General features: G+C 47.4%; 52 protein-coding genes (1 of these 52 running past the window's edge). 32 read left to right on the forward strand and 20 right to left on the reverse strand.

All coding sequences use genetic code 11. The annotated features are described in order from the left end of the window. Positions 1-154: 154 nt before the first annotated feature. Both BLW34_RS07735 and BLW34_RS07740 read right to left on the reverse strand, forming a co-directional pair. Positions 155-1,717 carry a GTPase family protein gene (locus tag BLW34_RS07735; protein WP_090577856.1) on the reverse strand — a complete coding sequence of 521 codons (1,563 nt, stop codon included), beginning with the start codon at positions 1,715-1,717 and terminating at the stop codon, positions 155-157. After that, on the reverse strand, positions 1,714-2,937 hold the full coding sequence (locus tag BLW34_RS07740; protein WP_090577859.1) for a YcjF family protein: 1,224 nt from the start codon (positions 2,935-2,937) through the stop codon (positions 1,714-1,716). The genes BLW34_RS07735 and BLW34_RS07740 overlap by 4 nt, the downstream gene beginning before the upstream one ends. Positions 2,938-3,378: 441 nt before the next feature. On the opposite strand from BLW34_RS07740, the gene BLW34_RS07745 reads away from it, so the two are divergent. Both BLW34_RS07745 and BLW34_RS07750 read left to right on the forward strand, forming a co-directional pair. Continuing rightward, positions 3,379-4,419, forward strand: a complete 1,041-nt coding sequence (locus tag BLW34_RS07745) for a Kelch repeat-containing protein (RefSeq protein ID WP_256203668.1) — start codon at positions 3,379-3,381, stop codon at positions 4,417-4,419. 164 nt (positions 4,420-4,583) lie between these two features. Next, complete coding sequence (locus BLW34_RS07750; RefSeq protein ID WP_090577864.1) at positions 4,584-5,000, forward strand: hypothetical protein; 417 nt, start codon at positions 4,584-4,586, stop codon at positions 4,998-5,000. 158 nt (positions 5,001-5,158) lie between these two features. Here the strand turns inward: BLW34_RS07750 and dksA are convergent, their stop codons facing one another. From dksA to BLW34_RS07765, 3 genes are all read right to left on the reverse strand, one after another. Next, positions 5,159-5,581: an RNA polymerase-binding protein DksA gene (dksA, locus tag BLW34_RS07755; protein WP_090577868.1), complete on the reverse strand. Its 423-nt coding sequence runs from the start codon at positions 5,579-5,581 to the stop codon at positions 5,159-5,161. Positions 5,582-6,191: 610 nt separating this feature from the next. After that, positions 6,192-6,638: a CBS domain-containing protein gene (locus tag BLW34_RS07760; protein ID WP_090578003.1), complete on the reverse strand. Its 447-nt coding sequence runs from the start codon at positions 6,636-6,638 to the stop codon at positions 6,192-6,194. 469 nt (positions 6,639-7,107) lie between these two features. After that, entirely contained in the window at positions 7,108-7,497 is a 390-nt protein-coding gene (locus BLW34_RS07765; protein ID WP_090577870.1) for a hypothetical protein, read from the reverse strand. 306 nt (positions 7,498-7,803) lie between these two features. On the opposite strand from BLW34_RS07765, the gene BLW34_RS07770 reads away from it, so the two are divergent. The 14 genes from BLW34_RS07770 (at position 7,804) to BLW34_RS07835 (ending at position 21,564) form a co-directional block, all read left to right on the forward strand. Next, positions 7,804-8,310 (forward strand): aspartate carbamoyltransferase, encoded by a 507-nt coding sequence (locus BLW34_RS07770; RefSeq protein ID WP_090577873.1) that lies wholly within the window; start codon positions 7,804-7,806, stop codon positions 8,308-8,310. A gap of 40 nt (positions 8,311-8,350) precedes the next feature. Continuing rightward, on the forward strand, positions 8,351-9,145 hold the full coding sequence (locus BLW34_RS07775) for a sterol desaturase family protein (RefSeq protein ID WP_090577876.1): 795 nt from the start codon (positions 8,351-8,353) through the stop codon (positions 9,143-9,145). A 248-nt stretch (positions 9,146-9,393) separates the two neighbouring features. Next, entirely contained in the window at positions 9,394-9,696 is a 303-nt protein-coding gene (locus BLW34_RS07780) for a type II toxin-antitoxin system RelE/ParE family toxin (RefSeq protein ID WP_143037886.1), read from the forward strand. Positions 9,697-9,708: 12 nt separating this feature from the next. Further along, positions 9,709-10,062: a HigA family addiction module antitoxin gene (locus BLW34_RS07785; protein WP_090577879.1), complete on the forward strand. Its 354-nt coding sequence runs from the start codon at positions 9,709-9,711 to the stop codon at positions 10,060-10,062. Between the two features lie 549 nt (positions 10,063-10,611). After that, positions 10,612-11,037, forward strand: coding sequence for a hypothetical protein (locus BLW34_RS07790; protein WP_090577882.1), 426 nt, complete (start codon positions 10,612-10,614; stop codon positions 11,035-11,037). Between the two features lie 512 nt (positions 11,038-11,549). Then, on the forward strand, positions 11,550-13,109 hold the full coding sequence (locus BLW34_RS07795; protein ID WP_256203669.1) for an MraY family glycosyltransferase: 1,560 nt from the start codon (positions 11,550-11,552) through the stop codon (positions 13,107-13,109). Between the two features lie 15 nt (positions 13,110-13,124). After that, positions 13,125-13,745: an adenylyl-sulfate kinase gene (gene cysC / locus BLW34_RS07800; RefSeq protein WP_218138808.1), complete on the forward strand. Its 621-nt coding sequence runs from the start codon at positions 13,125-13,127 to the stop codon at positions 13,743-13,745. Between the two features lie 32 nt (positions 13,746-13,777). Then, positions 13,778-13,978, forward strand: coding sequence for a nucleotidyltransferase domain-containing protein (locus tag BLW34_RS07805; RefSeq protein ID WP_218138809.1), 201 nt, complete (start codon positions 13,778-13,780; stop codon positions 13,976-13,978). A gap of 95 nt (positions 13,979-14,073) precedes the next feature. Further along, positions 14,074-14,406, forward strand: a complete 333-nt coding sequence (locus BLW34_RS07810; RefSeq protein WP_090577888.1) for a hypothetical protein — start codon at positions 14,074-14,076, stop codon at positions 14,404-14,406. A 168-nt stretch (positions 14,407-14,574) separates the two neighbouring features. After that, complete coding sequence (locus BLW34_RS07815) at positions 14,575-15,837, forward strand: O-antigen polymerase (protein ID WP_090577890.1); 1,263 nt, start codon at positions 14,575-14,577, stop codon at positions 15,835-15,837. Positions 15,838-15,972: 135 nt separating this feature from the next. After that, entirely contained in the window at positions 15,973-17,151 is a 1,179-nt protein-coding gene (locus BLW34_RS07820) for a hypothetical protein (RefSeq protein ID WP_090577892.1), read from the forward strand. Then, on the forward strand, positions 17,126-18,274 hold the full coding sequence (locus tag BLW34_RS07825) for a glycosyltransferase (RefSeq protein WP_090577895.1): 1,149 nt from the start codon (positions 17,126-17,128) through the stop codon (positions 18,272-18,274). The genes BLW34_RS07820 and BLW34_RS07825 overlap by 26 nt, the downstream gene beginning before the upstream one ends. An 81-nt stretch (positions 18,275-18,355) precedes the next feature. Beyond that, positions 18,356-19,426 carry a Gfo/Idh/MocA family protein gene (locus BLW34_RS07830; protein WP_177165985.1) on the forward strand — a complete coding sequence of 357 codons (1,071 nt, stop codon included), beginning with the start codon at positions 18,356-18,358 and terminating at the stop codon, positions 19,424-19,426. Positions 19,427-19,437: 11 nt separating this feature from the next. Then, positions 19,438-21,564, forward strand: coding sequence for a bi-domain-containing oxidoreductase (locus tag BLW34_RS07835; protein WP_090577901.1), 2,127 nt, complete (start codon positions 19,438-19,440; stop codon positions 21,562-21,564). A gap of 204 nt (positions 21,565-21,768) precedes the next feature. Here BLW34_RS07835 and BLW34_RS07840 read toward each other — a convergent pair whose 3' ends face one another. After that, positions 21,769-21,954: a hypothetical protein gene (locus BLW34_RS07840; protein WP_090577903.1), complete on the reverse strand. Its 186-nt coding sequence runs from the start codon at positions 21,952-21,954 to the stop codon at positions 21,769-21,771. Between the two features lie 392 nt (positions 21,955-22,346). Between BLW34_RS07840 and BLW34_RS07845 the strand changes: the two genes are divergently transcribed. The 7 genes from BLW34_RS07845 (at position 22,347) to BLW34_RS07875 (ending at position 31,830) form a co-directional block, all read left to right on the forward strand. Then, the gene (locus tag BLW34_RS07845; protein WP_371263924.1) at positions 22,347-22,655 is read left to right on the forward strand and encodes a GIY-YIG nuclease family protein; all 309 of its coding nucleotides are present in this window, start codon (positions 22,347-22,349) and stop codon (positions 22,653-22,655) included. A gap of 338 nt (positions 22,656-22,993) precedes the next feature. Continuing rightward, the gene (locus BLW34_RS07850; protein ID WP_090578008.1) at positions 22,994-24,646 is read left to right on the forward strand and encodes a heparinase II/III family protein; all 1,653 of its coding nucleotides are present in this window, start codon (positions 22,994-22,996) and stop codon (positions 24,644-24,646) included. A 1-nt stretch (position 24,647) separates the two neighbouring features. Continuing rightward, positions 24,648-25,874: a glycosyltransferase family 4 protein gene (locus BLW34_RS07855; protein ID WP_090578011.1), complete on the forward strand. Its 1,227-nt coding sequence runs from the start codon at positions 24,648-24,650 to the stop codon at positions 25,872-25,874. Positions 25,875-25,959: 85 nt separating this feature from the next. Further along, entirely contained in the window at positions 25,960-26,919 is a 960-nt protein-coding gene (locus BLW34_RS07860) for a hypothetical protein (protein ID WP_090577909.1), read from the forward strand. A 624-nt stretch (positions 26,920-27,543) separates the two neighbouring features. After that, positions 27,544-27,966, forward strand: coding sequence for a low molecular weight protein-tyrosine-phosphatase (locus BLW34_RS07865; RefSeq protein WP_256203682.1), 423 nt, complete (start codon positions 27,544-27,546; stop codon positions 27,964-27,966). Positions 27,967-28,100: 134 nt separating this feature from the next. Further along, positions 28,101-29,306, forward strand: coding sequence for a polysaccharide export protein (locus BLW34_RS07870; RefSeq protein WP_090577916.1), 1,206 nt, complete (start codon positions 28,101-28,103; stop codon positions 29,304-29,306). Between the two features lie 298 nt (positions 29,307-29,604). Next, positions 29,605-31,830, forward strand: coding sequence for a polysaccharide biosynthesis tyrosine autokinase (locus BLW34_RS07875; protein WP_256203672.1), 2,226 nt, complete (start codon positions 29,605-29,607; stop codon positions 31,828-31,830). A gap of 88 nt (positions 31,831-31,918) precedes the next feature. Here BLW34_RS07875 and BLW34_RS07880 read toward each other — a convergent pair whose 3' ends face one another. Then, positions 31,919-33,577 carry a MutS-related protein gene (locus tag BLW34_RS07880; RefSeq protein WP_090577919.1) on the reverse strand — a complete coding sequence of 553 codons (1,659 nt, stop codon included), beginning with the start codon at positions 33,575-33,577 and terminating at the stop codon, positions 31,919-31,921. A gap of 214 nt (positions 33,578-33,791) precedes the next feature. On the opposite strand from BLW34_RS07880, the gene BLW34_RS07885 reads away from it, so the two are divergent. The 5 genes from BLW34_RS07885 to BLW34_RS07905 all read left to right on the forward strand — a co-directional run bounded on the left by BLW34_RS07885 (position 33,792) and on the right by BLW34_RS07905 (position 40,261). Beyond that, on the forward strand, positions 33,792-34,946 hold the full coding sequence (locus BLW34_RS07885) for an efflux RND transporter periplasmic adaptor subunit (protein WP_090577922.1): 1,155 nt from the start codon (positions 33,792-33,794) through the stop codon (positions 34,944-34,946). Further along, entirely contained in the window at positions 34,943-35,614 is a 672-nt protein-coding gene (locus BLW34_RS07890; RefSeq protein WP_090577924.1) for an ABC transporter ATP-binding protein, read from the forward strand. Before BLW34_RS07885 ends, BLW34_RS07890 begins: the two co-directional genes overlap by 4 nt. After that, positions 35,611-36,813 carry an ABC transporter permease gene (locus BLW34_RS07895; protein ID WP_090577927.1) on the forward strand — a complete coding sequence of 401 codons (1,203 nt, stop codon included), beginning with the start codon at positions 35,611-35,613 and terminating at the stop codon, positions 36,811-36,813. The genes BLW34_RS07890 and BLW34_RS07895 overlap by 4 nt, the downstream gene beginning before the upstream one ends. Next, positions 36,810-38,009, forward strand: coding sequence for an ABC transporter permease (locus tag BLW34_RS07900; protein WP_090577930.1), 1,200 nt, complete (start codon positions 36,810-36,812; stop codon positions 38,007-38,009). Before BLW34_RS07895 ends, BLW34_RS07900 begins: the two co-directional genes overlap by 4 nt. Positions 38,010-38,284: 275 nt before the next feature. After that, a complete protein-coding gene (locus BLW34_RS07905) occupies positions 38,285-40,261 on the forward strand; it encodes an aminotransferase class I/II-fold pyridoxal phosphate-dependent enzyme (protein ID WP_090577933.1) in 1,977 nt (658 codons plus the stop codon). A 10-nt stretch (positions 40,262-40,271) separates the two neighbouring features. On the opposite strand, the gene phoR is transcribed toward BLW34_RS07905, so the two are convergent. Both phoR and phoB read right to left on the reverse strand, forming a co-directional pair. Next, positions 40,272-41,657: a phosphate regulon sensor histidine kinase PhoR gene (phoR, locus tag BLW34_RS07910; RefSeq protein WP_090577935.1), complete on the reverse strand. Its 1,386-nt coding sequence runs from the start codon at positions 41,655-41,657 to the stop codon at positions 40,272-40,274. A gap of 236 nt (positions 41,658-41,893) precedes the next feature. Continuing rightward, positions 41,894-42,622, reverse strand: a complete 729-nt coding sequence (gene phoB, locus BLW34_RS07915; RefSeq protein ID WP_090577938.1) for a phosphate regulon transcriptional regulator PhoB — start codon at positions 42,620-42,622, stop codon at positions 41,894-41,896. Between the two features lie 126 nt (positions 42,623-42,748). On the opposite strand from phoB, the gene BLW34_RS07920 reads away from it, so the two are divergent. Together BLW34_RS07920 and ubiE are read left to right on the forward strand one after the other, a co-directional pair. Then, complete coding sequence (locus BLW34_RS07920) at positions 42,749-43,126, forward strand: gamma-butyrobetaine hydroxylase family protein (RefSeq protein ID WP_090577941.1); 378 nt, start codon at positions 42,749-42,751, stop codon at positions 43,124-43,126. A gap of 65 nt (positions 43,127-43,191) precedes the next feature. Beyond that, entirely contained in the window at positions 43,192-43,926 is a 735-nt protein-coding gene (gene ubiE, locus BLW34_RS07925; protein ID WP_090577944.1) for a bifunctional demethylmenaquinone methyltransferase/2-methoxy-6-polyprenyl-1,4-benzoquinol methylase UbiE, read from the forward strand. Positions 43,927-43,946: 20 nt separating this feature from the next. Here the strand turns inward: ubiE and BLW34_RS07930 are convergent, their stop codons facing one another. The 8 genes from BLW34_RS07930 to BLW34_RS07965 form a co-directional block, all read right to left on the reverse strand. Next, positions 43,947-44,870, reverse strand: coding sequence for an FAD:protein FMN transferase (locus tag BLW34_RS07930; protein WP_090577947.1), 924 nt, complete (start codon positions 44,868-44,870; stop codon positions 43,947-43,949). A 160-nt stretch (positions 44,871-45,030) separates the two neighbouring features. After that, positions 45,031-47,772: a DUF3570 domain-containing protein gene (locus tag BLW34_RS07935; RefSeq protein ID WP_256203674.1), complete on the reverse strand. Its 2,742-nt coding sequence runs from the start codon at positions 47,770-47,772 to the stop codon at positions 45,031-45,033. Between the two features lie 20 nt (positions 47,773-47,792). Further along, a complete protein-coding gene (locus tag BLW34_RS07940; RefSeq protein ID WP_090577950.1) occupies positions 47,793-48,020 on the reverse strand; it encodes a DUF4266 domain-containing protein in 228 nt (75 codons plus the stop codon). Positions 48,021-48,073: 53 nt separating this feature from the next. Further along, a complete protein-coding gene (locus BLW34_RS07945; RefSeq protein ID WP_256203675.1) occupies positions 48,074-48,589 on the reverse strand; it encodes a TlpA disulfide reductase family protein in 516 nt (171 codons plus the stop codon). A 57-nt stretch (positions 48,590-48,646) separates the two neighbouring features. After that, complete coding sequence (locus BLW34_RS07950; protein ID WP_256203676.1) at positions 48,647-49,126, reverse strand: hypothetical protein; 480 nt, start codon at positions 49,124-49,126, stop codon at positions 48,647-48,649. Positions 49,127-49,330: 204 nt separating this feature from the next. Beyond that, positions 49,331-50,092: a hypothetical protein gene (locus BLW34_RS07955; RefSeq protein ID WP_090577953.1), complete on the reverse strand. Its 762-nt coding sequence runs from the start codon at positions 50,090-50,092 to the stop codon at positions 49,331-49,333. Between the two features lie 427 nt (positions 50,093-50,519). Beyond that, the gene (recN, locus tag BLW34_RS07960; protein WP_090577956.1) at positions 50,520-52,190 is read right to left on the reverse strand and encodes a DNA repair protein RecN; all 1,671 of its coding nucleotides are present in this window, start codon (positions 52,188-52,190) and stop codon (positions 50,520-50,522) included. 9 nt (positions 52,191-52,199) lie between these two features. Further along, entirely contained in the window at positions 52,200-53,084 is an 885-nt protein-coding gene (locus BLW34_RS07965; RefSeq protein ID WP_090577959.1) for an NAD kinase, read from the reverse strand. 210 nt (positions 53,085-53,294) lie between these two features. On the opposite strand from BLW34_RS07965, the gene hrcA reads away from it, so the two are divergent. Next, positions 53,295-54,317: a heat-inducible transcriptional repressor HrcA gene (gene hrcA, locus BLW34_RS07970; protein WP_090577962.1), complete on the forward strand. Its 1,023-nt coding sequence runs from the start codon at positions 53,295-53,297 to the stop codon at positions 54,315-54,317. Between the two features lie 45 nt (positions 54,318-54,362). Beyond that, positions 54,363-55,448, forward strand: coding sequence for a ferrochelatase (hemH, locus tag BLW34_RS07975; RefSeq protein WP_090578024.1), 1,086 nt, complete (start codon positions 54,363-54,365; stop codon positions 55,446-55,448). A 95-nt stretch (positions 55,449-55,543) separates the two neighbouring features. On the opposite strand, the gene dapE is transcribed toward hemH, so the two are convergent. The 3 genes from dapE to BLW34_RS07990 form a co-directional block, all read right to left on the reverse strand. Continuing rightward, positions 55,544-56,677 (reverse strand): succinyl-diaminopimelate desuccinylase, encoded by a 1,134-nt coding sequence (dapE, locus tag BLW34_RS07980; RefSeq protein WP_090577965.1) that lies wholly within the window; start codon positions 56,675-56,677, stop codon positions 55,544-55,546. A gap of 92 nt (positions 56,678-56,769) precedes the next feature. Next, the gene (locus BLW34_RS07985; RefSeq protein WP_090577968.1) at positions 56,770-57,552 is read right to left on the reverse strand and encodes an ABC transporter ATP-binding protein; all 783 of its coding nucleotides are present in this window, start codon (positions 57,550-57,552) and stop codon (positions 56,770-56,772) included. Then, a protein-coding gene (locus BLW34_RS07990; RefSeq protein WP_090577970.1) for an MlaE family ABC transporter permease crosses the window boundary here: on the reverse strand, positions 57,552-57,671 show its 3' end. Its footprint extends 1,026 nt past the window's final position; 120 of the gene's 1,146 nt are visible here — the last part of the coding sequence; its start codon lies beyond the right edge, outside the window; it ends in the stop codon at positions 57,552-57,554. The genes BLW34_RS07985 and BLW34_RS07990 overlap by 1 nt, the downstream gene beginning before the upstream one ends.

Genomic DNA, 57,671 nt, shown 5'->3' on the forward strand with positions numbered 1-57,671 from the left:
CCTTTGACGGTAGCAAGTTCTTCGACATGGAGGCGGCATGATTTTTCCAAAAATGGTTGCGAAATAAGAGAGTATCTTCTCCCAGCGGGAGAAGGCTTTAATGCCGAATTTTGAAGTACGATGAGTATATAAAACCAATGGGAGCGATCAGGCTTCACTCCCCGGAAGACTTACCCAATCTGTCAGGTAAACTCCAGAGAAAACGGCCGGTGCTGATCAGTTGGCGGCGTAGCAAAGCCCAGTCTTCCGCACGTTTCTTGGCGTCCAGGCAACGCAGTAGCCGAACTCTGAGTGCGGCGTCCTGATGATGCAGGATCGCTGCCCAGAGCGCGTCATTCACGTTGTAAACCCGCCCTTCCTTGAGACAAACCGGAATTACCTGTTCGACCGGTACTGCAAGATCAGTTGCAACGGTCTGCAGCGCAGCACGAATGCTGATGGCTTTGACATCCTGTTGGTTGCTCAGGTCATAAGGGGGTTGCCATGCGCTTGCTGGCCGTAACAGGTCGATATGGCTCATGACAACCAGCATAGGGGGCAAACGGCGATTTAATTGGGTAGCCTGGAAGATGCGTAAAGCGTCCAGGCAATGTCGCTCGGTCTGCCGATCAGGACGATTGGCCGGGCTGACCCATAAGATCAGATCGGCATCCAGCGCAGCGGTATGGATCTGCTTCTCATTGAAGCGCGTGCTGTCACAACCGGGACTATCGAAGATCAACGCCTGGGTGAGCCCTTCGCGTTGCAGCACAAAAGGGGTAATCGTGTGCGTCGTATCCGGCAAGATATCGGTGGCCGTGGTGAGTTTCCCGAACAGCGCATTGATCAGGCTTGATTTGCCCGCATTGGTTCGTCCCAGCACGAGGATGCGCAATGGCTCTTCAGGCGCGGCAGCAGTTTGTTCGATCTTGTTCAAATCGGCATGGGAAACGAGTGTTTGCGCCATGGCCGGTTTTGTGGCCTCATCCATTACCACCGGTTGGCGACCGCTGTAGAGATCAATCGCATAGTAGCCAACCTTGCGTATATAAGCACGCAAGAACCAGCGGTGCAGCTCGCTCTGAGCCATACCGAAACTGCGCTCCCGCAGATGTTGCCAGATCTCGCCAAACAAGGCATTCACCGGATTGATCAGCACCCTCCCCGCCCGGTAAACATTGTATGCCTGCTCTGCTTTAGCTTTCCAGCGATGCAACCGGAGCATATCACCAATGGATAGGCGATCACTAAACGGTATATTTTCAGTCATATCCTTGCGTAAGTCGCGGCTCGCCTGCTCGATGATCAACAAGGTATGCGGAACATTGAGTTCCAGGAATGGTTTCTCGGCTTGGGGGTAATAGCATTGTGATACCGTATCCAGCGTGCGCCTGCCCAATCCCAGGATCCAGGAGGCATCTTCGATCGGCCAATCCTTGGGGTCGCAGGTTTCCGCCAGTTTCTCGACCTGTTGCCAGACGGCTTCCGCTTTAGGTGGCCAGTCCGGGTTGGGCTCGGTTGCGATTTCATCGAGCAGTTGACGGTCACGCCACGCCAGCCAATGTTGCAAACCATAGCTGAGCGCACTGAATACCGCCATAGCGATGACCCAGTAAAGCAGATTGCCCGTCTGCCACAACCATAGCACCCCTAATCCGAATACCGTCAGTGTTGGCAGCCCTAATAAGATCAGCGCAAATAATCGCAGAGGTTCAATCCGTTGCAGTAATGTCTTCATTTACCGCGTAATCGCTCCTTAAGCAAGGAAGCGCCACTTTCCAGCGCTTCCACGTAGATTCGCCGCAGCGTATCAGGATCGACATTAAGACCCTCCTTACGCCGCGTGAAAAAATAAACCGCAGCCTTACCCAATGCATAAGTCGTCGCGCCGCTCGCACTCGCGCCCCATGCCGCCCCTATTGTTTGCCCCAGAACAGGAATGACTTTGGTAACAGCACGACCTACCATTCGCGCCAGGTAGCTAGATGCAATCCCCACACCCACCAGGGCGAGAAATTCCGTGATGGCGCGCTTATCCCAGCGCTGCCCGTACAGGACTGCCAGGCCGTGCAGAAGCTTTGCCTGGACTGTAGACACGGCAACCAGATCCACCACCGGCAGGGCCCCTACTCCGGCTGCCGTTAGCGAATAGCCGACAATATGCTGATGGGCGGTACGTTCATAAAGATCACGCACTTCTTTCTCACTGGTCAACTGGTGCTGCAATCCAAGGGGCAACATGAATTCAATGGCTTGCCACAACGCTTCCAGACCGTAATTGGGCGGCTCAAAACCATCCTCAGGTACAGTCAGATCCACGGCCACCCAACGTACCGGGGTGGCGCCAGGCAATTTTTCTGCGGCAGCGCGCTGTGCGAGCAAAGCTCGCCGCAGCTCGACCGGAAGGGTATTCGGCAAGGGTTCATCACCATAGGGCCAGGGGAGAATATGCTTGCTGTCAGCTGGATACAGCTCATGCAGGCCAGTTTGCACCATCAGCAAAGGCCATTCAGGGTGACGTTGACGAACTGTCCGCAGCACTTCAAATACAGGCTCCTGATGCATATCGGCCACCTTCATCACTGCCAGCAGCAAATGCGCCTGAGATTCGCAATAATGAACATCATCATTCGGATCATAGGCAACTTCTCCGAGACCACGTGTATCCAGAAACCGGACCACTGGCATATCCCCTGGGCAATCATAAAAGCGGGAATAGCGTGTGCACGGCTGAAATCCATTGCCGATCTCGGCTGCTTCGTTACCAGTCAATGCACGGATGATCGAGGTTTTACCTGCCTGAGTTTTGCCTAGTAACCATAATACCGGCAGCGGCATCTTTTTCCGCGCTTCGCGCAAGGAGGCCTCCAGCGTGGCTTCGTCTACTTTAGGGTCGAGTAGAACTGACTGGAGCTGTTTCCAGTATTCTGGCCAGTTTCTGAGATTATCAAATTTCATCAATATGAATTAATCAGTTGATTACCAGATATACTCATCACACTTCAAAATTCGGTTTTCATCATCCCTCATCCAGCCTTCTCCCAGCGGGAGAAGGTATAGCTGCCGAATTTTGAAGTGCGATGAGTATAGATAAGTATTGCTATGCTTTTTTTGAACACTATTCTACGCGTTTTGCGGATATTTCCATCGGTAAACTCAAAAAATCTAATTTTCTGGTAATGCCATAACGACAACGCAAAATACAGTTCTTATCATCCCTCATCCGGCCTTCTCCCAGCGGGAGAAGGTATAGCTGCCGAATTTTGAAGTACGATGAGTATGAGTATACTTCAAGCAGGTATGGAATGCGCTGGATACGGCGGGTATCCCTTTCATCCTGCATTAACTCACGCGAATTTATGAAATATTCGGGTTAAGGGAAATACAATGGTTTTCTTCATGTCGATAACTCTGGAGGAATTTTCCATGTTCAATTCCAAGCTTTTCATCATTACAGGTGTTCTTTTTCTGAGTCTGACAACATCGGATCTGATTTTTGCTGATACATCCAAAGCTGGCACATGGGCTACGGCTTCTCCTGCTCCCAGCAAGCGAACGGAAGTGGTCGCAGCCGCGGTCGAAGGTAAGTTATATGTGGCTGGCGGTTTTAGTAAACCCAGTATTCAGAATGTACTGAAATTGGCCATCAGCAGCGACGTGGAAGTGTATGATCCCGCTGCTAATTCCTGGTCGAGTACCACACCTCTTCCAGAAGGACGGCACCATGCCGGCATGGTTTCATACAATGGCTTGTTATATGTGATCGGTGGATTCACCCAGTCTTTCTTGTCCATCTGGCATGCGACCCCAACAGTTTATCAATATAATCCCTCAACGAAAGAATGGCGTGAATTAGCTCCCATGCCTACTGCCCGTGGGGCATTGGGGGTCACCGTTTATCAAAATCGCATCTATGCCATCGGGGGATATGATGGCAAACAAAATTCTGGCGCGGTGGAAATTTTTGATCCAGAAACAAATACGTGGTCGTCTGCTGCTTCGATGCCTACCCCGCGAGACCATTTGGCGGTTGTAACGGCTGGATCTCGAATCTATGCCATCGGCGGCCGGCCTGATCTGGATTATCATCATAATATCGGGACGGTCGAAGAATACGATCCCCATACCAATCAATGGCGATCACGGGCTAGCCTGCCTACTGCCCGGAGCGGCATTACCGCTGGCGTAATCGATGGCTGGATCTATGTGGTTGGTGGTGAATCTGAAGAAGGCACCTTTGCCACTAATGAGGCGTATAACCCGGCTAAAGATCAGTGGGACACGATGACGCCCATGCCGACGGCACGCCATGGACTCGGTTCTGCTGTAATCGATGGACGTCTTTATGTGATTAGCGGCGGACCGACACCTGGCGGCTCATTCAGTCAAGTAAATGAGGTCTTCACACCGCCGCCCACTCACGGTAGTTCACACCAGTGAATCAAGAACCATGAGGAGTTATACTCATCACACTTTGAGGGATTATGAAAACAGAATTTTGAACTACGATGAGTATATCTTGAATTTCATCCTACGGGAGCTTGCTTTTGGCGTAATATATCGCCTCACTTAGAAAGCTTGTTTGTTAGATTTTGGAGGCATAAATGGATATTTGGAGCATGATATTTGGCTTGATCGTAGGGGTAGCAATAGGTGCCGTTGGTATAAATTTGTGGAATTCCTACGTAAACAATCAAGCTATTGCAAAAGTAAATAATCTGTTTGAACAACTGTGGCATCGGCATACCCATCTTTTTCAAGAGATGAAGCAAGATATGGATAATCCCGATTACAAGTTTCAGAGAGAATTTTATGTTCTCAGGAAAAATCAGCGTTTCAGCTTGAGTCTTCCAAGATCTTGCCTGGTATATTTCTTGGAGGAGCATGATGACTTAGAGCATCAGTTAAAAACTTTAGAATCTTATGATCTCATTAGCAATGTAACTGAGCCTGGTAAGGATCTTGCCAAATACCAATTCAACGAAAAATTTGTCGAATTACTTCGTAGAAAAAATATTTAGCTTGCGGAAAGAAAGAGACAGAGGCCGCTGGCTAGAAGACAGCGGCCTTTCCACATCAAAACTTTTTATTAATAGGCGCCACTCAAAACTATTCCGATAGTTGACATGGACATAGTTTTGATTCTAAAAAGTAAAGTTAAAAAAACCTTAAATAGTCTTTATTTGGCTAGCTGCTTTTCTTTTATTTCTTCCAGCGTTTTACAATCAATGCAAAGTGAAGCTGTAGGACGTGCTTCAAGTCGTTTCAATCCTATTTCAATACCGCAGTTATCACAATAACCATATTCACCCGCATCAATTTTTGTGAGAGTTTCATCAATTTTCTTGATCAGTTTTCGTTCCCGGTCTCGATTACGCAACTCAAGCGTCATATCAGATTCTTGACTGGCTCTATCATTAGGATCAGCAAAAACCGTCGCTTCTTCTTGCATGGTGTGAACCGCCCGATCTATTTCTTGACTTAGTCCAATTCTGAGATCCTCTAAAATTTTGCGAAAATATGAAAGCTGCTCAGCACTCATATAAAGTTCGCCTTTTTTAGGTTTGTAAGAAACAACTGGTTTATGTAATTCGTGTTGCATTCCGAAAGCTCCTATTTTTTTAATTCTTATCAATAATCAAAAACAGAGGAATAACAGAAAAAGATAGATATAGCAAGTCTGCATCTGCTTTACTAGATCACTAAAATCTGTTTTGCTGATTAGTGGGGGTAGAACAATTTTAACGGCGCGCCATTATATACTCATCGCACTTCAAAATTCGGTTTTTATAACCCCTCATCCGGCCTTCTCCCAACGGGAGAAAGTATAGCTGCCGAATTTTGAAGTGCGATGAGTATACTAGCCTCTTAAGGAGCAATCGGGCTTAACCCGAATATTTCATAAATTCGCGTGATGATCACGCAGGATTTTGATTAATAGGGAAGTTTTGAGAAGGAGGGGTGTAGTGATTCATACACCCGACTGAGCAAAATCTTTCTTATTAATCAAAAGACAAGTGAGGGCACGTGCCAATTTATGAAATATTCGGGTTAAGTTGATCATCAGCTGGCCCTTCTTTTCTTGCTGTCAGCAGTACATGTCTAACCTGATACAAATTGCCCAGCACAACTGTGCAAGATTTTTAGCAACGGGAGCTCTGCTTTGGGTAATTGACCCGCCCAAGAGGGATCCAGACGTCATTAGGGAAACATTACAACCCAATCTCAGGCGTGTCATATATATAACGTTCGAGCTGTTTGATGACAAATTGATGCTCTGAAATTGTATCTTTCACCAAATCACCAATAGAGAGTAACCCTATTAATTTGCCCTCTTCAATAACGGGTAAATGGCGTACCCGCATCTCGGTAATCAGCGCCATGCAATCTTCATTTGTATTATCCAGACCAACATAGACTATTTGACGCGACATGATTTCTTTGACCAGCGTGTCTTTTACGGGTTTATTCAGCAAATATGACTTACGTGAGAAATCTCTTTCTGTCAGGATTCCAATCGGCTTATCGTCTCTCATGACCAGCAATGCACCAATGTTATTGGCCGCCATCAGCTGCATGGCATCGAAAACTGATGCTTCCGGGTCAACAGTAACAACCTTATGCCCCTTCCCATTCAATAGTTGTTTTACAGTTTTCATATCATGCTCCTTTTTGAGTAAAAAAATCCCTGGTTCATCATTCTCAATCACACTGTCTAGTTTATAGTATCTTATCCGCCACAACCAAGCGGGTTATAGGTAAGATGGTATAAAAGTAAAAGGCAAATATACTCATCACACTTCAAAATTCGGTTTTTATCATCCCTCATCCGACCTTCTCCCAGCGGGAGAAGGTATAGCTGCCAAATTTTGAAGTGCGATGAGTATAAATAGTCAATATCTCTTATCTTGCGAGAGATTCCTGATTCTCAAGCTATCATCATAGGAGAAATGCAAACAGGCGATTATTTTTATTGCTTCTGCTCATTAACCAGCCAGCAGATCATGCTGCTTACTTGCAACAAAAAGAATATTTTGTGATGTGATTGCACGATGTGCTTGTGGTATTCGTGCAACCACTCTAATGGCTAAAAGAAACCACCCCAAGTGAGTGTATTTGACAAAATTATCAGATTATTCCTAATAATTTTTGCAGGCACTTATCGATAAATGGTTGAAATACGCCCATAAAATTATCCAGATGGAGTATGCCCACAATCAATATTAATAGTCCGCCGATAATGATGCCACGCTTTAGGCCCCACACAAAACTGACCGAAGCAGGCGCCCGTAAGTAAGATGGATTCGAATATGAAAATATGATTTTCATAATAGCCAGCAACACCCCAAACAATACGCACCAGGAAAATAAGCTAAATGAGCGATACAATCTTGTTCCTAAATCTTCCGATGCCCACTCAATGACTGAAAAACGCAGACAAATAATAACAACGAGTAGCAGCACTAATGAATTCCAGAATCCGCCAAATCTCGCCTTCATTTCACTTTCGAAGCTCATGTGATTCTCCCTTCAAAAAAATAGAAAATTCCTTTAAGTTCAGATATCTACCTACTTGCTTCCAGATATGGCTACCTGAACAATCGATATTATCATGTCATCTAGTAGATTTTCTTTCGTCATCGAAAAAAATTGCCAGCGCGTTACGCACCTTAGGCGGCTCCAAGACACATTCCAAATCAATGAGATCGCTGCTTTTACCTCGCTTAAGCGCATGGCGTAAATTTAGCGCAGAGGTAAAACAATTGGCCTCGTTAATTGGTCTAACTCTACTCAAATTTCAATCAAATCTAAAAAGAGGCCGCCATGAAGCAATTTTTTGTATTCTTATCATTTGCACTATTTGTCATCATTCCAGCTCATGCCGTGGAGCCAGCGGATGAAAATCGGCTTGATGAAATCGCAAAACGTGGAACTCATGTCATGCCATTCGATCTGGAGAAAACGACACATATTTTCACCAAAACGACTGAGGGCGGAATTCAGCAGGTTATCGCCAAGAATCCACTTGATTCTGAGCAAATTCGTTTAATACGCGAGCATCTATCAGAAATTTCGACAGAATTCAGGCAAGGTGATTTTTCCAAACCAGCGCAGATTCATGGTGATGACATGCCAGGACTGGCAGCATTAAAATCCGCTCAAGCTGGGCAGATCAAGATTGAATACAAGGAGCTCCCTGATGGCGCACAGATTAACTACTCATCTGAATCGTCATCACTAATCAAAGCAATCCATCAATGGTTTGATGCCCAGTTAAGTGACCATGCCCGTCATGCCGCGCCAGGGCATCCGCATAAGCACTCCCATTAATCATCTTTTTCCCAGGTAGAGCAGACTTGCTTATCCATTCATGCCTTCCGAATATGAAATAACCCTCAGGCTAGGTTTTTTCTTCGGCATCTTCATTCTCATGGCAGGGTGGGAAGCCTATGCACCCAAGCGTCATTTGACTGTTTCAAAAATACTGCGCTGGCGCAACAACCTCGCACTCACCCTGCTCAATAGCCTTATCCTGCGGTTGGTCTTTCCTATCACAGGGACGGGTATGGCCATTTATGCGCAAATCAATGGATGGGGATTGTTCAATTGGGCGCAGGTCCCCGCCTGGCTTGCGCTTATTGTTAGCGTCATCCTGCTGGATCTGGTGATTTACTGGCAACACGTGATGATGCACGCCCTCCCCTTGTTATGGCGGATACACCGTGCACATCATGCTGATCTGGATATCGATGTAACGACGGGCGCGCGTTTCCATCCGCTTGAAATGCTGCTTTCGATGCTCATCAAATTTACAGCAATCATGATCCTGGGCGCGCCTGTGCTCGCTGTGCTGATTTTTGAAATCGTGCTCAACGCCATGGCCATGTTCAATCACAGCAACATCCATCTACCGCTCATGCTGGATCGAATATTGCGTCAACTGATTGTCACGCCTGATATGCACCGCGTTCATCACTCCGCCATCAGGCAAGAAACGAACAGCAATTACGGATTTAATCTCGCCATCTGGGATAAATTATTTGCTACCTACCGTGATCAGCCGCGGATCGGTCACAGTCATATGACTATTGGTCTAAGCGAGTGGCGTGACACGGCACTCTGCTGCCGGTTGATAAACATACTCATCATTCCGTTCCGAAAATAAATTTTCTGAGCATTTATTCTGGTTAAAAATTCAACTTACTGGTGACTGCGGAAACCGCTGTGGGGAAGTGTTTTGAGTACTTGAGCAGAAGGATAAGGCTGAATATACTCGTCACACTTCAAAATTCGGCAGCTATACCTTCTCCCGCTGGGAGAAGGTCGGATGAGGGATTATAAAAACTGAATTTTGAAGTGCGACGAGTATAGTTTGAAGTATTCGGGTTAAGTATATTGCTAGTCGTTTAATGTATGACGTTATATGATTGTGTTCATGAACAAAACTTTCGCCACGAAAGAAACGGCAGCTTTGTTTGCCAACGAGAAGATCAGGCGACGCCGCCGGAAATTCTCCAGGTTGCCTGCCGTAAATTGGCGCAACTGCACCGCGTTTCCTCCATTGAGGAATTGCGTATTCCGCCCGGAAACAGGCTTGAAAAATTATCTTGTAACCGGGATGGACAATGGAGCATCCGGATCAATAACCAATGGCGAATTTGTTTTCGATTTGAAGCCGGAGACGCGTTTGACGTCGAGATTACCGATTACCATTAAGGGATTTACATTATGATTATCCGTATCGAAGATCTGGAGAACATGGATTTCAGCGACGTTGCTGAAGGCGGAAAATTGCGCCCTATTCATCCCGGAGAGATTCTGCGGGAGGAGTTTCTTGTTCCGTTGAGCATAACTCCCCATGCGCTTTCTTTGGCATTGCAAATTCCAGCTACCCGCATTAACGATATCGTGCGGGAGCGCCGCGCGATCACCATCGACACTGCGCTCAGGTTGGCGCGATATTTTGGCAACACCGCTGAATTCTGGATGGGAATTCAAATTGATTACGACATAGCGATTACTCGCGATTCCTTACGTGATGCATTGAGTCGAATTCAACGATTTGAGCCTTCCCATGCGTGATCGGGATAAATCATCTACAAAGAATTCGTCATAGAATCGAGCGGCAATGTGTTGCCGACTTGGGATTTTCACCGGAAAATAACATGATTTTGTTGAGCAAATCCTCTAAGTTAACGACATATTGTCAAGTAATTGCAGAATTAAACTGGAAAAAATAAGAAATTTCATTCAAAAATTATTCAGCAATTATTTAATGCCTGCCCGTGCAAGCAAAATTCACTTTGAATTGTTGATCTTTTGTTGCTCACTTATACCAACCTCCCATGTCATCTGACTGAATATGCTTGCTATTTGGCGCAAATATACTCCTCGTACTTCAAAATTCGGTTTTCGTAATCCCTCATCCTGCTTTCTCCCAATGGGAGAAGGTTTTGTCGTACCAAATTTTGAAGTGCGAGGAGTATATACAATCCTGCCATAGCTGTAATTTGGCAGATTTATTTTGTTACAGATCCTTAGCCCGAATTTATGAAATATTCTGGTTAGTTGCCAAATCAAATGGAGGCATATAAGGTATCAAGATGTTAGCGATTTAGGAAGGAAGTCAGCATGCCTGAAAAAATAGAAAATCTGGGGGACTTTCTGATGGCAATTATAGGACTGCTAAAGCTCATCGAAAAATCTGGCCTGCTTCTTTTTCGCTCAAATTTCAGAACCAACTACAGCCATAGCCTGGAAGAAGTCCTTCCCAGATTGGAAAAATTAAAAGAACACGATCATATCCAATTCCCAACCGATTTTGAGGCTATGATCGAATCGGGTCTAACGGGTAATCAACTCGATCTCAAGCTTGAATCCTTCGAATACAGTTATATTGAATTTCATGAAGAAGGAGGTCTTGAAAATCTAGTGCTTGTTCTTGATAAAGGCCGAATCTTGCTGAACAGTATTGCTGGTGCCGCGCCAGGCTTTGGCTCCTTTGCCCAAGAACTCATCGAGTTCATCATCAAAGAATTGAAGCAACGAAAAGCTTAGAAAAATAGACGCTATTCAAGCCATCAGGGTCATAGAGACTGGATGTACACTAGCCCGAATATTTCATAAATTCGCGTGATGATCACGCAGGATTTTGATTAATAGGGAAGTTTTGAGAAGGAGGGGTGTAGTGATTCATACACCCGACTGAGCAAAATCTTTCTTATTAATCAAAAGACAAGTGAGGGTACGTGCCAATTTATGAAATATTCGGGCTAGATCAATATATATGACAATTTGTCACATTCTAATACGCTGGCATGTATGAACCCAATCCCGAAAGACCTAAACACTTACTCAGAGGAAACTAAAATAAACAAAATGCTAAGGAAATAATAATACTTGTCGTAAGTAAATGACAACTATTAACGGGCAAAACCGTATAGTGGTTTCAAATAGATTTAATATAGCTCTGCTACCATGATTCGTAGTTATGATTTATAACGGGTTAAATTATGATCTCTACTAATCCCATAGCTCAAATAATCTTTTTATTTGCCCTCAGCACTGCATTGTCAACCATAGTTATCCGTTTTGCTATCTCAGTGGCGCTTACGTATGGCATAGCAGATCATCCCGGTGGCCATAAACAACATGACACCATCACACCCTTTGTCGGTGGCGTGGGAATCTTGATAGCCTTATCAATAGCACTCATCATGCTGTTCAATACTCATCCTGAGGAACCGCTGAAATGGCTGGGTCTAGGACTGGGATCCATCGTCATTTTCGCCACAGGCTTTGCAGATGATTTATGGCAGCTTAATTACAAAGTGCGCCTGATCATTCAAGCTGCGGTCGCACTTGTCATGGTTCTGGCAGGTGGGGTCGTGCTCACTAATCTTGGCAGCCTCCTTCCTGGTCTGACACTAGAGCTGGGGCTGCTTGCAATTCCTTTCACGATCTTTGCCACTATCGGTGGAATCAACGCACTCAACATGATCGACGGAATGGATGGGCTTGCAGGATCGTTGTCCCTGGTTAGCCTGCTTCTGATCAGCGCCGTTGCTTTCATTGCCGGCGATTCATCCAATCTCACGTTAGCCGCCGCACTTGCCAGCGGCACAACAGGTTTCTTATATTTCAATCTTCGCCATGCTTCACAACGCCGTGCCAGGGTTTTTCTGGGTGATAACGGTAGCATGCTGCTCGGATTCCTCTTTGCCTGGCTATTGGTCGATCTCTCGCAAGAACCTAATCAGGCCATGACTCCCGTAACAGCCATCTGGCTATTCTCCATTCCACTGATGGATACCATCAGCGTCATGCTGCGTCGCGTTGTATTAAGAAAATCCCCTTTTATACCGGATCACAATCACCTGCATCATATTCTGCTGCATGCTGGTTTCAGAATCGAAGACACCGTTATTGCTATCGCGTCGCTGCACTTGCTATTTGGCATAACAGGGCTGGCAGGCTTATATCTGGGCGCACCCGAATTTGTCATGCTACTCGGTTTTCTGCTTGTCTACGCCGGTTACTTCTATGTAACCCAGCGCCCATGGTATTTCATCATGGCGTTACGTCATCTGCATACTATTTTGGGACTGACGCCTGCTGAAAAGCATGGGTTATTCTTAGGCAGCTATACAGCCCAGGAAGCTGAGAGCCTGGTCAGGCTGGTTTCCAAAGAGCTCGGACCCAGCGTGGACTCCTGGGTGCAAGTTTTAGAAAAGCACTCGTCGCATCGGGATGCTGGCAAGCGCTATGCGGTTGCCGTCAATATCCGGATGGTAAGTAATGATTGTGCTACTGACGAGGAGATCAAACAATATGTGGCCTTACTCCAACAAAGGATGATGGAACGACGGGGTATCCAGGTACGCCAATTTTTCGAGCGCAATAGCAGGAACGATCGAAGAGCCGACAATCGTGGCAGCCCCATCGGCACTGAGTTACGTATTTCGGAAAGGCGTAACCCCGATACGGGACTGCTCATACTCGAAGTCATGTTTGACAAGTTAACACCCGAACACCACCCTGCTCCTGGAATAGAAAAATCATTTTCTGAATCTCAGGCACAATCGAGAACGCAATCTACTTTGCAAGAAACTCATCAAGCAGATAAATAGCCCAGAGATTCCATCGTGACTGATCAATTTCCTTCTTCCGGTAATATCACCTGGCATCATGCCACCGTTACCCAAGCAAGGCGTGAAGCGCTAAATGGCCATCGTGGCGCAATTCTGTGGCTTACCGGATATTCTGGCGCAGGCAAATCCACGCTTGCGCATGCTGTCGAAGCACATCTGCATCAATGTGGTTATCGGACATTTGTCCTGGATGGTGATAATGTCCGCCACGGCCTTTGCAGTGATCTTGGTTTCACACCGGAAGATCGGGTGGAAAATATTCGCCGCGTCGGGGAAGTCGCCAAGCTCTTCATGGAAGCCGGCATCATCGTACTAACCGCCTTTATATCCCCCTTCCGCGCAGAACGTGAACGTGCCCGCAGTCTGGTCGAACAGGGTGATTTCATTGAAATCTACTGCGATTGTCCCATCAAAATCTGCGAATGGCGTGACGTAAAAGGTCTCTACAAAAAAGCGCGTGCAGGACAAATTATCGAATTTACTGGAATATCCTCTCCCTATGAAGCACCTGAGAACCCTGAGCTCATCGTCAACACAGGCACAACAGACCTGGCTACTTGCGTACAGCAAGTGATTAGTGAAATAAAGCAACGGGGAATTATTGAGAGGGTTTGATTGCTATTCATTATGATTAAAGGATATTTACGATGAGACTGACCCAGAATCAGGTTATGACTATTCGCCAGGCAGTTGCTGGAATCTTTGGCGCAGGTGCACAAGCATGGCTATTTGGCTCGCGAGTGAATAACAGCAAACGTGGCGGTGATATTGATCTCCTTATTCACCCTGACTCAAAAAGGGTGAATAATTTGCTCCTCAGAAAAACTCCTCTGCTTGGCCAGCTCTGACATACCTTGAGTAAGCAAAAGATTGATATTGTCATGGAGCACAACGCCGATGCACGTCCTATTGTCCAAGTTGCTCATCAAACAGAAATTCGATTATGAAGCCTCGCTCTGGATTATTCATACCCGAACAAGTCATGGTCGCCCGTCATGATCACAAGAAAGACTTAAGTGACACTTTGACTGATTTTGAGCAATGCAGCTTCACCCTTTTAGATTTGGAAAAGCTCTCCAAACAGGATCGGCGCTTGCTTGATCGGTTCGCTTATCGATATGCCTGTCCGCAAGCTAACTGTCTGGCGAAACACGACGCGACCACCCAGTATATGTTCAATACCGCTGCCGATTGTCACCTGACTATCGATACTCTTCGAGGTGGTCGGAAGCCGTTACCACGTCTACCTGGATTGCTTCGGCAGGTTATGCCTTGATGAGAATTCGCCGTATAAGCTAACAGATGATCGACGCTACTTACAACGATAAAGTCGTGGATTAAAAAAGTTTATGGGATAGCAGTGATTACATATTATTTAATATTGACGCTTGGCTGTGTGTTGTCATTGGCGCTACCACTTCGATTGTTATATCGCGAAGGAACCATGGTAATTGCATCCAGGCCAATATTCTTGTTCTCCATTTATTTTTTCTTAATTCACTTTTTAACACCTTTATACAAGGCAAGTGTCAGCCGCTTCAGGTATCAGGCCGAATATGATGAGCTAGCTATGATCTACAATGCTTTACTTAGCGTGCTGGTCTATATATTGGCTTACATTATCAGCGAATACACTGGCAAAAATAAGAAAAAGGTCATCTTAATGGCCACCGAATTCCGAGGCGCAAAGGATGCAATGTTTGTCGGCGTTTTGCTATATGCGATAGGCTTTTATTTCTCCTGGGAGGCCATGGGGGCAATAACTCATTCAATTGGGGTCGAAGAGTTTATGAGCGACCGAATAGCTGGTGGAAGCCAGCTTGGACTAGGGCAACATTTCTCAAACCTTCTCATTATTGGGAGTGTAATTTTTTTTGCGGGTTGGCTAAATTCCAGGCGACTTCTTAGATTGGTCGGTCTACTTGGTTCAATAGCAATGATCGCTTATTCGTTTTCTTATTTCGGATTATTATCAAGCAGAAATTCCATACTTATCGTTATCATTTTCCATATCACAATATTCGCGTTCTATCGCCCTACGCAAATCAAAGGCAGTACAAAGGGAATCAGATACATTTTGTTATTTCTTGCCATTGCTATTGGATTGGTTTTTGCAGGACATCAGACCACAGTAGCACGCTATACAGACCGAGGTGGTTGGCATGCGCAACAACAGTTGGAAAATGTCTGGTATACGCTTTTGGATGGAACATTCGGAAATGATGAAAATCTGCTTTGGCTGTTAGAGAATGACCATGAATACTATTTTGGCTTTACTTATCTCGCCGGGTTTGTGAACTTGATTCCAAGCGCATTATGGCCAGAAAAACCGTGGGGGGCCGGGCCAGAAATTAGAAACATGATCTATCCGGGAACCTATGTGAAGGGTGGACTTCACAACAGCTCGATTACAACGGGATTACTCACTGAGGCCAGAATGAATTTTGGTCTATTGGGAATGCTAGTTGCAGTCTTTCTTTGGGCAAAGATATCGAAGTTTTTTTTCTGGCGAATTCTTGCATCTACACATATCGTTTCTCAAACAGCATGGCTGGTCAGTGGCATTTCGCTGAGTACAATGCTCATGTACTCAGAGTTTTTGGGGTTTTTCGGGCGGTTTATTTTTCTGTTTGTTCCTCCATTTGTTCTTCTTATGCTAGTTAGAATCTTAAAACAGGCAATTCGACTACAAGCAAAAAATATGTGAGGAGGAGAGCTAAGGTGTACAAAATTTTATATGTAATATTCCACAACAGCATTTTATTTAATTTTGGATTACTCGGCCTACTTTGGGTACCTACCTTTGAACCCAAATTACAATTGGATTTATAAGCTCACGATAATGTTACGCACGAGTTTAATCTACCTTTCCGGCCTCGCATCGCTCCTGCTTGCTGACGTTCTGATCACCAAAGCGCTTCCTGCTGAAAGTATCGCTCGCTGGGCTGAAGTACGAGCCCTCGTGGGGATAAGCGGAGTGGTGTGCCTTGTTGGCCTTGAACAGGTGCTTGTTCGCAGCCGCCAATCTTCGAGCCTGTTGCTGCGGTTGATCGCCTTGCAGGTTCCAGTTCTGGCGCTTGGGGTGGGTACGCTTGTCTGGTGGCTGGGATTTCTGGGACATTGGGCCACGGCGGTTCTGCTGGCGATGGCATCAGCCGGAACGATGGCGTTTCTTCAATATTTTCGGTCGCACCATCAGCGTTTGCGTGCCCAGATTGCTGAACAAGGCTGGAAGATTCTCATATTTATCGCAATCCTGTTACTTATTTTAACCGACACGCAGTTGCCGCTCGATACACTGGTAGTTGCAATAATGCTGTTGATGATGGGTTTCTCGACGGTTATGCTTTGGCGGTTACCACCCTCCCACTTGTTTCCACAGGCTTCTGAACCACCTTCGGCACTTTATGCCATTGGAGTGAGATTCATGGTGACATCACTGCTGCTGGCGCTTGCAGTCTATGCCGAACAACTGGTGGTAAATGGATTGGGAACAGCCGAGGAAGGGGCTAGCTATTTTACCCATGCCACGTTCTTTCTATTCCCGATCTCGCTGGCAAATGGATATCTGGCCTTTCTAATCGGTCCGTGGGTGCGTGACAATCACGATCAGTTTATGTCATTCCTAAGGTCACGCGGTTGGCTGATCGGGTTTGGGGCAGTTGCCTATGCCGCAGTAGTGCACGGGATCGGTTGGGTGGGATGGACCATTATCAGTCCGGCAGCAGGAGAGTCTGACCCGATCCTGCGTGTCGTATTCTTCCTTGTCTGCATAGCCAGAACGCTTTACACATTCCCCAGTGCCTATGTCGGGGTATTTGGTCAGCCGCACCAACACGATCTGCTGATCATAGGACAACTCGCTATCCTTACAGCGGTTGCTGCTGGATTCTTTTTCATGTATCAGGGCAGTATTGTGCAACTTGTCTACATTGTTGCAATCATGAGTGCGGCGAACTGGGTTTTGCGCACTGCCCTTGGTTTTGGAGTATTAAATGTCATCGCTAAATCACGCATCTGATCCGGTAGAGAAAGAAATCGTCATGCTCGCGCCACTTCCGGCGCCGCGTAAAAGACCAAGGCTTGCCAAGATGATTCCGATTTTCCGGCAGGCAGGCTATCGGGTATTGTTCTTTGGCTGGGAACGAGTGTCCGGCGAGATGCAGGGACTTGCCTGGAGTGATTCCGAGGTTCAGGAAAAAGCTATTCTCCGCGGCGGTGGCCATGTCACCCGCAAAGCCCGACTAATGTACCCTATTTGGATGTTGGTGGTGTTCTGGCGGGTGCTACTACTTGGCCGTGGCCGGGTATTGTTCTGCCTCGGTTGGGAAACTGCGTTTCCCGCCCGGATCGCCGCGTTCATCACAAGATCGAAAGTGGTATTTGACGACGCAGATCGATTTTCAATGATTCTGCGTCTTCCAGTACCACTGCATCGGCTACTGCAATCTCTGGAAAAGTGGACTTCACGTAACTGCACTTTGCATATCATCCCGGGTTGGACACGATATGATTGGTGTGGTGAAAATATGATTGTGTTGCGTAACACACCAACTCTCGAAGATTTTGAGGCTGCTCGTCATTCGGTGCCGCAACGCTCTGACGCTGACCTCGTAGTATATGTAAATGGTTGGCTGGTTGATACTCGCGGGGCGCCGATCTTTTTGGAAGCGCTTCGGAAGCTTGAAAACCGAGATTTCAAGGTGAAGATGCATATTGCAGGTATTGTTGATACAGACACAGGCCGCGAGTTGATTGCTCATCCATCAGTGATTTTTCATGGTGAAGTTCCACAGCGCGATGCTCTCGCTCTTTACCCCACGAGTGACGTTGTTCTGACTTACTACGATCCAGATATCCCGATTAACCGTCAGGCAGAATCCAATAAATGGGGAGATTGTATTTTCTTTGGCGTGCCATTCGTCGTAAATAGTGAAGTTGAAACGGCCAGAGAGTTCATCGAGGCTGGAGCTGCGTGGGGGGTACCGTATCGTGATGTGGATGCCCTCGTCGGCCTCTTTGAGAAGCTTTCCAGAGATAAGTCTAAACTACTTGCTGCGCGCGATGCCTGTGCACGATTTATCGAACACTATCCCGTTTTTGATGCGCAAATGCGCAAAATAATAAAAATTTTGGCAAATTAAATTATTAACTTAATAAATACTACTAATACGATGATTATCAGTAAGTGTTGGTTGTCCTTACGCAAAGCATGGAGGTATGTAGTGATTTATGGCGCAGGAAAGACCTTATTCAAGGTCTTTGGCCGCCTTCGACCAAAATGGTTTTCTTCGGGTAAGAGTAGAGTGCAAGATATTGGTCTGATTGGGTGTGGCCAATTTGCATATGCAACCATTGGTTACTCTATATGGCGAAAATACGGTAATCGCTTTGCTGCCTGTTACGATATTGATCGTACTAATCATGCCTCATTTGCCCTTTTTTATGGACTGAGCCCAGATGCATCGAGCGCAACTGATGTTATAGCGGATGAACGTGTTAAGTTTGTTTACATCGCATCAAACCATGCCTCTCATACTCCATATGCAATAGATGCACTGAAAGCTGGGAAGACTGTCTTCATTGAAAAGCCAATAAGTGTCAGCATTGATCAACTTCGCTGCCTTGCGTCTGCTGTTTGCAGCGCGAGTGCGCCAATATACGCTGGTTATAACCGCCCATTCTCAGGTGCTATACGTAATTTACGCACCGAAATTGGTTCGCTCAATAAGCCGATGACGCTCAACTGTTTTGTCAGTGGTCATGTTATTGGACCAGATCATTGGTACCGCAGACCGCAAGAGGGTACTCGAATCTGCGGCAATGTAGGTCATTGGTTAGATCTTGCAGTACATATGCTCTCATGGGGTGAATTACCCGACCGCTGGCATATTCTTATTGCCTATAGCAATACCTCATCACGTGACGATGATTTGTCGATTGCCCTCACTAGTGAACGTGGTGATCTTATTAACATTGTCCTTACAGCACGCAACGAACCATTCGAGGGCATTAATGAAACTATCAATTTCCAGCAAGGTGACGTTATCGCAAAAATCGATGACTTTAGGCGTATGACGATCTGGAAAGGTCCCAATATACATAAATATCGCTACTGGCCTAAAGACGTTGGTCACAATATGTGCCTCATTCAACCTTTTTCTAATATCAAAAGGGATTGGAAAGAGGTGGAAATGTCTACCTTACTGATGCTGCACATTGCAAACATGGTCATCAATACAAAGAGTTCATCTGATTTTTCGTTCTCCAGTGAGCTTTCTAAAGCTTTTAACTAATAGGTGTTTTTATGAAGCAAATTCTTCAAAACCTGAAAACTGGCTCTACCGAGGTAGCTGAAATTCCCAGCCCGCGCGTGAACAGCGGCCAATTATTGATTCGTACTAGCCGTTCGCTGATTTCCGCTGGTACCGAGCGAATGCTGGTAGATTTCGGCAAGGCCAATCCTATCGAGAAAGCCCGCCAGCAGCCAGACAAAGTTCGCATGGTAGTAGATAAAATTAAGACCGATGGTTTGATGCCGACGCTGGACGCGGTACGTAACAAGCTGGAGCAGCCTCTGCCTCTTGGTTACTGCAACGTGGGCACAGTGCTGGAAGTAGGCAAGGGCGTAGAGGGTTTCACCGTTGGTGAGCGGATCGCTTCCAATGGTAAGCATGCTGAGGTGGTTTCAGTGCCGGTTAATTTGTGTGCACGCATTCCAGATTCAGTAAGTGATGAAGCGGCAGCGTTCACAGTAATTGGCGCGATTGCCTTACAGGGTATTCGGTTAGTACAGCCGACTTTGGGCGAGGCGGTGGTTGTGACCGGTCTGGGTTTAATTGGTCAGATCGCTGTACAGTTGCTGCGCGCACATGGTTGCCGGGTACTGGGTATTGATTTTGACCCAGCCAAACTAGAGATGGCTAAATCGTTTGGCGCAGAGGTAGTTAACCTGAGCGCCGGGGAAGACCCGATACAGGCAGCCGAGCGATTCTCGCGTGGGCGTGGGGTGGACGCGGTGTTGGTAACGGCAGCCACCAAAAGCAGCGAACCAATGCATCAAGCGGCATTAATGTGTCGCAAACGCGGGCGCATTGTACTGGTTGGGGTGACCGGGCTGGAGTTATCACGGGATGATTTCTTCAAGAAGGAGCTGACTTTTCAGGTATCGGCTTCTTATGGCCCCGGCCGTTATGACCCGAATTACGAGGAGAAGGGGCAGGATTACCCGGTGGGTTTCGTGCGCTGGACCGAACAGCGCAATTTTGAGGCTGTACTGGATATGCTGGCGGATGGCCGACTGAATGTAGAACCCCTGATTTCACATCACTTTGCTATCAATGAGGCGGGAAAAGCCTATGAGCTGATAGCAAGTGCGGCACCCTCCATGGGAATTTTGCTGCAATACCCGACAGTTGAGGAAAAACCGGAAGCAGATCTTCGGCGGCAAACGGTAGCGCTTTCTTCTCAGCGTCAACCCCTTTCTCAGCAAACCAAAGCTTCAATTGCATTTATAGGTTCTGGGAATTATTCGACGGCGGTGCTAATTCCGGCTTTCAAGGAAACCGGAGCACGTATGAAGGTAGTAGCTTCCAGTGGCGGTGTCAGTGGCGTGCATGCTGGACGAAAGTATGGTTTCGAGGAAACGACCACAGCTACCGACGATGTATTTACCGACCCGGAGATCAATACAGTAGTCATTACTACTCGCCACGATAGTCATGCCAATCTAGTGTGCAAAGCGCTACTGGCAGGTAAGCATGTATTCGTGGAGAAACCGCTGTGCCTTACTTTAGAGGAATTAGAGGAGATTGAAGCGACCCATGCTCGCCTGGAAGAGCAAGGTAAAGCGCCGTCGGTCATGGTGGGGTTTAATCGACGCTTTTCACCGCATGTGCAAAAAATCAAATCGTTACTAACCAGCGTGAGCGGGCCCAAGTCGTTTGTGATGACGGTGAATGCCGGAGCGATACCTGGTGACCATTGGACTCAGGATAAGGAAATAGGTGGTGGCCGGATAATCGGAGAAGGTTGTCACTTCATTGATTTGCTGCGCTATCTGGCAGGCACGCCGATTGTTGCGCACACTCGAATGACTATGGATTCTGCAAACAGCGATACCGTCAGTCTGCAGTTGGGATTTGCCGATGGTTCGATTGGTACTGTCCATTACTTTGCCAATGGCTGCAAAGCCTTCCCAAAAGAACGCCTGGAAGTGTTCGCTGCCGGGCGGGTATTACAGTTGGATAACTTTCGCAAGCTAACAGGATATGCCTGGCCTGGTTTTAAAAATATGAACCTTTGGAGTCAGGATAAAGGGCAGAAAGCATGCTCTGCAGCATTTGTAAAAGCGGTTTCTGACGGAGGAATAGCACCGATTCCATTTGCAGAGATTGTGGAAGTAAGCCGAATTTCAATTTTATTGGGTTCGTAGTAGCTGGAAGTTTTGTGGTTATACTCATCCCACTTCAAAATTCGGCAGCTATACCTTCTCCCTCTGGGAGAAGGTTGGATGAGGGATGATAAAAACCGAATTTTGAAGTGGGATGAGTATATTACAAGAAAGCATGAAAAATCATTCGCTCGTTATTGCTAATAGAGTGAAGCAGTCTAGGCAAGTTATGGTTTATATGGTGAGTTATGAAGAAGCAATCTTGAAGATAGATTGAAAATAGAGCTGGATTGCCACGTCGGCTTTGCCTTCTCGAAATGACGGAAATGGAGTGCCATTGTGAATGGATGGGGTAATCAGTCCGCCTGTCATTGCAAGCGGAGAGAAGCAATCCAGGGAGGTCGCTTGGGTTGCGACGTTGGGTTTCCGCATCGGCTTTCCCTCCTCACAATGACAAGAATGGGCTGCCAATACAATATAAGTATTGCTTACCCCGTCATTGCGAGCGAAGAGAAGCAATCCAGAGGAATCGCTATTTGTATATATGCAATTGAGATGAGTAATTCAGAGAAATGATTGTTTGCGTAATGAATTAGGAGGATGTAATTCTGGTTATAGCGATAGATTGCCGCGTCAGCTTCGCCTCCTCGCAATGACGGAAGAGAGGTGTCATTGTGAATGTAACGCGGTAATCAGTCCGCCTGTCATTGCGAACGGAGAGGAGCAATCCAGAATGATCGCTATTTATTATAGTGAATTTGGAAAAAGTATCTTAAGAACAAAATCTCATTGCCACGTCGGCTCTGCCTTCTCGCAATGACATATTGAAACAACTATTTCAGATGGAAAAGCAACCTGCAGTCTACATTCTGGCTAGTCAACGCAACGGGACACTTTATACCGGAGTGACTTCAAATCTGGGAAAACGGGTTTGGGAGCACAAAAACGATCTGGTTGAGGGGTTTACTCACAAGTATAAAGTACACATGCTGGTGTATTACGAGTTGCATGAGTCCATGGAGGCCGCGATAACGCGAGAAAAACAAATAAAAGCAGGATCGAGGCAAAAGAAACTGAGGTTGATTGAAGCCATGAACCCGTCTTGGCAAGACTTATACACTAGCCTTGTTTGATGAGGTTAGCGAGTTGGATTGCTTCGTCAGCTTTGCTTCCTCGCAATGACAAAAATGGAATGTCACTGCGAACATAACGCGGTAAATCGCCTACCCGTCATTGCGAGCGAAGAGAAGCAATCCAGGGAGGTAATTTGGGTCATGACGTTGGATTACCGCGTCGGCTCCGCCTCCTCGTAATGACGGAAACAGGCGTGCCAATGTAAGCACCACTCACTTCGTCATTGCAAGCGGAGGTAAGCAATCCAAAAGTAGTTGTTTGCGTAATGGATTTGGAAAGGCAATTTTGGCTGAATAGTAGCTTGATTGAAACTGAGCAGGAATGTGGATCAAAAATTATGGTTTCTATACAACACATAACTCGTTATTGGCACACCTTACGATACTTGCGCCCTGTACAGCTTTATGGGCGAGTCTGGTTCCGTTTGTTTCATCCGAAAATTGATTTACGCCCTGCTCCACCCCGCCGGATTATCGATACCGGTCAGTGGGTTTTACCAGCACGGCGCTCCGCCAGCCTGGTCGGTGCAGAGCGCTTCTGTTTCTTGAATGAGACCCGCGAACTATCGTCGCATGGTTGGGATGATGCTTCTCTGGAAAAACTCTGGCGCTACAATCTACATTACTTCGATGACTTAAACGCACAGGATGCAGCAACACGTAGTGATTGGCACAATGCCCTGCTATTGCGCTGGGTGCGTGAGAATCCACCTGCAGTGGGGTCTGGTTGGGAGCCGTATCCTACTTCCCTGCGCATTGTGAACTGGATCAAATGGGCGTTGCGCAATAATGAATTGCCACCTGAATGCATCGAGAGTCTGGCAGTGCAGGTACGCTGGTTAGCACCGCGATTGGAAATTCATTTGCTCGGCAATCATTTGTTTGCCAATGCTAAAGCGTTAGTATTTGCTGGCTTGTTCTTCGATGGCCCCGAAGCAGCAAAGTGGCTGGAGAAAGGCATGCGTATCCTGGCACGAGAGGTCCCAGAGCAAATATTAGTAGATGGCGGGCAGTTCGAACGCAGCACGATGTACCATGCACTGGCACTGGAAGACATGCTGGATTTGTGCTACATAACAACGGTTTTTAACAGCGCGATACCAGCACACTGGCAAGCTACTATGACGGATTGGCGCGCGTGCATCGAATCGATGTACAACTGGCTAGCCGCGATGTGCCATCCGGATGGAGAAATCAGTCTATTCAATGATGCAGCGATCGGTATTGCACCGACCCCAACCGAGCTTGGACGTTATGCAAGGGATCTGAAATTGATAACTTCCGAACATACCTTGGAAGGAGTGACACATCTCGCACAGAGCGGTTATGTGCGTGTAGCACAGACCGAAATGGTTGCGCTGCTGGATGTAGCACCGATTGGACCGGATTATCTACCGGGGCATGCTCATGCCGATACCTTATCATTCGAGCTTTCCGTATTTGGTGAGCGGGTGCTGGTGAACTCGGGAACATCGTGCTATGGCTTGAGTGCAGAACGCCTGCGTCAGCGGGAAACAGCAGCTCACAACACGGTAGTTGTGGATGATGAAAATTCTTCAGAAGTATGGGCGGGCTTTCGGGTAGCGCGACGGGCGCGACCGATAGGTCTGGAAATAGTGCGCGAAAGGGGTGTGAAAGTAGTTTGCAGCCATAATGGCTATCACCGTCTACCTGGCCAACCCGTGCATACACGGAAGTGGCAATTTGGCTCCGCTTCACTGGTGATCGAGGACTGTGTCAGTGGACGTTTTTGTCACGCCGAAGCAAGGTTTCATTTGCATCCGTCGGTGACGCTAGAAGTACTCGATGATGGGACCACCGGTCGCTTGTGTTTAGCTAACGGCCATAAGCTAACTTGGCAGGTGAAGATGGGTGAATTGGTGATAGAGGAAACAACTTATCACCCCTGCTTTGGCATCAGTAAATTATCGCACTGCCTGGTGTTGCGCTTGCGGGATGGCAGCAGTTGTATTCAATTTGATTGGACGTAAAATGCATATTCTTTTTTTGACTGATAATTTTCCGCCAGAGGTAAATGCACCTGCTTCACGGACGTTTGAACACTGCCGCGAGTGGGTAAAGGCGGGGCACCAGGTAACCGTAATTACCTGCACGCCCAATTTCCCAAAAGGACGAGTATTTGAAGGTTACCGCAACCGGCTGTGGCAAAGCGAAGAAATGTCGGGTATTCGGGTAATCCGGGTATGGTCGTATATCACGGCCAATGAGGGGTTTATCAAACGCATTCTGGATTACCAGAGTTTCATGATGACGGCCGCCTTGGCGGCGCCATTCGTGCGCAACGTGAATGTGGTGGTTGGCACCTCACCGCAGTTTTTTACGGCTTGTGCCGCCTATGCAGTGAGCCGATTGAAGCGGATTCCTTTCGTGTTCGAGCTGCGTGATTTGTGGCCAGAATCGATCAAAGCAGTGGGTGCAATGCAGGATTCTGCGGCTATTCGCGCTTTGGAACATCTAGAGATGTTTCTTTACCACAAAGCGGCACGAATCGTTTCTGTCACGCATTCCTTCAAGAAAACCCTGATTACGCGCGGCGTGAGCAGTGACAAGATCATGGTGGTGACCAATGGCGTGGATATGTCCCGCTTCAAGCCTATGCTCAAGGATGCTGAGCTGGTTAGCCAGTTGGGGCTGGAAGGTAAATTTGTAGCAGGTTATGTAGGCACGCATGGCTTGGCACACCATCTGGAAACCCTGCTGGATGCGGCGGAGAGGGTACGTACCTTGCCTGATGGGGCAGTATTCCACTTTATTCTGATGGGTGATGGCGCTCGCAAGCAGGCGCTCAAGGATGAAGCGGTAAGGCGGGGGTTGAACAACGTCACTTTCATCGATTCGGTCCCCAAGGATCAGGTGGCGCGCTATTGGTCATTGCTGGATGTTTCTGTCATTCACCTGAAAAAAACTGATCTGTTTACCACTGTTATCCCTTCCAAGCTGTTTGAATGCATGGGCATGGGTCTGCCGGTATTGCACGGGGTGGCGGGAGAATCAGCGGATATCGTACGAGATGAAGGGGTAGGCATTGTCTTTGAGCCGGAAAATGCCGATGAACTGGTAGCGCATTTGGTATCCTTGCTGCAGAATCGTTCTGCCTATGAGAGCTATAAGGTACGAAGCCTGGAAGCAGCGAAGAAATATGACAGAAAAACCATGGCCATGAGAATGCTAGATGTGATGGCGCAGTTAACGCGGTAAAGAACGATAGTCCCTACTGCGAATGAAATGCGGTGATTAGACTTTCCAGCGCTGCTCCGCGAAAGATCTCGCTGGGAGAATCAACATGACAAAATACATTGATGTATTCAACGGTGACGCTGACGGCATCTGCGCGCTGATTCAGCTTCGGCTGGCTGATCCGGTGGATGCTCAATTGATTACCGGCGTCAAACGTGAAATCGCCCTGCTACAGCAAGTTGATGCCACACAGGGTGATCAAATCACGGTTCTGGATATCTCGCTTGATCGCAATCGTGCCGATCTTCAGAGATTGCTTGCGACTGGCGCAAACATTCGTTATTTCGATCATCATTTTGCTGGCGAAATCCCTGTTCATAACAGATTGCAAACGATCATTGACGAGTCCCCAGAAGTTTGCACCAGCTTGCTGGTTGATCGCTATCTGAATGAACGTTATTCGCTATGGGCCATAGTCGCTGCTTTCGGTGATAATCTGGTGCAGGTCGCTGAAAAGCGCTGTGCTGAACTTAACCTGAATGCAGCCGATACCCAGCGGTTACGTCAACTAGGCGAGTTGCTCAACTACAATGGTTATGGTACGCGTATCGAGGATCTGCACTTCCACCCTGCTTCACTTTTCCAGGTGATGCGGCATTTCGTTGATCCGCGTCAAGCCTATGAGCGCTCACCTGAGCTGGCAGTGCTGGCAGCAGGTTATGAAAATGATATGGAGCACGTCAAAGCGCTGATGCCCGAACAGGTCTCCCCAGCCATTGCAGTTTATCGGCTGCCGGACACAGCCTGGGCGCGTCGCGTGATAGGCCTCTGGGCTAACGAGCTATCGCAAATGTACCCTGAACGCACTCATTTGATTCTTTGCCCGGATGGAGAAGGTATGTTCTCGATTAGCGTGCGCACTGCCAAAACACGTCCATATGGCGCTTCAGCCTTTTGTCGGCGTTATCCAGAGGGAGGTGGGCGCGAAGCGGCGGCTGGGATCAATCGATTTCCAGAAACAGCTATAACCGGTCTGATCGCTGATTTTGAGCGAACGTTTGGTTAACCTGACTGAAGATGCTATCTTTTATTTCTGCGCAGTGCGCCATACCCAAAAGACCCGGTTTTTTATAAAAAATCTTATAAAAACTCAACTATGTCACATGCATGGCAATTTCAGGTAGCTATACTGATCGTGCTTCAAAATTCGGTTTTTATCATCCCTCATCCAACCTTCTCCCAGCGGGAGAAGATATAGCTGCCGAACTTTTAAGTGCGACGAGTATAGAATTGACAAAAACTCGAGGTGTCAAAGGAGCCACCTGATTGGATCATCAATGAGATGAGGTTCTTGCTGTCGTTCCTGAAAAAAAATAGACCAGCAAAAAACAGGGTATATTCATCCCCTTTTCGTAGACTATCTCTATCTCAAAAAGAGATATAAATACTCAGTGTCGAAGCATAATAAAAAAACAGTGAATTTGATGCCAGGCTGATTACCAGTAATATTTACTGGAAGGTGCAGTCAACATCGAAGGATTTCATAAGAAAAAGTTTTATGGTGCTGTATGGTTATGTGGATAAGAAGAATTAACAAAAGATTCATAATGCCAATGGATTATTTGACCTGATGATTAAAAGTGGTTTTTCTAAGTAAAAGAGCGATCTATTGTTTAAAAATATATTAGTCGTGTGTATTGGCAACATTTGCAGAAGTCCAATGGCCGAAGGACTATTAAAGCAGGTGCTTATCGAATCAAGCAAAGCAGATTGTTTTGTAAGCTCCGCTGGACTTAATGCGCTTATCGGCCATAAGGCAGATTCCAAAGCCTGTCAGGTGATGATGAAAAAAGGAATAGATATTTCGGGTCACCGTGCCTGCCAACTTAATAGCGAGATGATCCGCAAGGCAGATTTAATTCTGGTAATGGAAACATTGCAGAAAAATGCTATTGAGGAAAATGAGCCAAGTACCAAAGGAAAAGTTTTCCGTCTCGGTGAATGGGGAAAGTTTGATATAGCCGACCCCTATCAGAAAGAACTATCAGTTTTTGAAGAAACATTGACCTTGATAGATCAAGGAGTTTCTCAATGGATAAAGAAACTAATTTAAACCCGTAGCAATTAAATTAATTCGTCAAATTCGTAAAAACGGTTTGGCCAATTAATCAGGATCACTTAAACATCTTGCTCCAATGATTAGACCAAGATTTTTTACAGTTGATATTGACATAAAATATGAATTCTATGCGTATAAAAATTTTCCTCACGCTTATTGCACTGAGTCAACTGCCTGCCTGTTCCATCATACCGGGCCAGCATATGAGCCCTTTCTCCAGGCAGTCGAGCGTAAAAATGCCGGTTACGGAAAATAATGAAACCATTCTAAAAAAACTCAACATTCAAACCATCGACGCTCAGTTAATCGTCAAATTAGAAAAGGATTTTAATACCCGTAGTCTGGGTCCGGACAATGTTGCCAACCATTATTTTGACTATCGCATCGGGTCCAAGACCATAAAAAGCGTTCCGGCCAAAGAGCCTTATAATCAATATCGAGTTGGCCCCAGGGATATTCTCAACATTACTGTTTGGGATCATCCCGAGTTAACTATTCCAGCGGGTCAATTCCGCCCTGCAGAAGCTGCCGGGAATGTTGTTGGTGAAGATGGCACATTTTTCTATCCTTATGTAGGCGTTATTCAGGCTGCTGGTAAAACTGTTGAGGAAATTCGTGATGAGTTAACCCGGAAGCTTTCTAAATATATTGAGCAGGTACAATTGGATGTACGCGTCGCCTCCTATCGAAGTCAGCGCGTTTATGTCGTAGGAGAAGTGGCGAAGCCCGGTATCCAGCTCGTCAGGGATATCCCTTTAACTGTGCTGGAAGCAATCAACGAAGCGGGGGGCGTGAAACCAGAAGCTGATCAGCGCAATATCACCTTAACCAGAGATGATAAAACTTACAGCATTAACTTGCTCAGTCTTTATGAAGGCGGCGATGTCACGCAAAACGTGTTACTCCAGCATGGTGATGTATTGAATGTACCCGATAGCGCCCTTAATAAAGTGTTTGTGCTGGGAGAAACCAATCATTTCGTCGCGGGCGGTGCTGTTGGGAGATCGCGCAGTCTGGTGATGAACAAAGCACGCATGACCTTAACGGAAGCAATCAGCGAAGCAGGCGGTTTTGATCAGCAAACCTCTGATCCCGCCAGGATTTTTGTGTTTAGAGGCGGGCTGGGAAAATCAGAAATTTTCCATCTGGATGCAAAATCTCCAGATGCCCTGCTGTTGGCAGAGCGTTTTCCACTGCAGCCGCGTGATGTGGTTTATGTCGATCGCGCCGAAGGTATTCGCTGGAACCAAATTATTGGGCAAATTCAACCGACCGTTAATTTGCTGAATTCATTTGATGGCTCGTTAAAAGTTCAGCCGTTCATTGGACGCTAAATGACCAAGATTCGGAACAGCAAAGAAATAACCGTTATACTCATCGCACTTCAAAATTCGGTTTTTATCATCCCTCATCCGGCCTTCTCCCAGCGGGAGAAGGTATAGTTGCCAAATTTTGAAGTGTGATGAGTATATATGACACCCCCCTGCACTGTGATTATACTGCCCGGCTTTTTGATGAATAGCGTTTACAGTATCCTCGCCAAACATTATCAATATTTAGTTAACTCTCTTTATGCACAATCCCATGCCTAACTCAGTTATCGATCATTCTAAGCCTCAAATGGATTACTCAGTGAATCAAGACGATGATGAAATTAACCTGGGTGATTTATTTGGCGTTTTACTGAACAGTAAGCGGTTAATCATCGCCATCACGTTGGTTACGCTATTGCTGGGGATCGCCAAAGCCTTTCTTGACAAACCGGTTTATAAAGCCGATGGTTTGCTGCAAGCGAAAGAAAATTCGCAGTCGCTTGCTGGACTTGAACCACTAACAGGTTTGTTCGAGGGTAAAACACCGGTCTTGGCTGAAATCGAGTTGATCAAGTCCCGGATGATTTTAGGAAAAACCATTCAAAGCCTTCATTTGGATATCGCTGCAAGGCCCAAATATTTCCCTGTCATTGGAGCGGCCATTGCCAGATACTTTCAAGCGCGCAATCCGGATGGCGCTATGTCTGATCCTTTATTGGGGCAAACTCACTATGCCTGGGGTGGAGAAGCTATTCAAGTCGATACTTTGACCGTGCCTGCTGACTGGGAAGATCAAGAACTCATCTTACAGGCAGGTGAGCAGGGTCAGTTCACACTGATCTATGATGACGAGATTATTCTCGAAGGCGAGGTAGGCAAACTAGCCAGTAAACAATTAGAAAATGATTCACGGTCCGTCGCAATCTTCGTGTCCTTATTAAAATCCCGCCCCGGCACCTACTTTACCGTGATGCGCCAATCCGAGAACCAGGCGATCACCCAGTTGAAAGAGAGCATTTCTATTGCCGAGAAAGGCAAAGGCACGGGAATACTTGAATTAACCGTTGAATCTCACAGCCCGAATTCCGCTGTTCGCATTCTGAATGAAATCGCCAATATTTACGTTCAGCAGAATGTTGATCAAAAATCTGCTGAATCACAGAAAACCTTAGAATTCCTGGAAAAACAGTTGCCTATCCTTAAAGGACAATTAGACGCCGCAACCGCCTCACTAAACGAATATAGAACCCGCCAAGGCTCTATTGACTTGAATCTTGAAACTCAGAATATCTTAAAGGTAGCCGTCGAGCTGAAAACTCAAATCACCCTGCTCCAGCAGAAACGGGATGAATTGCGCCAGAAATATACTGAATCACACCCCACTATCATCGCCATTGATAAACAGATTGCTCGACTGCAAAGTCAGATTACTTCGTCTGAAAAGAAAATTGAGATATTGCCGGAGACGCAGCAGGTAATTCTGCGATTATCCGAGGATGTCAAAGTAAACACCGAGCTTTATACCACGCTTCTGAACAATGCCCAGACGATCCGTATCGCAAAAGCAGGGACGATAGGAAATGTCAGAATTATCGATTATGCCATGTTGCCTGATAAACCCGTAAAGCCGAAAAAATGGCTGATTATCGGGATTGCACTCATGCTGGGGTTAATTCTGGGCGTAGCGACTGCATTTATTCGCAGATCACTCAATCGGGGAGTGGAAGATCCCAATCTGATCGAGAAGCTCCTGAATATTCCGGTATACGCCACGATCCCGCACAGCGACAGTCAGAAAATACTCGAAAGCAAACTTAAAAAGAATGCTCCGGCAAATAATCAGTTACCGGCCATTCTGGCGCTGGAAAACAAGGAAGACATCGCCATAGAAAGCTTGCGCAGTTTACGCACCACATTACATTTTGCTTTCCTGGAAGCGCGAAATAACATTGTCATGATCACCGGGCCCAGCCCAGATATTGGAAAATCATTCGTTTCGGTCAATCTTGCAGTGGTCATGGCCGATGCGGGTAAAAAAATATTGCTGATAGATGGTGATATGCGCAAAGGAATGATCCATAAAACACTTGCGGTGCCCAGGGAAAATGGTCTATCCGAGCTTATTTTTGAGGTGATCAGGGTAGAGGAAGCCATCCACAAAATACCTCACGCCAATATCGATTTTATTTCTACTGGCGCTATTCCGCCCAACCCATCAGAATTATTATTGCATGAACGCTTTGGGACTTTCCTAGAGAGTATCAGTAAAGAGTATGATCTCGTCATCATTGACTCACCGCCTATTTTGGCGGTCACCGATGCGGCGATTATTGGCCGCCTGGCAAGCGCCACGCTCATGGTCGTTAAAGCGGGTGAACATCCCCTGCGGGAATTGGAGCAAAGTACCAAAAGGCTTATGCAAGCTGGCGCCAACTTGAAAGGCATCGTGTTCAATGATCTGCCCCAATTATCTTCCCGGCATGGATATGGCTACGGTAAATATGTTTATCAATATAGCTACAAAAGTGGAAAATCAAATGCCTGATTTCACTGACGGGCAGACCGTTCCAGCAAATCCATTGCTGTTTCCGGCAAGCCCGCCGAACCGGTGTTTAACCAGAGAGAGATCTTTTCTAGGATTTTCCTGGCAATGTCGCCAGATGCTTTTCTACATCCTCCTTGCTGAAACCGATTGCACTCGCCACGCGATCGGCATGGCTGACTCGGGATATTCCTGAGATCAACCGGTGAGTGGGGCCTTCTGGCAGAAACTCGGCTTGCAAATAGCTGCCGATGCCCTCGCTCTGTAAGCGCTCGCACAATTCGTGATTATGCGTAACCAGAATCGTTGTTGCGCCAAGCTTATGAAAACCTTTGAGCACATACTCGGAAAGTGTCATTTTTTCTTCAAAAGTCGTCCCTTCCGCAAGCTCGTCGAGTACGACCAGACTGAGTGCGGTCGAATTGAAAAAAATCTCGCGGGTTTGTTTCAGTTCGTGGGCAAAGCGCCCCATTCCTTCGTCCAGACGTCCTGGTTCCGGCACCTGATAAAAAATATGCTCTGCTGGCACCAGCCGCGCCGCTGAGGCTGGAATATAGCCTCCTGCCTGCCCTAGCAACTGAATCTGCGCGACCGTTTTGCAATACGCTGTTTTTCCACCACTATTTGGTCCGGTGATAATCAGTAACCGATTGGCTGCATCCAGCCTGATATCATTGGGCACATAGTCTGGTTGTGTTTTGGCAAGCAATGGATTTTTTGCATTCGTAACGGTGAGCGTGTGCTGCCCGGCTGTGATGATTTCAGGTAATGCCATTTCTTCGCGAACAGATTGAGCATAGCGACGCAAAGACAGCAATTCATCAATCATGCCAAGTGCTTCCAATGCCTTGGCCAGATCGGGGCTTTGACGGAAAAGCTTTTGCAGCGGATAAATCACCGAATCCCGGTCGGAAGAACTGACGGCTTGCATAATGATGGGAATAATCGGCACGGTCAGGATCAGGATACCGTAACCAATATAGCTGGCACCTAACTCAACCAGCATATTCTGAAAGAAATAAAGCAGACCCGTTACGATGGACAGAAATATCAGTGATGGCAGCCATTTGAACATGGATGGGCGGAAGCGGGGAATAGGCAGGTAGCGCGGCTTCTCTTCGCTGGTTTTAAACTGGCCATCGATGACGTAAATTGGGCCCTGCATCAAAGCGTAGGTTCGTGACCCCCCAAAATCACGAATGGCCTGAATCAGTTCCTGCAAATAAGTGCTTTGGACGGGCGGCAGTGAATCCGCTTCTTCAACCAAATCGATTGCAAATTCAGTTCCATCAATGAACTGATGATAACCATATCCTCCAAACTCAAGCTTTCCCGTTTTATTTTTTGGATTATCCGTGGTGAGCCCACCCGCAAATTCTCCATAAAGAAGGTAGTAGAGTAATTCTTCCCCAGGCACCATTTTCTTAACAAAACTATCAAGCGCTGCGAACAGTTGGGGATTGGCTGCCAACTCACGTAAGGCTTCCTGTTTTTTTTGCAACAGCTGTGCATCATGAGTAGGCCTGGCCAATGAGCGATAAAGGACAGATTGCCCTATCTGGGTTTCTGCCTGATTGATTTCGTCAAATAAAGCATCCGCTTCAATCGCATTGAATGTCTTGGGATCCAGCACACCATAATCAGCGTCGGTTGGCTGCGTATCCCGTACGCCTGCAGGCTGCTTACCACTCGATAAAATAAATGATCCACGCCAGATAGGAATGGAATTGGATTCGGTTGCATCACTCATGATTGTTTCCCCTATTTTGACAAAATGATTCAAATGGCTCTTACGCTAATTAGTATGCACATAACTTTATCTGATTTTATTTCAATGCGTGGCATAATCGGGTAAACGATTCCCGCGTAATCGATCATTTCTTTCCCCAATAAAAATTGATAATCACATTCTGAGTACAGTTGCCTATTGAGCCAGCAGAAAAAATGGTTCAGGCATTTTTATCATGCAAAAAACAAAAATATTGTCCCGTTTGCTCATTTTTCTATTCATCGTTGCGCTGCTGGGTTATGCCGGCTGGCAGCTAACACGCAAATCCCCTGTGGAAGTTGAACTTGCCGCGATTACACGCGGTACAGTGGAAGCCACTGTCGTCAATACGCGTGCGGGTACGATCAAAGCCTGCCGGCGTGCCAAACTGGCTCCTGCTGTGGGAGGACAAATTATTAAACTGCCCGTAGATGATGGCGATCGCGTCGAGGAAGGGGCGATACTGTTGGAACTATGGAATGCCGATCTGGTGGCGCAATATGAACTGGCCAAACAACAATTGGCTACCGCCAAAAGCCGCCAACGCGAAGCCTGCATCATGGCTCAAAATGCCCAACGCGAATCAATCCGTACCCAGCAGCTCGTTTCCCAAGGGTTTGTCAGCCCACAGCGTGCCGAAGATGCCGATGCCAATGCGCAAGCCCGCCAGGCGGGCTGTGCAGCTACAGCAGCCGATGTCAAGCGCGCGCAAGCACAAATCGAAGTCACTCAGGCCAATCTGGATCGCACCATACTGTATGCGCCCTTTGCTGGCATCATTGCCCAGGTTACGGGTGAGCTGGGTGAATACACCATGCCCTCCCCGCCAGGCATTCCTACACCTCCCGCGATTGACCTGATTGATGATTCTTGTTTGTATGTCAGTGCGCCGATGGATGAAGTGGATGCGCCTAAAATAAAAATCGGACAGGAAGCACGCATTACGCTGGACGCACTGCCTGGTCAATCCTTTGCTGGAACGGTGCGCCGTATTGCGCCATATGTCACAGAAATCGAAAAGCAGGCACGCACCGTGGATGTTGAAGTCAATTTTACTGAAGGCTCAAACTATGTTCTTTTAGTAGGTTACAGCGCGGATGTCGAAGTGATCACTGATCGGCATGAACAAGTTCTGCGTATCCCAACCTCCGCTATCCGGCAACAGGGCAAAGTGCTGATATTGGGTCAGCATGATCGCCTGGAAGAACGTACGCTGAAAATGGGACTGGCCAATTGGGCATTCACGGAAATTATCAGTGGCTTGGCGGAAGGCGATCAGGTAGTGACCTCCTTTGACGATGAAGGTACTGTGGCCGGCGTGATCGTCAAACCCAAAACAGCTCAGCCATGATCCAGCTTTCAGCCATTACCCGCGCCTTTCATATGGGAGATCAGGAGATTCGTGCGCTCGATCACATTGATCTGGAAATTGTCTCGGGTGAATATGTATCGATCATGGGACCTTCTGGTTCAGGGAAATCCACCCTGCTCAACGTCATCGGCCTGCTGGATAGGCCAGATAGCGGACGCTACCAGCTCGATGGCAAAGACGTCACTGATTTAACCGAAACCGAGCAGGCGCGTGTACGTAGAGAAAAAATTGGTTTTGTTTTTCAATCGTTTCATCTTGTCCCTCGCCTCACCGCTGCAGAAAATATCGAGCTGCCGCTGATCCTAACCGGTATTCCACCAGTTGAGCGCAAAACGCGCGTGGAACAGGCATTAGCTGCCTTTAATCTGAGCGAACGCGCTCGACATCGCCCGGCTGAATTATCCGGTGGCCAGCGCCAGCGGGTCGCGATTGCACGCGCGACCATTCTGCGCCCAACCGCCTTGTTGGCGGATGAACCAACAGGCAATCTCGATCATCGAATTGGCTCGGAGGTAATGGCGCTACTGGAAGATCTGCATCATACCGGCACTACCCTCATTGTGGTGACACATGATCGCGAACTGGGATTACGGGCACACCGCCGCATTGCCATGCGCGATGGCCATATCGTGGCAGATGAACAATGAAGCTACGGGATACCCTGCAATTTTCATTCAAGACGGTCACGAGTTACCCTATCCGCTCATTTCTCATCATTCTGGCGATGGCGCTGGGTGTGACTGCAGTCGTCGTCCTGACTGCGCTGGGTGATGGCGCACGCCGTTATGTGATTCATCAATTCTCATCAATCGGTACCAATCTGATCATCGTTTTACCTGGTCGTGCTGAAACCGCTGGCAGCTTCCCCGGTGCAGCCATGGGGCAGACTCCACGTGATCTGACATTAGAAGATGCCCGCTGGATTGGCCAGCTTCCTCAGGTGCGGCGCTATGCTCCGCTCAATGTGGGATCTGCTGAACTCGCTGGCGCCAGCCGCTTGCGGGAAGTCACTGTACTGGGCGGTACCGCAAATATTTTGCCCATCCGGCACATGGAGCTTGCGCAAGGCAGCTTTCTGGCACATGGCTCGCAACACAGCGCACAAATCGTATTGGGAGCAAAACTGGCTGAGGAATTTTTTCCCGATGGCAACGCAGTAGGTCAGCGTATCAGGCTAGCGGACCGGCGATTCATCGTATCAGGTATCCTGGCCAGTCAGGGAGAAACGATGGGATACAATTCAGATGAGATCGTCATTATTCCGATTAATCATGCCCAAGCGCTCTTCGATACCACCTCGCTTTTTCGCATCCTGATCGAAGTCAGGAATCGCACTGATATTCCCTCTGTTAAAGAAGCCGTTCGTCAGGCACTGATTCAACGTCACGATGGCGAAGAGGATGTTACCATCATTACCCAGGATGCTGTGCTCGCCACTTTCGACCGCATTCTGCGGGCGCTCACGCTCGGCGTGGCTGGCATTGCTGCGATCAGTCTGGCGGTAGCCGGTATTCTGGTCATGAATGTCATGCTGGTAGCAGTCAGTCAGCGCACAAGCGAAATCGGCTTACTCAAAGCACTCGGTGCACCTGCGAGCGATATTCGTCGTTTATTTCTCGCTGAAGCCGCCTGGTTATCCCTTACGGGCGCCATCTTCGGTCTTATTCTGGGATATCTGGGTAGCCTGCTGATTCGCCTTGCTTATCCGCAGCTACCTGCCTGGCCGCCTGTCTGGGCCAGTCTGGCCGGCATCATGGTTGCGCTGACAACCGGTATTATTGCCGGTCTGCTGCCTGCCGCCCGCGCTGCACGCTTGGATCCCGTCAAAGCATTGAGTGGCAAATGAAAATACTCGACACGTTTCAGTTTGCGCTCCATGCCCTGACAGCCCATCGGCTCCGCACACTATTGTCAGCATCGGGGATTGCTATTGGCATTGCGGCCGTCATCCTGCTGACTTCGATTGGCGAAGGGATTCAGCGTTTCGTGCTGGCTGAATTTACCCAGTTTGGCACCAATATCCTGAACGTTACCCCAGGGAAAACCAAAGCACATGGTAGATCGGTTGGCTCCATCAGCAGTGCGCGCATACTGACGATTGAAGATGCACTGGCCGTTAAGCACTCGCGCTATGCTCAATACGTCAACCCCAGTGTCATGGGTAATGCTGAAATCCGTGCGGAAGGCCGCAGTCGGCGTGTTACCGTTTACGGGCAAGGTCATGATTTTGACAAAGCCTTCAATATGAGCGTGGCGACTGGGCAATTCCTGCCTGCGGATGATCCACGCAATCCACGCGCATTTGCTGTACTCGGTGCAAAAACGCATAGCGAGCTATTCGGCAATGCCAATCCGCTCGGCGCCATCTTGCAGGTCGGCGGCTCACGTTTCCGTATCATCGGAGTCATGGCGCCCAAGGGACAAATTCTCGGATTTGATCTGGATGATACCGTATTCATTCCCACTACGCGGGCGCTGGAAGTATTTAACCGCGAAGGCCTCATGGAAATCCAGATCGTCTATCCGCCGGAAACGTCCTTGAATGCCGTCGTGGAAGACGTGCGGCGCATTCTGATTGAACGGCATGGACGCGAGGATTTTACGCTTACCCCTCAGCAGCAGATGCTCAGTACCCTGTCTACCGTATTGAACATACTCACCTTTGCCGTCGCTGCTTTGGGCGGGATTTCGCTATTGGTCGGTGCTGTGGGTATGGTGACGCTCATGCATATCTCCGTTGCTGAGCGCGTGGCAGAGATTGGCTTGCTCAATGCACTAGGCGCTACCCGTGGCCGTATCCGCCTGCTGTTTTTGATGGAGTCTACCGTACTGTCTACGCTCGGCGGATTAGCCGGGCTGGCGATTGGCACCGCGCTTGCTTCGCTGCTCAAAATCGTGGTGAGCGGTTTACCCGTCAGTATTCCGTGGAATTTTGTCATGGGCGCCTTGGCAGTATCCGTGTTGATCGGCCTGGCGGCAGGCGTTATCCCCGCCATGCACGCCGCACGGCTCAATCCGATCGATGCGTTGAGGGCGGAGTAACTGGTTTAGCCCCCTCTGACTTTGTTGATTTAACCCGAATATTTCATAAATTGGCACGTGCCCACACTTGTCTTTTGATTAACAAGAAAGATTTTGCTCAGTCGGGTGTATGAATCACTACACCACTCCTTCTCGAAACTTCCCTATTAATCAAAATCCTGCGTGATCATCACGCGAATTTATGAAATATTCGGGTTAATTATTTTCTATTGAATTCATACAGGTAAGCGTTATAAGCTCTCATTTTCAACACTCATTTTAGTAGCGTACATTTCATGAAAAAACCCGTTAGCCGCATTCTCCTCATCAATGATGAGAAGCTGATTCTGAAGGCATTCGTCAAAGGATTAAACGTCGCGGCCAAGTCGATGGAAAATCCGCTGGGTATCAGCTTTACAGGCGTCACGACCGCACATGAAGCACTGAAGGCCATTGAGGAAGAGGGTGACATCCAGGCTTTAGTGGTCGACGATAAGTTGTATACCCTGCAAAGCGAACGGAGAGGTTCGCGCAATCTGCAAATGACCGCATTGGAGCTCGTACAGAAAGTTTCTCGCTTCCGCCCTGAGCTGAATATTTATGTATTGATCGCTCAAGAACAGGAGGATGAAGTCGTTGATGCACTCTTTTCCGAAACGGTGGACGGCTATTTTTACCGTGAAGAGCGTGACTACCGCGGCATGTACCGCATCCTTAATGCACAGCTCCAGGATAAAGCGCGTACACCTTTCTATGACCAACTCAAGCATTATGTTTTGATGGCCAAAGATGCCTGGCATACACCGGGGCACTCTTCCGGTGATTCACTGCGCGACAGCCCCTGGGTAAGCGATTTCTACGAATTTATCGGTGAGCATATTTTTCGTGCCGATCTGTCCGTGTCTGTCCCCATGCTCGATTCGCTGATGGAACCCACCGGAGTAATCGCCGAAGCACAAAAAATTGCAGCCAAAGCGTTTGGCGCACGCCGCACCTTTTTTGCTACCAATGGCACTTCTACCGCCAATAAGGTAATTTTCCAGACTTTGCTCGCCCCAGGAGAAAAATTACTGTTGGATCGAAACTGCCACAAGTCGGTGCATCACGGCGTAGTCCTTTCGGGCGCCCACCCGGTTTATCTCGATTCCTCCGTCAACAAAAAGTTCAGTATCTATGGGCCGGTTCCCAAACAAACCTTATTCAGCGCAATCGAGCAGCATGCCGATGCAGAAGCCTTGATATTGACCAGTTGCACTTACGATGGCCTACGCTACGATCTTCCTCCGATCATCGAAGCTGCGCATGCGAGAGGAATCAAGGTCATTATCGATGAAGCCTGGTATGGCTTTGCCCGCTTCCACCCGGCTTTCCGTCCCACTGCCTTGGAAGCAGGCGCGGACTATGCGACGCAAAGTACTCACAAAGTGCTGTCTGCTTTCTCCCAATCCAGCATGATTCATGTCAATGATCCTGATTTCAACGAGCACCTGTTTCGTGAGAATTTCAACATGCATACTTCCACCAGTCCGCAATACAGCATGATTGCGAGCCTGGATGTGGCGCGCAAGCAGGTCACGCTGGAAGGATACAAATTGCTCTCGCGCACATTGGAGCTCGCAAGAGAACTCCGTTCACATATCAATTCCACGGGGGTATTTCAGGTGCTGGAGCTGCCCGAACTGCTGCCCGATGAAGTCAAGCATGACAGTATCCAACTCGATCCCACTAAGGTGACGGTGGATATTTCACGCTGCGGCTTTACGGTAGAAGAGCTGATTCGCGAATTGTTCGAGCACTATAATATTCAAGTGGAGAAATCTACTTTCAACACGCTTACCCTCCTGCTGACCATCGGCACAACCCGCAGTAAGGTATCGCGTCTTTATGATGCGCTGATGCGCATTGCGCGTGAAGGCCGCGCGCCACGACGGCTTTACCAGACGCCGGAGATTCCTCATTTCACTGAGTTGAGATACTTGCCACGCGATGCATTCTACTGCGGTGGTGAATTAGCACCGTTACTGGATGAAGAAGACAAGGTCAATAAAAGTCTCGAGGGAAGAGTATGCACCGATCAGATCACGCCCTACCCGCCTGGTATACCGGTGCTGGTGCCAGGGCAAACCATTACCAATAGCGTCATACACTATCTGGTCAGCATGTTACGCTCGCAAAAACGCGTGGAAGTTCATGGCATCGTCTATGATGGTTATCTGCCCTGCCTGAGGCTACTGACTGCTGCTGAGGAAAGAAATCTGAGGAAGCTACCTTAAGGCAGGCTGGTTACGGTATGGGTGGAATGGTTTTATTGGAGGGTATGGAGCTTATATCATGAGCAGTGCTGCCTGCCTTATTTTTTACCAAGCGTTTTGCCGGGAACCAGATTTTGAAAATACTTCCTTTTTCTATCTCACTGACAATTTCCATGCGAGCCTGATGACGACCTGAAACATGCTTGACGATCGCCAGCCCTAAACCGGTTCCACCGGTTTCACGGGAACGACTACGATCAACCCGGTAAAACCGCTCCGTCAGACGCAGGATATGCTCCGGTCCAATGCCGATGCCACTATCCTGGACATAAAACAAGCCTTGATCCTGCTCTTCTGTCCAGTTCAATGAGATCTCCCCGCCTTCGGGCGTATAACGCACGGCATTACTGACAAGATTACCCAAAGCACTGCGTAATTCATCTACACTGCCTAGCAAATGAGCATCACTTAAAATATTCAAAGTAATATGATGGTGTTCTGCACTGAGCGATTGCGCTTCTTGAAACAAGCTGTGCAGCAATTCGGCAATATCGATGTCTTCCTCATGCAAGATATTCTGGGCGTTCTCAAGCCGCGACAGGGTCAGTAAATCCTCAACCAGCCGTTGCATCCGTTTTGCCTGATCAGCCATTAAAGTTAATGCACGCTTTTCCATCTCGCTGTCTTTAATTTCTTCATCTAACAGCGTTTCCAGAAAGCCGCCTATGATGGTCAAAGGTGTGCGCAACTCATGTGAAACATTGGCGATGAAATCCCGGCGCATGATTTCCATTTTTTCAAAGCGGGTAATGTCCCGGCTGATCAGCAGCTTCTCCTTGTCTCCATAAGGCACCAACTGGAGTGAGAGTATCATTTCTTCATATCGGGATTGTTTGATCACCAGGGGTTTACTGTAATCTCCAGCAGTCAAATACGTTACAAACTGCACCTGCCGGACCAAATGGGTAACATGCTGGCCAACATCGAGCTTCAAATCCAAGCTCAAGTGTTGTTCAGCAGAGGGGTTACACCATTCAATGCGATTCGCTTCATCCAAAATAATAATCCCTTCCGGCATTGCTGACGTTGCGCGCTGCAAACGTTCCAGCGCCTTGCTCAGGGTCTGCCGGCTTCGATAATAGCGTCGGATAAAGCGTGTGAGTCGAATGAATACGTCTCCCCATGGACCAAAACTGCTGGGTATAGTGGATATCGTGGATGGATCAATAGAAGTATGATCAAAGCGCTGAAACCAGCGATCAAGAGAAGCCAGGCAATAGGTATGGTGTATCGTTATTCCCAGCAGGATAAAGCTGAATAAAAGCAGTGCCGTTACAGCATCTACCGCAACCCATAGCACGGCTGTAACCACGATCAGCAAGAAAATACCAGTCAAACGTTGCCAGAGATCAAACACGTCAATATCTCGGTCTTAGGAAGGAATAAAAAATTTTTCTGGATGCTTTAGAAATTTACATCTTTCCAGGTAACAAGCTTGGGAAAGATTCACTCGCTGGGTATTATGCTTGAAAAACCAGACAGGCACAGAAAAAATGTTCGGGTATTAGGCCAAGCGTATTCCAGGATAAAAACTACTTGTGAGTACCTATGAATTCACTTTCTAATAAGTCTTTAAAATGATCCGGCACTCTTTTATTCAACGCCTACTTCGCACCGTGTTGAAAAACGATAACCTGTCCCCCTCACTGTTTGAACCAATTCATCCTTCCCGACTTCTTCAAGCGCTCTGCGCAGTCTTCGTATATGAACATCCACTGTTCGATCTTCAACAAAGACATGATCTCCCCACACGCGATCAAGCAACTGTCCTCGCGTATGCACACGCTCGGTATGCGTCATCAAAAAGTGCAATAGACGAAATTCGGTCGGTCCCAGTGCAATTTCTGATGATTTTGATTGATTCTCCCCATCGTCGTTAACGGTTACTCGATGCGTTGTCGGATCTAATTTTAGTCCACCCACCTCAACCACTTCATCTGACACTTCTGGTAAGCGTCGGCGTAGCACTGCCTTAATGCGCGCAATGAGTTCGCGGGGTGAGAAAGGCTTAGTGATATAATCATCTGCACCAATTTCCAATCCGGTTACTTTGTCACTCTCCTCCACGCGCGCCGTTAACATGATAATGGGAATCGCCCTCGTTCTCGCTCCCTGCCGTAGCATCCGGGCAAACTCGATGCCGCTCACATTTGGCAGCATCCAGTCCAGTAGCACCAGATCTGGCAACACGTCATTAACCATATCCTTCGCTTGTTCTGCGCTGCCTGCGCATAAAATAACGTATCCTGCATTGCGTAAATTGTATGAAACCAGTTCCTGGATTGCGGGTTCATCTTCTACAATCAATATTGTTGCAGCCATTAGCGACTCCACTCAAAAAAATATTTTCTAAAAATTTCTGAGATAATATAAAGATATCATTACATTTTTATGACAAACATCATAGATGTCATATATCGCCAATCTCAATTTTTTAAATAGACACCCATGGCAGGACTTAATAAATACACTCCCATTCCAACTGAAATAAAACTCCACAAAAAATCGAAGGTACTGGAAATCTCCTTCAATGACGGTAAGACTTTTCAACTACCCTGCGAGTTTCTTCGAGTCTACTCTCCCTCAGCAGAAGTAAGGGGGCATGGTCCGGGGGATGAAATCCTGCAAACAGGCAAGCAGGAGGTATCGATTACGCATATTGAACCTATAGGCCATTACGCTATCCAGTTGAATTTTTCTGATGGTCACAATACTGGGCTTTACTCGTGGGATTTACTTTATAATTATGGATTGAACCAAGATGCAATGTGGCAACGTTATTTGCAACGGCTAAAAGAAGCTGGCATTAACCATGAAACAACCTGACTCATCCAGTGCATTTGCTTTCATGAGCCTCCATCATTTTTTCAATTCTCGCCCAATTATTTGACATGACAAAAACTACCCATTTTGGCTTCAAAACTGTTTCAGAAACAGAGAAAGCACATAAAGTCGCAGATGTTTTTGATTCGGTGGCAGCACGCTACAATCTGATGAATGATCTGATGTCGCTCGGCTTGCATCGACTCTGGAAGCGATTCGCTATCGACGCAAGTGGCGCGAAAGCGGGAGATCGGGTCCTCGATATTGCGGGTGGAACAGCCGATTTGACAGCATTGTTCGTCAAACAAGTGGGTGAAACAGGCCAAGTGTGGCTAACCGATATCAATAATTCCATGCTGACAATCGGCCGGGATCGCATGTTGAATGAAGGCGTAACTATCCCAGTAGCTCAGTGTGATGCAGAAAAATTACCATTCCCTGACAATTATTTTGAGCATGTCAGCGTAGCATTTGGTCTCAGAAACATGACCCACAAAGATATTGCGCTCAAAGAAATGCTGCGTGTACTCTGCCCGGGTGGATCGCTTATCGTGCTGGAATTTTCCAAAGTATGGAAACCACTGCAACCTTTTTATGATGTTTATTCCTTCAAGATACTCCCTACCATGGGGCAATTAGTCGCTAAGGATGAAAAAAGCTATCGCTATCTTGCTGAATCGATTCGTATGCACCCTTCACAGGAAGAATTGAAACAGCTTATGCAGCAAGTTGGATTTGAACGAGTGGAGTATTTTAATTTGACTGCCGGAGTGGTTGCTCTCCATCGGGGCTACAAGTTCTAGAAGCGCGTTTTAACTCATCTTTAACCAACCTCTAGGACATTCTCGCCTTCTTCCGTAAGCGAGCCTCCGATATGCCCATCGACATCTACCCATAGATGGGGTAATCCGAGATCTTCAAGCCAATCCTTGCCCTGATGCTCCTTGAGCATCCCAATCGTTGAGGCGCTACCTGCAATAACACAGAAATCACCTACGACACTCACTGCAGCCATTCGCCTGGCTGGCCAGCCTGTTTTCGGATTCAGGACATGACCGTAACGAATGCTATTTATGGTGATACAGCGCTCATAATCTCCACTGCTGGCAAGTGCGCCAGAATAGAGTTCCAGCGTCTGTAATAAGGTATCAGGGTAGTGCGGATGACGTATTCCGATTCGCCAAGGACTGCCGTCTGCATGCGGTCCAATAATCTTGATATCCCCTCCCAAGTTGACCATCCCGTGTTGAATACCCCTATTCCAACATATCGTGGCAGCACGATCGACCGCATACTCTTTAACGACACCGCCTAAATCAAGCTCCATGCCAGGAAGCGGAAATTTAAGAATAGGTGATGCCCAACGCAGCTTATGCCAGCCAACTCTATCCAGCAAACCTTGGATAACCGCTTCATCCGGTAATTGATCTGATTTGAAATTCCAAGCGTGATGCAAAATACCCGAAGTAATGTCAAACAATTCATCGCTTTCACGATAGCAGGTTTCTGCATAATCCAGTAACCCGGCTGTTTCGTTATCGACAATAATACTCCCTCCTTTCGCTGCAACACGATTAATTTCTGACAGAAAACTGCTTTCACGATAACGTGAATAAAACGACTCTAATCGTTGAACATCAGCAATTGCTGCATCTACGGCACGCCCTGCTTTAGTCTCGGTTGCAGCATAAAGCTGTATCTCACAGGTCGTACCCATTGCATTAAAGGGAAAGCGGTAGAGTTTCATTGCAGCGAATACTTAAATAATCATTCACAAGACCCCTAAATTGTTATTTTCGTTCAAATCCCGTAACAATACGGTCATAAACATCCAAGCCTTTCAACGAATAAGCCTGGATAAGACGGGTAATTCAGCAATTCAGAGTATTCCCGATCAGAGATTTCTGTCAGAAGCTATAGTGCCAAGTAGCTGAGAGCGCACCTTCACGTTCAAGTTGAAAACCATTGACATCATCACGTAGCGGTTGCACCCATTCAAAAGCGAAATGATTACCGGCAAACTTGCCGCTCGGCACAGAAGCATTCACGCCAATGCCTATATCCCAATATTGGCCACCATGATTGGCAGGAAAATCCATCGGGCCAATACGCGCGTTAAATTCATTGAAATCTCCATGTATCCTATCACGGAAAGTATAAATTCCCCGTACCGAGGCTGCTAGCCAATTGGACAATTGATATCCTCCCCAAGTGGATGCCTGAAAAATGTCACCCAGCCGATAACCTGATTCATTGCTGCGTTCCATCCGCTTCACACCATAAAGCTGGGCTCCCCAATACCAACGATCGCTTGTGCCGGTATAAGTCAGGTTAGGTAAAAAATCCCACGTGCCACTTCCTAATTGCATGTCAAAATGAAACAATCCTCCATCAACCTGAAACATTCGCCTCATTTTCAAATCTACTTTTCCGGTCGGCGCGCTGATACCTAAGCCCGCATGCAGCCGATGCCCGGGTATTTCATATAACTTGATCAGTGATGACAATATGGTATCGCCAACCCCGCCAGTTGTATGCCCGCCAGTGCCAGTATGCTCATGAACACCCGGGACGGGTGGCGGACGTCCTTCCAACTGACGCAAATTCATGTCCATATCCATGAATTGCGGCATGATCATTAGATTCAGCCAGCGAGTAGGCGCATACATGATATCGAGCATATGCATTTTCATGTTCATCTCGGTGTGGGTGAACCGGCACAAGGTAATGTCGCTACAGCCTTCGTTGACAATCGACAGATCGCTGGCCTGGTGCGCACCGCGCAACATATCACCCGCCTGGCGAGAATACATGAAACGATATCCCACCATCAGTTCGCCTGGATTATCCAGCATATGGCCAAACATGATGCCGGCCGGGACAGAGTGTGTACCATGATGCTGCTTGCCATGATCGTGATCTGCATGGTTATGCCCAGCCTCTTTATTCATGCGGGAATTAATGGCTTCCATATCCACTTTAATCGCGGCATTGGCCACATAAAAATCAAAATCAGCAAAACTGCTCTGACCATTCCCGCCCAGCTTCAGTGAGCTCGCGCGCGTGTAATATTCAAAAGCCGCTTCTAGCTCAACTCCCTTGGTAAATCTCTTATTGAGTACCACTCCCCCGCTCAATGAACCAAAACCGGATAAACGATGATCACTGGAAAAATTTTGAGGCAGTTTGGCCGCATCAAACGACACGAGCTGGGGTTGCAGATTAAGTTCAGTGGCATCAACCAGATTACCGTTGGTATCGAAAAAATTACCATTTCCGTTACGAAAGAATGGTTGATTCGGATTATTCGCATCAACCCAGACTTGCCGCCCTGAGGCATCGGTAGCCGTTTTACGGAATGCCTGGTTGGAAATGAGATACGGCTGATAAAAATCGGCTGAATCTTGCGAGTAATAGCGAATTCGAGGCGTAATAGTCCATCCATGACTCAGTGGTTGCACCCAATCCGCTTCAAAGGTATGCGCATTGACTCCCCAATCATCGAATGAAAATTGGTAATTCAAATGCAAGGCGGCATCCACTGGGCTGATATGCTGTACGTATTTACTGCTCAAAGCCAGTTGATTGCGTATATTCGGACGCTGCTCCAATAAAGCGCGCGCATCACCGATTATAGGAAAATTTGAACCAGGGTTAAGGGTATCCGGGTTAATAAAAATAACCGTCATGACTTTGTACGGATTCTCCATGAAGCCACTGCTATGGGTATAACCGATATTGGCATCGATCAACGAGCCTTTGCCAAGAACCTGTGTCAATCCCAGATTGGCGGTCCAATCCTGGCGATCGCCACGTAAGATTTCCGAACCGCTGCGCCGCTCAATTTGATTTGCATAAGCAGTGCGTGTCACATAAGGCAGCAGGTCAGGATCGAGAATGGCGGATGTCTCGCTGCTGGTATACCCTGCTCCGAATTTCAGGCTGGTCAGCTTCTGATTAAAATCCAGACGGCCGCTGAGATTGCCATAGCTGGATTCATAATCATTTTCTAATGAAAATCCACCGCCTACATTAACAGCCGCCTCATTCCATTCATAACCTAATCTAAAATTTGCTTGATTACGTGTTTCCGGTGATGCGGACGAAAGAATCAGCACATTACGCGGATCGATTACCTGCCCGGTTTCAGGTGTTAGTCTGAGGGGATTCAGATTTTGATCCAGTAGAACCTGGGTATTGACAAGAGGAGACGCCCCGACCGTAATCACTCCCTGAGGTGAATCTTGCAGAATAGGCCGATTGCCATTGGTTACGAGAGGCGCTGTGGTGACGGGCGTCGCACCTGACCACGTATCCTGTGTATAGCTGAATGAAAATTTTACGCGATCATAAAAGGTAAAATTGCCACTCCCATGCACAACATCCACCATAATGGGCTTGAGATTGCTGTGTACATTGTAGAGATTACGCTTCCCTTCCTGATACCGGTTATATTGAAAGCTGACGCTGTCATTACTGGGACTTGCGCCCTGTGCAGGCGATAGTAACAGACCGGGTAAAACGAGCGCTGCAGACGTCAATGCCTGCAGCGTTGTTTTACGGCTAGAGGTCAGGCTAACTTTCGAATCGCCAGATTCGGGATTATCGACTGAATGCTGTGCTAAACCAGCTGAGTGTGGAGCGTTCAAACCTGTTATCAGGGCATGGCTTAGAAACAGCCGCAGCCGCCACCACCCCCTGCAGAATTGATGCTGGCAGCAGCCTCGCGACTACCATAGATGTGTCCCCGAATACTGCTTTGTAAGGGATTAGGGTCTAGCGCCATATGCGATTTAGCAAGATTACCGCGCTCCCAGGGAGCAACCTGAGCACAGCCTGGTAAAGTTACTTCACTGAATAACGCGATGCAAATGACAATAAAATGAGTTACTTTCATCAATGAGTCAAACCGGGAGTTTTCTGCAGCGACACAAAAAATATGAACTGCCTCTATATCTCTTCTATCAGAAGCTGCTCAATCAAGCTACGTAACTCTTCAGCCTCGCCAGTGCGGAAACCCCGATGGATATGTCGGACAAAGCCTTTTTTGTCGATAATATAAGTGGATGGCATGGCAATCACTCCGAAATCTTGTGCGCATTGTTTACTGGCATCGATCAAGATCGGAAAATTGACAGGACGCTTGGCAAGAAACTCTTTGGCGTCTTCAACGCTTTCATCCAAATTGATTGCGATCACTTTCAGCCCCTTGTCTTTAAACTCATGCGTGAGCTGACTCATGAAGGGAAATGATTTGACGCAAGGAGGGCACCAGGAAGCCCAGAAATCCACATAAACCACTTCGCCTTTCATCGCTTCCCAGCCTTCAGCCAATTTCCCATCTAAAAAAGACAACTGGCAATGCGGCGGCGGCGTATTCCCTTCCAAGTGTGCCCGCACAGGTGACACCACCGAAAGACAAAGCATCAGGCTGGCTGAAAATAATAAATTGGCTTGCTTAATCATTTTAAAAAGACATCCTATTTTAAAAAGACATCTATCTGCTCATCATCAAAATTGTGGCTATTCGAATTGAACTGGGACAAGATCCGTCCCGGTGTGGTCATTATTGACTGTCTTGCAGTGCCATTCAACTTCAAAATTCCGGGCGCCAGCCATGGTTTTGTTCGCCATCATATAATACGTTCCATTCCCCCCTCGCAGTGTTACCTCAGGGCTGAAGTGCGCATCACCCGGCGTAGTATCGGTAATATTGATCGCTTTGCTGCCTTTAAAAAGCTGGAGGCTGACAAACATTCCGGGTACGGGAGGAGAATTATCTCTGATTTTGACAGCAAGATAATCCGCCGGTCCAACGCCGCCATCATCAAAGCAGGTCACAAACGCCAGTGCGGTAAATGTTGCCTTGTTGCCAGCAGGATCAAGTACGGCGTCTCCGCCATGCGCGCCGCAGATTGCTGCATAACCGGTCGTAACGATCATACTTGCGCTCAATAAAATTTTCCCTAGGGATTTTTGTAGAAATGGACGATGCTTAATCATACTTTCTTCCTCCTCTTTTCGTATACTAGACTTATTCATTAGCACGCCATCGATACGATATGTTATCAAACTGCTCTAGTTTCCTCAGTCCATCCGCGCTGCCGTCCGTAAGCTTACCGTCTTTCAGCGCTCGAAGAAACCATTCGTTTCTTTTCCTGGATGCGAACAGGATCCATGGCCCTATTCGCAATCGTTATTTCCTATTTATTCAGGCCAGACTTGCTGACCGTTGAACTTGATCGGCATATCACGCATGATCTGTGCCGCAGAGGGCCTTACCTCGACATCGACACCGCTACCGCATGACCCAGGCAGCGGATTCTTCGTCAGGTCGCGGGTAATCGTCAGCGAAGCGGGCCCATCATCTGTAGCACTCACGCGATCATAGGGTGTTCCCAGATTATTATGAGTCCACAGATTGGCAACTGCACCGGCTTCCCCGCCGCCGCCGCGCAAAGCATCAATCCCGCTAATCTCACAAATATCTGCGATGGAAACGAAGAACTTGACGCTTTTAGCACAGGAAGTCGGCTCAATATTCGTCGCACTGACTCTAAAAGGAACAAATGCGTTCATGTGAGCCGGCATGCCCGGTCCACCGCCAGACCAGAATCCAACGACATTACCTGTCGGCCCCTGTTTCTCGTCCACAAAATCAAAGACAGCCCGTGTCTGGAGAGGCTGAACGTTAGGTCCCCAGTTTGAAACAAAATCGGTTAACGACCCACCATGAGGCTGACCACCGACAGTAATGGAAGAATCCGTGCCATCTGGAAAAACCACTGAAGTACCAATAATTGCTTTTTCACCGCAGCCATGACCAATGGTAACATTATTGAGTATTCTAATTCCTTCATTGAGTGTCGCTGTTTCCAAGCGAGTATGCGCCAGCGCACCCTGCCCTATGCCTGCCAGTATGGCCGCAGCTAAAGCCAGCGTTAGTGTTCTGATTTTATTTTTTTTCATAACAGCTCCCTGTCTAATATCTAAAAATGATGAATATGTGACTTATTCGAGGCAACCGCCTAAAAGACTCACTCCACTTGCCCGAGATTAATGTACTAACAAAGATGAATGTAATGTGCCTGCGACCCCATTTTCCTTTTCAAAATAAATGAATGGGTAGTCGGAAATCATTATCTGGTCTACTCAAGCAAATAACAATGCGGCAAATTGTCGCACCTTATCCTTTCTATTTTGGATGCACTTACGCTCACTTCGCATTACATTGATTAATAAATAGATATATTCATTAACTATCATTCAGCCAAGGAAGCTAATGAGTCAATGTGCGACAATTTGCCGCATTTGCAATGTCTCGCTGATTAAAAAATTATGGTTAATAAAGAAGTGCCAGCGGTAATGCTATGGCTCTGGGAGGAAGGTATCAATCTCACTTATTTTTCTGCAGCATTTCGGCGGCATGCTTGCGTGTTGTGGCAGTAATCTTCACCCCTCCCAACATACGCGCGATTTCCTCGACCCGTTCCTGCTCATTCAGTGAGTGGATAGAACTCAATATCGCTTTGTCAGCAGCGGGTTCGGCTGTTTTAAACACCTGCCAATGCTGATCGCCCATCGAGGCAACCTGGGGCAAATGGGTAATACAGAGCACTTGGCGCGTTTTGCCTAACTGCTTGAGGAGTTTGCCGACAATTTCAGCGACCCGCCCCCCAATTCCTGCATCCACTTCATCAAATATCAGGGTGGGTGCAGTGCCTACCTGACTGGTAATCACCTGTATCGCAAGACTGATACGTGACAATTCCCCCCCGGAGGCAACTTTTGCCAGTGGACGTGGGGGCAGCCCCCCATGGGTTGAAACCTGGAATTCGATTTGCTCGCGCCCATGGGCATTGCCGTGGTTAAATGGCGTCAGCACGATATCAAAGCAGCCCCCTGACATGGCCAGCGTTTGCATCGCTCTAGTAACCTGACATGCCAGCGTTTCAGCCGCTTTTCGTCGCGCGATGCTCAGTGTATTGGCAAGCTCGTCGTAGGTTGTCTGTGCCGATGACACTGCTGCGGCAAGACTGCTTCCGTCGGCATCCCCTCCAAGCTCCTGCAAGCGTTGCATGGTTCGCTGCAATAAATCAGGTATCTCTTCTGGAGGAATATGATATTTTCTAGCCAGAGTGTGAATGGCGGCCATCCTCTCTTCGGCGATATGCAGGCTTTGCGGATCCAGATCCAGACTCTGCTGATAGTGCTTCAATTCATAGACTGCCTCTTGCAACTGAACCTGGGTAGTTTCTAATAAATCATAAGGAGACTTGAGATGACTATCATAATCAAGCAAATGACGCAGGCGAGCGAGCACAGCATGAAGTTGCCCCAGCGTAGCTGATTCACTCTCTGATAATATTTCCAGGCTTGATTCGACTGCTTCCAGCAAATTTGCCGTATGAGACAAGCGACTATAATCAGCTTGTAAGGTTTGCCACGCTTCAAGTGAGAAATTCAGTGCAGAAAGCTCCTGAAGTTGCCATTCCAGTTGTTCGCGCTCCTGTAAGAAGTGAGCTGCATCCTGTTCCCACGCCAAACGTTGCTGATGTAATTGCTGCCAATGCTGATAAGCTGTTGCCACCGCCCTGGCTAACTCGCTGTTGCCTGCATAGCCATCCAGCAAATCACGCTGCATTTCACCCCGTAACAAAGACTGGTGCGCATGCTGCCCATGAATATCGACGAGCTGTTCACCGGCGGCACGAAGTTGCTGCAAAGTTACGGAACAGCCATTGATATAGCTTCGTGAACGTCCATTAACATCCAAGATGCGGCGAAGTAAGCAAATGCCGGGATCAGCTTGCAGATCCTTTTTTCGCAACCAATCCTGCATACCAGGAATAGGATTGATATCAAACTCGGCAATGATTTCTGCGCGCTCACAGCCATGACGTATCTGACCTACCTCACCACGCTCTCCCAATACGAGCATCAATGCGTCAATCAGAATCGATTTTCCTGCACCCGTTTCACCGGTCAAGACGGTAAAACCCGGCTTGAACGTTAATTCAGCCCAGTCAACAATCACAAAATCACGAATGGTCAAATGAACCAGCATGCCAGTCAATTAGTAATTTTTCGGAGGAATTTCACTCCAACCCAGCTTCTCCCGTAGCATGCGATAATAACTATGATTGACTGCATGCAACAACTTGACTGTCTCGGAAAAACGCCGCACGATAATTTTGTCATGCCCTCCCAAATCAAACCAGGAATGACTATCCGCATAAATTTTTGTTTCAGTCGTATTCAGCACCTTGATTTCGATGAGTGCATCCGGCTCGACCACGATAGGACGATTGCTCAAGGTATGAGGACATACTGGAACCAGTTCAATCAAATCAAGACCAGGATGTAAAATCGGCCCTCCTGAAGAAAGCGCATAGGCTGTTGAGCCCGTAGGCGTGGCCACAATCAAGCCATCAGAGCGTAAAGTGTAGACATATTCATCATTGATGCGTACCTCAAACTCAATCATACCGGTACTGATGCCCCGGTGAACGACCACATCGTTAAATGCTAACGCCCTGAACACACTCACCTCATTTCGTAATACTTCCGCAGACAGCAGTGTTCGTTTTTCCATGACAAAGTGTCCATCCAGCATGGCGCCAAGCGTTTCCACCATGGTATCAACCGTCAAATCGGTCAGAAAACCGAGCCGTCCTTGATTGACCCCAACCAGGGGCACATTAAATGGCGCAAGAATTCGAGCAATATTCAGCATGGTGCCATCTCCTCCCAACACCACGGCAAGATCAGCCTGCGCACCAATTTCTTCTAGTGTCAGCACGGGATAGTCAATCTTTCCGATATGCGATGCAGTCAACTGGTCAAGCGCCACTTCGAAATTACGACTGGCCAGATACTGCGCCAGACTCAATAATGGAGTCAGAATATCTGGATTTTTATGCTTGCCGATCAATGCAATTTTGTTGAAAAATGCGCCCATTGAAACAAATCTATATTTGAGATATCGAATTATCTTTGGAAAACTTACGAATATTAACGCAGCATATCTGAAAGGTAAAAATATTGTTAAAACAATCTTTAGAAAAATATGAAAAGATCGGTAAAACCATTTCTCCCCCAGATTAAAATAAGCAGAATTTTTACCTTAGAACATACTCGCCAGTAAGGCTGAATCGTGTAGAATAAACAGATGCTTAACGAACGTGCAAAAATCTTGCTGAAGACACTGGTTGAACGGTATATCCATGAGGGTGAGCCGGTGGGCTCGCGTTCGCTTTCTAAATTCTCCAGGCTAGATCTCAGCCCCGCCACGATTCGCAACGTCATGGTTGATCTTGAGGAAATGGGTTATGTCACGAGCCCCCATACCTCAGCCGGAAGAATACCGACTGCACTGGGCTACCGCTTTTTTGTCGATAGCTTATTGATAGTTCAATCTCTGGATAGTAAAGAGGTGTCTCACCTGGAACACCAGATGCACCCCGATAATCCGTCAAGACTCATCAGCGTTGCTTCGCAACTGCTCTCCGAATTGACGCAATTTGCAGGAGTAGTCATTACACCTAAACGATCAGGCGGCGCCGTGTTTCGTTATATAGAGTTTATGGCTTTGTCTGAAAAGCGTATTCTGCTTATTATGGTGACGCCGGAAGGCGATGTGCAGAACCGGATCATTTTCACTGATATAACTTACAGTCAGTCAGATTTGATCGAAGCGGGCAATTTTCTCAATCAACATTATGCAGGCTGTACACTGGAAGAAATTCGCGGCCGTCTGCAAATAGAGTTGAAACAATTGCGTCATGACATGACGAGCCTCATGAATACAGCGATCGAGCTTAGCAGTGATGTCATCCGGGAAAGCAGTGAAGCAGTCGTGCTGGCAGGAGAACATAAACTTCTTGATGTCAAGGATCTCTCTGACAATCTGGTTAATTTAAAAAAATTATTTGAATTATTTGAACGTAAGACCAAATTATTAAAGCTAATGGAATTGAGCCGCCAGGCGCATGGTGTGAAAATTTTCATCGGCGGAGAATCGGATGTCGCCGCATTGGATGAAGTGAGTGTGGTGACAGCCCCTTATGAAATTGAAGGAGAAGTGGTGGGCACTGTCGGCGTCATTGGCCCGAGGCGCATGGCTTATGAGCGTGTGATTCCGATCGTGGACATTACAGCCAAGCTTCTTACGAGTGGATTGTCGCGAAATTGATTAACCATTCATATCCATATATTTAAGCAGATATAGTCTATGCCCATGTTACCTGAACCCGCCTATCAACACGGAACTCTGAATAAAATCGGTGTGTTGCTGATTAATCTGGGAACACCTGATGCGCCTACTGCAAAAGCACTGAAACCTTATCTGAAGCAGTTTCTCAGCGATCCACGGGTCATAGAAGCGCCGCGCTGGATCTGGTGGTTTATCTTGAATGGCATCATCCTTAACACGCGCCCCAGAAAATCGGCTGAAAAATACGCACAAATCTGGATGCCAGAGGGCTCTCCGTTAAGAGTCCATACTGAACGCCAAGCCAAATTACTGGCGCGCGCTTTGGAAGATCGCATTAAGCCCGCTCCTATTGTTGAATATGCCATGATTATTGGCAATCCCTCTATTGCAGATATAGTACGACGTATGAAAGAGCGCGGCTGTGACCATATTCTGGCATTTCCGCTTTTTCCTCAATATGCTGCTAGCAGCAGTGGCTCAGCGATGGATAGTCTTTTCTCGGAACTGAAAAAGATGCGCAATATTCCTGCTATTCGCACGGTTAAGCATTTTCATGCTGATCCAGGCTATATTGCCGCAATGACACAAAACGTCCGCGATTATTGGGCCGTGCATGGCAAGCCTGACAAACTCATCATCAGTTTTCACGGGGTACCGCGCAAAACGCTCGACAAGGGCGATCCTTATCACTGCGAATGCCAGAAAACCGGCAGACTACTGGCGGAGGCGCTAGAACTGGATGCAGAGCAATATCAAGTGTGTTTTCAGTCACGTTTTGGCAACGCGAAATGGCTGACACCTTATACCACGGTGGTCCTGAAGGAATTGGGCAAACTCAAAACGCAGCGAGTGGATGTTGTTTGCCCTGGTTTTGTTTCAGATTGCCTTGAGACCTTGGAAGAAATCGCCATTGAAGGGAAAAAAACTTTCATTGAAGCGGGTGGGCAGGAATTTCATTTCATTCCATGCCTCAATGAGCATCAAGACTGGATCAAAGCATTGAGCGATATGACCTACTCCCACCTGCAGGGATGGTTAGGTTTAGAGCCTTCCGAAGAAGAAGCGGAGCAATCACAAAAACTCGCGCTTGAAATGGGCGCAATTGAATAATCCGCTGCTGATAAGCAGAATAGCCGATTGTCTCCTTCTATCATCTACAATCGCTCCAATACCTAGCAAGTATTGAAGCGTGCTAATCAGTGCTATTATTTTTTTAACAACTGCTCCAAAGTTAACCGGTAAATCTCCGATAATCGCTCTATATCCGCTATTTCCACGTATTCGTTGAGTTTGTGAATAGTGGCATTGCGCGGGCCGAACTCGACCACTTGTGAGCAAATATCGGCGATAAAACGGCCATCGGAAGTACCGCCAGTAGTGGAAAGCTGGGGCTCAATCGCCGTTACACTTTTAATCGCTGCGCTGAGCGCGTCAGCTAATTCACCCTTGGGGGTGAGATAAGGTTTGCCGGAAAGCTCCCATATCAGATCATAATCCAAGCCATGCCGATCGAGAATCTCATGAAACCGCTGCTTGAGTGATTCAACCGTGCTTGCGGTTGAAAAGCGGAAATTAAATAACAGATTGACTTCACCTGGAATAACGTTGGTAGCGCCCGTACCTCCCTGGATATTGGAAATATGCCAGGTTGTTGGCGGAAAATACTCGTTACCTTGATCCCATTCGGTTTGCGCCAATTCAGCGATAGCAGGCGCAGCAAGATGAATAGGATTTCTGGCAAGGTGCGGATAGGCAATATGTCCTTGTATTCCTTTGATGATTAAATTCCCCAATAGCGAACCACGCCGTCCGTTCTTGATGGTGTCACCCAGCTTATCAGTGCAAGTTGGTTCACCGACAATGCAATAGTCGATCAGTTCTCCGCGCGCTTTCAGCGTCTCGACCACCTTAACGGTACCCTCCACGGCAACACCTTCTTCATCCGAAGTGATCAGCAATGCAATTGAGCCTTTATGATCGGGATAGGTGTGGACGAAACGCTCTATGGCGGTAATAAACGCAGCCAGAGAAGTTTTCATATCGGCTGCCCCGCGCCCGTAAAGCTTATTGTCCCGCACCGTAGGGGTAAACGGATCGCTATCCCATTGTGTGAGTGGGCCAGTTGGCACCACATCAGTATGACCGGCAAAGCAGATGACTGGTTGAGTGGCGCCTCGTCGTGCCCATAAATTGTCTACTTTGCCATGGCGCATGCTTTCAATGTTAAATCCTATCTCTTTGAGTCGGCTGCTCAATATTTTTTGGCAATCATCGTCAGCCGGCGTGAGTGAGCGACGGGCAATCAGCATTTGTGCAAGTGTCAATGTGTCAGCAGACATGAAAATTTTCCTTGAATGGATGATTTATAGAATTTAAAAAGACGCACAATCAATCTGGCTGGCTGGTTTATACGCATTTTGCTGAACCTATTTTAAGGGCCAGCCAGCAGATTCTGTAAGGCATTTTGGCCGCGTTCTCCGAGAAAGAAGTCCTTGATAAAAGGGTGATCAATTTTGATGACATCGGGTAACTTACCTAATGCAACGAGATGCCGATCGGCTAAGACAGCGATCCGTGTAGATATGGCAGCCAACGTATCCAGGTCATGTGTGACCATAACGATCGTTAGCGTAAATTCCTTACGTAACACCTGAATAAGTTTGACAAAACTTTCGCTCAGCGCTGGATCCAGTCCAGCGGTAGGCTCATCCAGGAACAGCAGCTCGGGATCCAGTGCAAGCGCCCGCGCTAATGCAACGCGCTTGATCATGCCCCCAGAAAGTTCTGCAGGCATTTTGTTGGCATGCTGCACTCCCACATCAACCATATCAAGTTTTAACATTACCATATCGCGAATCATCTCTTCATCCAGACAATGTAGCTCGCGCATCGGCAATGCAATATTGTCAAATACAGTGAGCGCACTAAAAAGTGCGCCTTGCTGAAACAAAACCCCTGAGCGATTACGCAAACTTCTCAACAAATCAAGATCACAATCGTATCTTGTGTAGCCAAACATTTTCACACTACCTTGTGCCGGTGTCTCCAAACCTAACATCTGGCGCAGCAAGGTTGTTTTACCGCTGCCCGATCCCCCCACCAATGCCAGCACTTCTCCCTTATAAACGCTTAAGTTAATGTTTTCATGGATAACATGACTATCAAAGCGTGTATATAGGCCTTCTATCTCTAGAATACGATCGTCGCTAATCATTATCTTGCCATCTTAAGTCCTACATTCGAGAAAACCACTGCAAAAATCGCATCGATAAGAATAACCGCAGTAATGGACGTCACGACGGAATTAGTCGTACCCTCTCCAAGGCTTTCAGT

Origin of the sequence: Nitrosomonas sp. Nm58 (genome assembly GCF_900107335.1) — a bacterium.
Taxonomy (GTDB): domain Bacteria; phylum Pseudomonadota; class Gammaproteobacteria; order Burkholderiales; family Nitrosomonadaceae; genus Nitrosomonas.

Bases quoted from the DNA above. Each gene is read 5' to 3' on its own strand.
- BLW34_RS07890 (WP_090577924.1), top strand. From the start codon at position 34,943: ATGATCCAGCTTTCAGCCATTACCCGCGCCTTTCATATGGGAGATCAG.
- BLW34_RS07740 (WP_090577859.1), bottom strand. From the start codon at position 2,937: ATGAAATTTGATAATCTCAGAAACTGGCCAGAATACTGGAAACAGCTC.
- BLW34_RS07825 (WP_090577895.1), top strand. From the start codon at position 17,126: ATGTCATCGCTAAATCACGCATCTGATCCGGTAGAGAAAGAAATCGTC.
- BLW34_RS07895 (WP_090577927.1), top strand. From the start codon at position 35,611: ATGAAGCTACGGGATACCCTGCAATTTTCATTCAAGACGGTCACGAGT.
- BLW34_RS07805 (WP_218138809.1), top strand. From the start codon at position 13,778: ATGAGACTGACCCAGAATCAGGTTATGACTATTCGCCAGGCAGTTGCT.
- BLW34_RS07760 (WP_090578003.1), bottom strand. From the start codon at position 6,638: ATGAAAACTGTAAAACAACTATTGAATGGGAAGGGGCATAAGGTTGTT.
- BLW34_RS07900 (WP_090577930.1), top strand. From the start codon at position 36,810: ATGAAAATACTCGACACGTTTCAGTTTGCGCTCCATGCCCTGACAGCC.
- BLW34_RS07770 (WP_090577873.1), top strand. From the start codon at position 7,804: ATGAAGCAATTTTTTGTATTCTTATCATTTGCACTATTTGTCATCATT.
- BLW34_RS07945 (WP_256203675.1), bottom strand. From the start codon at position 48,589: ATGATTAAGCAAGCCAATTTATTATTTTCAGCCAGCCTGATGCTTTGT.
- BLW34_RS07880 (WP_090577919.1), bottom strand. From the start codon at position 33,577: ATGAGTGATGCAACCGAATCCAATTCCATTCCTATCTGGCGTGGATCA.
- dapE (WP_090577965.1), bottom strand. From the start codon at position 56,677: ATGTCTGCTGACACATTGACACTTGCACAAATGCTGATTGCCCGTCGC.
- BLW34_RS07870 (WP_090577916.1), top strand. From the start codon at position 28,101: ATGCGTATAAAAATTTTCCTCACGCTTATTGCACTGAGTCAACTGCCT.
- BLW34_RS07860 (WP_090577909.1), top strand. From the start codon at position 25,960: ATGACAAAATACATTGATGTATTCAACGGTGACGCTGACGGCATCTGC.
- BLW34_RS07850 (WP_090578008.1), top strand. From the start codon at position 22,994: ATGGTTTCTATACAACACATAACTCGTTATTGGCACACCTTACGATAC.
- BLW34_RS07955 (WP_090577953.1), bottom strand. From the start codon at position 50,092: ATGAAAAAAAATAAAATCAGAACACTAACGCTGGCTTTAGCTGCGGCC.
- BLW34_RS07750 (WP_090577864.1), top strand. From the start codon at position 4,584: ATGGATATTTGGAGCATGATATTTGGCTTGATCGTAGGGGTAGCAATA.
- BLW34_RS07790 (WP_090577882.1), top strand. From the start codon at position 10,612: ATGCCTGAAAAAATAGAAAATCTGGGGGACTTTCTGATGGCAATTATA.
- BLW34_RS07840 (WP_090577903.1), bottom strand. From the start codon at position 21,954: ATGCGGAAACCCAACGTCGCAACCCAAGCGACCTCCCTGGATTGCTTC.
- BLW34_RS07905 (WP_090577933.1), top strand. From the start codon at position 38,285: ATGAAAAAACCCGTTAGCCGCATTCTCCTCATCAATGATGAGAAGCTG.
- recN (WP_090577956.1), bottom strand. From the start codon at position 52,190: ATGCTGGTTCATTTGACCATTCGTGATTTTGTGATTGTTGACTGGGCT.
- dksA (WP_090577868.1), bottom strand. From the start codon at position 5,581: ATGCAACACGAATTACATAAACCAGTTGTTTCTTACAAACCTAAAAAA.
- ubiE (WP_090577944.1), top strand. From the start codon at position 43,192: ATGACAAAAACTACCCATTTTGGCTTCAAAACTGTTTCAGAAACAGAG.
- BLW34_RS07855 (WP_090578011.1), top strand. From the start codon at position 24,648: ATGCATATTCTTTTTTTGACTGATAATTTTCCGCCAGAGGTAAATGCA.
- BLW34_RS07775 (WP_090577876.1), top strand. From the start codon at position 8,351: ATGCCTTCCGAATATGAAATAACCCTCAGGCTAGGTTTTTTCTTCGGC.
- BLW34_RS07940 (WP_090577950.1), bottom strand. From the start codon at position 48,020: ATGAAAGTAACTCATTTTATTGTCATTTGCATCGCGTTATTCAGTGAA.
- hrcA (WP_090577962.1), top strand. From the start codon at position 53,295: ATGCTTAACGAACGTGCAAAAATCTTGCTGAAGACACTGGTTGAACGG.
- BLW34_RS07780 (WP_143037886.1), top strand. From the start codon at position 9,394: ATGACGTTATATGATTGTGTTCATGAACAAAACTTTCGCCACGAAAGA.
- phoB (WP_090577938.1), bottom strand. From the start codon at position 42,622: ATGGCTGCAACAATATTGATTGTAGAAGATGAACCCGCAATCCAGGAA.
- BLW34_RS07930 (WP_090577947.1), bottom strand. From the start codon at position 44,870: ATGAAACTCTACCGCTTTCCCTTTAATGCAATGGGTACGACCTGTGAG.
- BLW34_RS07920 (WP_090577941.1), top strand. From the start codon at position 42,749: ATGGCAGGACTTAATAAATACACTCCCATTCCAACTGAAATAAAACTC.
- BLW34_RS07745 (WP_256203668.1), top strand. From the start codon at position 3,379: ATGTCGATAACTCTGGAGGAATTTTCCATGTTCAATTCCAAGCTTTTC.
- BLW34_RS07785 (WP_090577879.1), top strand. From the start codon at position 9,709: ATGATTATCCGTATCGAAGATCTGGAGAACATGGATTTCAGCGACGTT.
- hemH (WP_090578024.1), top strand. From the start codon at position 54,363: ATGTTACCTGAACCCGCCTATCAACACGGAACTCTGAATAAAATCGGT.
- BLW34_RS07810 (WP_090577888.1), top strand. From the start codon at position 14,074: ATGAAGCCTCGCTCTGGATTATTCATACCCGAACAAGTCATGGTCGCC.
- BLW34_RS07820 (WP_090577892.1), top strand. From the start codon at position 15,973: ATGTTACGCACGAGTTTAATCTACCTTTCCGGCCTCGCATCGCTCCTG.
- BLW34_RS07815 (WP_090577890.1), top strand. From the start codon at position 14,575: ATGGTAATTGCATCCAGGCCAATATTCTTGTTCTCCATTTATTTTTTC.
- BLW34_RS07950 (WP_256203676.1), bottom strand. From the start codon at position 49,126: ATGATTAAGCATCGTCCATTTCTACAAAAATCCCTAGGGAAAATTTTA.
- BLW34_RS07765 (WP_090577870.1), bottom strand. From the start codon at position 7,497: ATGAGCTTCGAAAGTGAAATGAAGGCGAGATTTGGCGGATTCTGGAAT.
- BLW34_RS07965 (WP_090577959.1), bottom strand. From the start codon at position 53,084: ATGGGCGCATTTTTCAACAAAATTGCATTGATCGGCAAGCATAAAAAT.
- BLW34_RS07985 (WP_090577968.1), bottom strand. From the start codon at position 57,552: ATGATTAGCGACGATCGTATTCTAGAGATAGAAGGCCTATATACACGC.
- BLW34_RS07835 (WP_090577901.1), top strand. From the start codon at position 19,438: ATGAAGCAAATTCTTCAAAACCTGAAAACTGGCTCTACCGAGGTAGCT.
- BLW34_RS07885 (WP_090577922.1), top strand. From the start codon at position 33,792: ATGCAAAAAACAAAAATATTGTCCCGTTTGCTCATTTTTCTATTCATC.
- BLW34_RS07735 (WP_090577856.1), bottom strand. From the start codon at position 1,717: ATGAAGACATTACTGCAACGGATTGAACCTCTGCGATTATTTGCGCTG.